The 56226-nt window shown below is 65.9% G+C and carries 55 protein-coding genes and 2 pseudogenes (1 of these 57 only partly in view); 22 read left to right on the top strand and 35 right to left on the bottom strand.

Annotation, left to right across the window (positions count from 1 at the left end; all coding sequences use genetic code 11):
* From Q0925_RS08220 to Q0925_RS08210, 3 genes are all read right to left on the bottom strand, one after another.
* On the bottom strand, positions 1-183 hold the beginning of the coding sequence (locus Q0925_RS08220; protein WP_299333984.1) for a nascent polypeptide-associated complex protein. Its footprint begins 204 nt before the window's first position; the window shows 183 of its 387 coding nt (coding positions 1-183); the start codon lies at positions 181-183; its stop codon lies beyond the left edge, outside the window.
* A gap of 65 nt (positions 184-248) precedes the next feature.
* Positions 249-1019, bottom strand: a complete 771-nt coding sequence (locus tag Q0925_RS08215; protein WP_299333981.1) for a creatininase family protein — start codon at positions 1017-1019, stop codon at positions 249-251.
* A gap of 374 nt (positions 1020-1393) precedes the next feature.
* Positions 1394-1714, bottom strand: a complete 321-nt coding sequence (locus tag Q0925_RS08210) for an SHOCT domain-containing protein (protein ID WP_299333978.1) — start codon at positions 1712-1714, stop codon at positions 1394-1396.
* A 168-nt stretch (positions 1715-1882) separates the two neighbouring features.
* On the opposite strand from Q0925_RS08210, the gene Q0925_RS08205 reads away from it, so the two are divergent.
* The gene (locus Q0925_RS08205; RefSeq protein WP_299333974.1) at positions 1883-3559 is read left to right on the top strand and encodes an acyl-CoA mutase large subunit family protein; all 1677 of its coding nucleotides are present in this window, start codon (positions 1883-1885) and stop codon (positions 3557-3559) included.
* Positions 3560-3562: 3 nt separating this feature from the next.
* Here the strand turns inward: Q0925_RS08205 and Q0925_RS08200 are convergent, their stop codons facing one another.
* Positions 3563-3718, bottom strand: coding sequence for a hypothetical protein (locus Q0925_RS08200; protein ID WP_299333971.1), 156 nt, complete (start codon positions 3716-3718; stop codon positions 3563-3565).
* Between the two features lie 358 nt (positions 3719-4076).
* Between Q0925_RS08200 and Q0925_RS08195 the strand changes: the two genes are divergently transcribed.
* Genes Q0925_RS08195 through Q0925_RS08185 form a run of 3 tightly spaced genes read left to right on the top strand, consistent with a single transcriptional unit; the run spans position 4077 to position 6286 of the window.
* Positions 4077-4367 (top strand): hypothetical protein, encoded by a 291-nt coding sequence (locus Q0925_RS08195; RefSeq protein WP_299333968.1) that lies wholly within the window; start codon positions 4077-4079, stop codon positions 4365-4367.
* Positions 4368-4409: 42 nt separating this feature from the next.
* Positions 4410-4799 (top strand): methylmalonyl-CoA epimerase, encoded by a 390-nt coding sequence (mce, locus tag Q0925_RS08190; protein ID WP_299333965.1) that lies wholly within the window; start codon positions 4410-4412, stop codon positions 4797-4799.
* On the top strand, positions 4796-6286 hold the full coding sequence (locus tag Q0925_RS08185) for a class I adenylate-forming enzyme family protein (protein ID WP_299333962.1): 1491 nt from the start codon (positions 4796-4798) through the stop codon (positions 6284-6286). Before mce ends, Q0925_RS08185 begins: the two co-directional genes overlap by 4 nt.
* A gap of 27 nt (positions 6287-6313) precedes the next feature.
* On the opposite strand, the pseudogene Q0925_RS12425 reads toward Q0925_RS08185, so the two are convergent.
* The 3 genes and pseudogenes from Q0925_RS12425 to Q0925_RS08165 all read right to left on the bottom strand — a co-directional run bounded on the left by Q0925_RS12425 (position 6314) and on the right by Q0925_RS08165 (position 10310).
* Positions 6314-8298: pseudogene (locus Q0925_RS12425) on the bottom strand (methyl-accepting chemotaxis protein).
* 174 nt (positions 8299-8472) lie between these two features.
* A complete protein-coding gene (locus Q0925_RS08170) occupies positions 8473-9732 on the bottom strand; it encodes an MFS transporter (RefSeq protein WP_299333954.1) in 1260 nt (419 codons plus the stop codon).
* 251 nt (positions 9733-9983) lie between these two features.
* A complete protein-coding gene (locus tag Q0925_RS08165) occupies positions 9984-10310 on the bottom strand; it encodes a hypothetical protein (RefSeq protein ID WP_299333951.1) in 327 nt (108 codons plus the stop codon).
* 158 nt (positions 10311-10468) lie between these two features.
* Here Q0925_RS08165 and Q0925_RS08160 point away from each other — a divergent pair, with 158 nt between their 5' ends.
* Positions 10469-10678: a CopG family transcriptional regulator gene (locus Q0925_RS08160; protein ID WP_299333949.1), complete on the top strand. Its 210-nt coding sequence runs from the start codon at positions 10469-10471 to the stop codon at positions 10676-10678.
* Between the two features lie 84 nt (positions 10679-10762).
* Here the strand turns inward: Q0925_RS08160 and Q0925_RS08155 are convergent, their stop codons facing one another.
* The 6 genes from Q0925_RS08155 to Q0925_RS08130 form a co-directional block, all read right to left on the bottom strand.
* Positions 10763-11203, bottom strand: coding sequence for a hypothetical protein (locus Q0925_RS08155; RefSeq protein WP_299333946.1), 441 nt, complete (start codon positions 11201-11203; stop codon positions 10763-10765).
* Positions 11200-11880 (bottom strand): hypothetical protein, encoded by a 681-nt coding sequence (locus Q0925_RS08150; protein ID WP_299333943.1) that lies wholly within the window; start codon positions 11878-11880, stop codon positions 11200-11202. The genes Q0925_RS08155 and Q0925_RS08150 overlap by 4 nt, the downstream gene beginning before the upstream one ends.
* Positions 11881-11932: 52 nt before the next feature.
* Positions 11933-12232, bottom strand: coding sequence for a DUF5779 family protein (locus Q0925_RS08145; RefSeq protein WP_299333940.1), 300 nt, complete (start codon positions 12230-12232; stop codon positions 11933-11935).
* 95 nt (positions 12233-12327) lie between these two features.
* The gene (locus Q0925_RS08140) at positions 12328-12564 is read right to left on the bottom strand and encodes a hypothetical protein (RefSeq protein WP_299333938.1); all 237 of its coding nucleotides are present in this window, start codon (positions 12562-12564) and stop codon (positions 12328-12330) included.
* The gene (locus Q0925_RS08135) at positions 12564-13070 is read right to left on the bottom strand and encodes a DUF1102 domain-containing protein (protein WP_299333936.1); all 507 of its coding nucleotides are present in this window, start codon (positions 13068-13070) and stop codon (positions 12564-12566) included. The genes Q0925_RS08140 and Q0925_RS08135 overlap by 1 nt, the downstream gene beginning before the upstream one ends.
* Positions 13071-13238: 168 nt before the next feature.
* Entirely contained in the window at positions 13239-13616 is a 378-nt protein-coding gene (locus Q0925_RS08130) for a cupin (RefSeq protein WP_299333934.1), read from the bottom strand.
* Positions 13617-13745: 129 nt separating this feature from the next.
* Here Q0925_RS08130 and Q0925_RS08125 point away from each other — a divergent pair, with 129 nt between their 5' ends.
* The 7 genes from Q0925_RS08125 (at position 13746) to Q0925_RS08095 (ending at position 21864) form a co-directional block, all read left to right on the top strand.
* Positions 13746-14993, top strand: a complete 1248-nt coding sequence (locus Q0925_RS08125; protein ID WP_299333932.1) for a LeuA family protein — start codon at positions 13746-13748, stop codon at positions 14991-14993.
* 327 nt (positions 14994-15320) lie between these two features.
* Positions 15321-17084 carry a biosynthetic-type acetolactate synthase large subunit gene (gene ilvB, locus Q0925_RS08120; RefSeq protein WP_299333929.1) on the top strand — a complete coding sequence of 588 codons (1764 nt, stop codon included), beginning with the start codon at positions 15321-15323 and terminating at the stop codon, positions 17082-17084.
* Entirely contained in the window at positions 17081-17671 is a 591-nt protein-coding gene (gene ilvN, locus Q0925_RS08115) for an acetolactate synthase small subunit (protein WP_299333926.1), read from the top strand. Before ilvB ends, ilvN begins: the two co-directional genes overlap by 4 nt.
* A 2-nt stretch (positions 17672-17673) precedes the next feature.
* A complete protein-coding gene (gene ilvC / locus Q0925_RS08110; protein ID WP_299333923.1) occupies positions 17674-18714 on the top strand; it encodes a ketol-acid reductoisomerase in 1041 nt (346 codons plus the stop codon).
* A 122-nt stretch (positions 18715-18836) separates the two neighbouring features.
* Entirely contained in the window at positions 18837-20258 is a 1422-nt protein-coding gene (leuC, locus tag Q0925_RS08105; protein WP_299333919.1) for a 3-isopropylmalate dehydratase large subunit, read from the top strand.
* Positions 20255-20881, top strand: a complete 627-nt coding sequence (locus Q0925_RS08100; RefSeq protein ID WP_299333916.1) for a 3-isopropylmalate dehydratase small subunit — start codon at positions 20255-20257, stop codon at positions 20879-20881. Before leuC ends, Q0925_RS08100 begins: the two co-directional genes overlap by 4 nt.
* Entirely contained in the window at positions 20878-21864 is a 987-nt protein-coding gene (locus tag Q0925_RS08095) for an isocitrate/isopropylmalate dehydrogenase family protein (protein WP_299333884.1), read from the top strand. Before Q0925_RS08100 ends, Q0925_RS08095 begins: the two co-directional genes overlap by 4 nt.
* A gap of 166 nt (positions 21865-22030) precedes the next feature.
* Here Q0925_RS08095 and Q0925_RS08090 read toward each other — a convergent pair whose 3' ends face one another.
* Complete coding sequence (locus Q0925_RS08090; protein ID WP_299333879.1) at positions 22031-22468, bottom strand: DUF5799 family protein; 438 nt, start codon at positions 22466-22468, stop codon at positions 22031-22033.
* Between the two features lie 254 nt (positions 22469-22722).
* Between Q0925_RS08090 and Q0925_RS08085 the strand changes: the two genes are divergently transcribed.
* Both Q0925_RS08085 and psmB read left to right on the top strand, forming a co-directional pair.
* The gene (locus tag Q0925_RS08085) at positions 22723-22890 is read left to right on the top strand and encodes a hypothetical protein (protein WP_299333875.1); all 168 of its coding nucleotides are present in this window, start codon (positions 22723-22725) and stop codon (positions 22888-22890) included.
* Between the two features lie 48 nt (positions 22891-22938).
* Complete coding sequence (psmB, locus tag Q0925_RS08080; RefSeq protein WP_299333873.1) at positions 22939-23670, top strand: archaeal proteasome endopeptidase complex subunit beta; 732 nt, start codon at positions 22939-22941, stop codon at positions 23668-23670.
* A 9-nt stretch (positions 23671-23679) separates the two neighbouring features.
* Here the strand turns inward: psmB and Q0925_RS08075 are convergent, their stop codons facing one another.
* Positions 23680-25224, bottom strand: a complete 1545-nt coding sequence (locus Q0925_RS08075) for a hypothetical protein (RefSeq protein WP_299333872.1) — start codon at positions 25222-25224, stop codon at positions 23680-23682.
* A gap of 212 nt (positions 25225-25436) precedes the next feature.
* On the opposite strand from Q0925_RS08075, the gene ligA reads away from it, so the two are divergent.
* Positions 25437-27119 carry an ATP-dependent DNA ligase LigA gene (gene ligA, locus Q0925_RS08070; protein ID WP_299333871.1) on the top strand — a complete coding sequence of 561 codons (1683 nt, stop codon included), beginning with the start codon at positions 25437-25439 and terminating at the stop codon, positions 27117-27119.
* Positions 27120-27123: 4 nt separating this feature from the next.
* Here ligA and Q0925_RS08065 read toward each other — a convergent pair whose 3' ends face one another.
* Genes Q0925_RS08065 through Q0925_RS08055 form a run of 3 tightly spaced genes read right to left on the bottom strand, consistent with a single transcriptional unit; the run spans position 27124 to position 30844 of the window.
* A complete protein-coding gene (locus tag Q0925_RS08065; protein WP_299333870.1) occupies positions 27124-27354 on the bottom strand; it encodes a hypothetical protein in 231 nt (76 codons plus the stop codon).
* 2 nt (positions 27355-27356) lie between these two features.
* Positions 27357-28445 carry a DNA topoisomerase IV subunit A gene (locus tag Q0925_RS08060; RefSeq protein WP_299333869.1) on the bottom strand — a complete coding sequence of 363 codons (1089 nt, stop codon included), beginning with the start codon at positions 28443-28445 and terminating at the stop codon, positions 27357-27359.
* Positions 28442-30844 (bottom strand): DNA topoisomerase VI subunit B, encoded by a 2403-nt coding sequence (locus tag Q0925_RS08055; RefSeq protein WP_299333867.1) that lies wholly within the window; start codon positions 30842-30844, stop codon positions 28442-28444. Before Q0925_RS08055 ends, Q0925_RS08060 begins: the two co-directional genes overlap by 4 nt.
* 255 nt (positions 30845-31099) lie before the next feature.
* Here Q0925_RS08055 and gyrB point away from each other — a divergent pair, with 255 nt between their 5' ends.
* Together gyrB and gyrA are read left to right on the top strand one after the other, a co-directional pair.
* The gene (gyrB, locus tag Q0925_RS08050) at positions 31100-33016 is read left to right on the top strand and encodes a DNA topoisomerase (ATP-hydrolyzing) subunit B (RefSeq protein ID WP_299333864.1); all 1917 of its coding nucleotides are present in this window, start codon (positions 31100-31102) and stop codon (positions 33014-33016) included.
* A complete protein-coding gene (gene gyrA, locus Q0925_RS08045; protein WP_299333861.1) occupies positions 33013-35493 on the top strand; it encodes a DNA gyrase subunit A in 2481 nt (826 codons plus the stop codon). Before gyrB ends, gyrA begins: the two co-directional genes overlap by 4 nt.
* Positions 35494-35505: 12 nt before the next feature.
* Here the strand turns inward: gyrA and rocF are convergent, their stop codons facing one another.
* A complete protein-coding gene (gene rocF / locus Q0925_RS08040; protein WP_299333859.1) occupies positions 35506-36402 on the bottom strand; it encodes an arginase in 897 nt (298 codons plus the stop codon).
* Positions 36403-36567: 165 nt separating this feature from the next.
* On the opposite strand from rocF, the gene Q0925_RS08035 reads away from it, so the two are divergent.
* Entirely contained in the window at positions 36568-37101 is a 534-nt protein-coding gene (locus tag Q0925_RS08035) for an Rrf2 family transcriptional regulator (protein ID WP_299333856.1), read from the top strand.
* A 39-nt stretch (positions 37102-37140) separates the two neighbouring features.
* Here the strand turns inward: Q0925_RS08035 and Q0925_RS08030 are convergent, their stop codons facing one another.
* The 5 genes from Q0925_RS08030 to Q0925_RS08010 form a co-directional block, all read right to left on the bottom strand.
* Positions 37141-38319 (bottom strand): NAD(P)/FAD-dependent oxidoreductase, encoded by a 1179-nt coding sequence (locus Q0925_RS08030; protein ID WP_299333854.1) that lies wholly within the window; start codon positions 38317-38319, stop codon positions 37141-37143.
* 70 nt (positions 38320-38389) lie between these two features.
* Positions 38390-39208: a nucleoside phosphorylase gene (locus Q0925_RS08025; RefSeq protein WP_299333852.1), complete on the bottom strand. Its 819-nt coding sequence runs from the start codon at positions 39206-39208 to the stop codon at positions 38390-38392.
* A gap of 55 nt (positions 39209-39263) precedes the next feature.
* Complete coding sequence (gene cdd / locus Q0925_RS08020; RefSeq protein WP_299333850.1) at positions 39264-39689, bottom strand: cytidine deaminase; 426 nt, start codon at positions 39687-39689, stop codon at positions 39264-39266.
* A 48-nt stretch (positions 39690-39737) separates the two neighbouring features.
* Entirely contained in the window at positions 39738-40454 is a 717-nt protein-coding gene (locus Q0925_RS08015) for a bacteriorhodopsin (RefSeq protein ID WP_299333847.1), read from the bottom strand.
* On the bottom strand, positions 40454-42016 hold the full coding sequence (locus tag Q0925_RS08010) for a methyl-accepting chemotaxis protein (RefSeq protein ID WP_299333844.1): 1563 nt from the start codon (positions 42014-42016) through the stop codon (positions 40454-40456). The genes Q0925_RS08015 and Q0925_RS08010 overlap by 1 nt, the downstream gene beginning before the upstream one ends.
* A gap of 118 nt (positions 42017-42134) precedes the next feature.
* Between Q0925_RS08010 and Q0925_RS08005 the strand changes: the two genes are divergently transcribed.
* Complete coding sequence (locus Q0925_RS08005; RefSeq protein ID WP_299333841.1) at positions 42135-42350, top strand: hypothetical protein; 216 nt, start codon at positions 42135-42137, stop codon at positions 42348-42350.
* Here the strand turns inward: Q0925_RS08005 and Q0925_RS08000 are convergent.
* From Q0925_RS08000 to Q0925_RS07980, 5 genes are all read right to left on the bottom strand, one after another.
* Positions 42347-42931 (bottom strand): GNAT family N-acetyltransferase, encoded by a 585-nt coding sequence (locus Q0925_RS08000; protein ID WP_299333838.1) that lies wholly within the window; start codon positions 42929-42931, stop codon positions 42347-42349. The two genes, Q0925_RS08005 and Q0925_RS08000, sit on opposite strands and share 4 nt — an antisense overlap.
* A gap of 46 nt (positions 42932-42977) precedes the next feature.
* Positions 42978-43682 (bottom strand): AMP-binding protein, encoded by a 705-nt coding sequence (locus Q0925_RS07995; RefSeq protein WP_299333835.1) that lies wholly within the window; start codon positions 43680-43682, stop codon positions 42978-42980.
* Positions 43683-44840, bottom strand: a complete 1158-nt coding sequence (dnaJ, locus tag Q0925_RS07990) for a molecular chaperone DnaJ (protein ID WP_299333831.1) — start codon at positions 44838-44840, stop codon at positions 43683-43685.
* Between the two features lie 54 nt (positions 44841-44894).
* Positions 44895-46793, bottom strand: coding sequence for a molecular chaperone DnaK (gene dnaK / locus Q0925_RS07985; RefSeq protein WP_299333829.1), 1899 nt, complete (start codon positions 46791-46793; stop codon positions 44895-44897).
* 148 nt (positions 46794-46941) lie between these two features.
* Positions 46942-47541, bottom strand: a complete 600-nt coding sequence (locus Q0925_RS07980; protein WP_414652101.1) for a nucleotide exchange factor GrpE — start codon at positions 47539-47541, stop codon at positions 46942-46944.
* A gap of 239 nt (positions 47542-47780) precedes the next feature.
* Here Q0925_RS07980 and Q0925_RS07975 point away from each other — a divergent pair, with 239 nt between their 5' ends.
* Positions 47781-48215, top strand: coding sequence for a universal stress protein (locus Q0925_RS07975; protein WP_299333826.1), 435 nt, complete (start codon positions 47781-47783; stop codon positions 48213-48215).
* On the opposite strand, the gene Q0925_RS07970 is transcribed toward Q0925_RS07975, so the two are convergent.
* On the bottom strand, positions 48212-50470 hold the full coding sequence (locus tag Q0925_RS07970) for an NADP-dependent malic enzyme (protein ID WP_299333823.1): 2259 nt from the start codon (positions 50468-50470) through the stop codon (positions 48212-48214). The genes Q0925_RS07975 and Q0925_RS07970 overlap by 4 nt on opposite strands.
* 138 nt (positions 50471-50608) lie before the next feature.
* Between Q0925_RS07970 and Q0925_RS07965 the strand changes: the two genes are divergently transcribed.
* Positions 50609-51460, top strand: a complete 852-nt coding sequence (locus Q0925_RS07965; RefSeq protein ID WP_299333820.1) for a COX15/CtaA family protein — start codon at positions 50609-50611, stop codon at positions 51458-51460.
* On the opposite strand, the gene Q0925_RS07960 is transcribed toward Q0925_RS07965, so the two are convergent.
* Together Q0925_RS07960 and Q0925_RS07955 are read right to left on the bottom strand one after the other, a co-directional pair.
* On the bottom strand, positions 51457-52524 hold the full coding sequence (locus Q0925_RS07960; protein ID WP_299333817.1) for a zinc-dependent alcohol dehydrogenase family protein: 1068 nt from the start codon (positions 52522-52524) through the stop codon (positions 51457-51459). The two genes, Q0925_RS07965 and Q0925_RS07960, sit on opposite strands and share 4 nt — an antisense overlap.
* Before the next feature lie 31 nt (positions 52525-52555).
* Positions 52556-54007, bottom strand: a complete 1452-nt coding sequence (locus Q0925_RS07955; protein ID WP_299333814.1) for a replication factor C large subunit — start codon at positions 54005-54007, stop codon at positions 52556-52558.
* A gap of 296 nt (positions 54008-54303) precedes the next feature.
* Here Q0925_RS07955 and Q0925_RS07950 point away from each other — a divergent pair, with 296 nt between their 5' ends.
* On the top strand, positions 54304-54786 hold the full coding sequence (locus Q0925_RS07950; protein WP_299333811.1) for a hypothetical protein: 483 nt from the start codon (positions 54304-54306) through the stop codon (positions 54784-54786).
* Here Q0925_RS07950 and Q0925_RS07945 read toward each other — a convergent pair.
* The 3 genes and pseudogenes from Q0925_RS07945 to Q0925_RS07935 all read right to left on the bottom strand — a co-directional run.
* Positions 54750-55016, bottom strand: a complete 267-nt coding sequence (locus Q0925_RS07945; protein ID WP_299333808.1) for a DUF5615 family PIN-like protein — start codon at positions 55014-55016, stop codon at positions 54750-54752. The genes Q0925_RS07950 and Q0925_RS07945 overlap by 37 nt on opposite strands.
* Positions 55017-55034: 18 nt before the next feature.
* Entirely contained in the window at positions 55035-55325 is a 291-nt protein-coding gene (locus tag Q0925_RS07940; protein ID WP_299333805.1) for a DUF433 domain-containing protein, read from the bottom strand.
* Positions 55326-55464: 139 nt separating this feature from the next.
* Positions 55465-56226, bottom strand: a pseudogene (locus Q0925_RS07935) (hypothetical protein); the annotation flags it as partial.

The raw sequence follows: 56226 nt of genomic DNA, 5'->3' as shown, positions 1-56226 counted from the left end.
GACCTGGTAGGTTTCCTGCCCTTGGGCATCCATCCGGGTCACCTGCGCGTCGGAGAAGACGAGTTCCTCGTCGGCCGTCCGGATGACGACCTCCTCGGCATCGAGCTCGGCAACGTCGATGCCCATCTGTTCCATCATCTGTTTCATCTTCCGGGGGTTCATACCGCCGCCACCACCAAACATGGCTCGTCTGTGGGGGTCGTGACGGCAAAAGGATGGCGGAGCGCCCGCGTCGACACGCCGCAACCTCAGACGTGTGGCTCGGGAAGCAGATCCTCGAATCGCTGGTCGTCGAGCCACACGCAAAGCTGACACAGGTGGTCGACCGCCGCCTCGAACATACGCTCACCCTTCTGTGCGGTGGCGTCGGTCTGGTCGCCGAGAACGCCGTTGCCCGTGTTGTCGGCGGCGTCGTAGAAGGTCCGTGCACCGTGTTTGACCGTGTCGGCCGCCTCGACATCCGGTACCCCGCCGTCGCGGGCATCGGCGAGTCGGTCCTCGCGGACCAACTCCGGATGGAGGTGTTGTATCATCGCCGTTTCCTTCGGGCCGCCGTGGGGGCCGTTCTGTTCGAACAGGTCATCGACCAACTCGGGGATACTGTCGTTCCACATCCACTCGACGGCGTACAGCGTCCCGTCGTCGCGGAGGCGGCGCCCGACCTCGCGGAGGTGTTTGACGTTGCCGCCGTGTGCGTTGACGTAGACAACGCGGTCGATACCGTGGTACGCGAGGTTGCGGGTGACCGACTCCACGTAGTCCCGGAAGGTGGGAGCGTCGACCCACATCGTCCCGTGAAACTGTCTGTGGTGGGGGCTGACGCCGACGTTGATGGTGGGCGTGCAAAGAAAGCCGGTCCGCTCAGCGGCCTCTCGGGCGTACCCCTCCGCGATCAGGTGGTCGGTGGCGAGGGGAAGGTGGGGACCGTGCTGTTCGGTCGATCCAAGCGGGACAAGCGCCAGTGACTCGTTTGCGAAGTAGTCGCCCAACTCCGGCCACGTCTCGTCTGCCATATACATTTGTCCACGCATCGGGGCGGGGCCTCTTCAATCGTGCCACTGAGCGGTACCGCCGAGCGGCTACCGACCGCGACGGGCGGCGATCCGGCGGCCGTCCGTCTCCGGGCCGGGCCGGGACTCCGGCGCGAGTACCGCGTCCACGTCCGCACGGACGGTGCGCCGACCGGGTTCCCGGAGCGACTCGGCGCGCTCCGACGACCAATGTGTTCAGGTTCTCACTCCCGCGTTCGACTCCCCTCGGTGCTCGTTGTCACCTGGTGGTTTGTGGGCGTCACCTCGCCGACAAAAGAGCGGACCTGTCCCGGTGTCGCCTCGATGTCGTCCACCCCCCCGTTGAACGGCTTACAGTGCCCATCGCCTCACTCCCGGCAGAGCTAATCGCCCTCACGGAGTCGGTCCAGTCGGCGGTCGAACTCGTCGTCGTCAAGGGCACCCGCGGCATACCGCTCGCGGAGGGTGCGGGTCGCTCCGTCGTCGGGATCATCGACCCGGACCGACGCGTACGCCAGTACGACCACGAGAACGGTGAGCAGGAAGACGAGGAGGACCACCACGAACCAACCGCTTACCCCGCCGACGGCACCCATGCCCGCGCCGTCCATCGGCCCGCCCCAGTGTGGACCCGGATGGGGCCCGTGTGGTCCGGGATGGACCTGTGTGAGTGTGTCCGTCGGTACGTATTGTTGAAGTTGCATCGGTCTCGCCTCCACGCGGCGATCGGTTCCCCGTGAACCTAACCGTCTCGCCGGTTTCCAACGACTGGGAATCGGCGAGGCCGTCATCGTTCCGACGCGCCGTGGTGGCGGGGTCTTCGGTCAACGACCGGCCAACAGTATAAGTTCGCGGCTCCCGTCGGATCGGTCATGTTCGACCCCGAGGATCTGGCGGCGATCCGCGAGGCAAAAGCCGACTGGGAGGGCGAAACGTACGATCCGACCGTGGATCGGTTCGGGGAGCGCAAGGACTCGTTTACCACGGATACGGGCGGGCAGGCGGTCGACCCGCTTTATACGCCGGCCGATGTGGCCGACCTGGACTATCGCGAGGACGTGGGCTTTCCGAGCGAGGAACCGTACACCCGCGGGGTCTACTCGACGATGTACCGCGGTCGTCTGTGGACCATGCGACAGTACGCGGGCATGGGGACGGCCGCCGAGACCAACGAGCGGTTCAACTACCTGCTCGACGAGGGACAGACCGGTCTCTCGATGGCCTTCGACCTCCCGACACAGATGGGCTACGACTCCGACGCCACCATGGCCGCCGGGGAAGTCGGGAAGTCTGGCGTCGCCATCGACAGCTTGCGGGATATGGAGACGGTGTTCGACGGAATCCCGCTTTCGGAGGTGTCGACGAGTATGACGATCAATGCACCCGCGGCGATTCTGCTGGCGATGTACGTCGCTATCGGCGATCAGCAGGGCGTCGAGCGGTCCGAACTCCGGGGGACGATCCAGAACGACATCATGAAAGAGTACATCGCCCGCAACCTGTATATTTACCCGCCGGAGCCGTCGATGCGTTTGATCACCGATACTTTCGAGTTCTGTGCCGCGGAGACGCCGAAGTTCAACACCATCTCCATCTCAGGGTACCACATCCGTGAGGCCGGGTCCACGGCGGCCCAAGAGGTCGCGTTCACCCTCGGCAACGGCATCGAGTACGTGACCGCCGCCCTCGATGCCGGTCTCGATGTCGACGAGTTCGCCCCACAGCTCTCCTTTTTCTTTAATGCCCACAACAACATCTTCGAGGAGGTGGCGAAGTTCCGGGCGGCCCGACGGATGTGGGCCACGACCATGGAGGAACGGTTCGGGGCCGAGAACCCCAAGTCAAAGCAGTTGAAGTTCCACGCCCAGACGGGCGGGTCGACGCTGACGGCCCAACAGATCGACAACAACGTGGTCAGGGTGGCGTATCAAGCCCTCGCTGCGGTGCTCGGCGGCACTCAGAGTCTTCACACCAACGGCAAGGACGAGGCGTTGTCGCTGCCGACCGAACAGAGCGTCCGGACGGCGCTTCGGACCCAACAGATCCTCGCCCACGAGTCCGGCGCTGCCGACACCATCGACCCCTTGGCAGGAAGTTACTACGTCGAGTCACTCACCGACGACATCGAGGCGGAGGCGTTCGATATCTTAGAGGAGGTCGACGAACGTGGGGGGATGCTCGACGCCGTGAAGTCACAGTGGGTGCAGGGACGGATTCAGGACGTGGCGTTCGACCGCCAACAGGAGATCGAGGAGGGCGAGCGGATCATCGTCGGCGTCAACGAGTATCAGGTCGACGAGGATCCCGAGGTGGATTTAGAGGAGGTTACCGAGGAGGACGAACGCCGGCAGGTCGACCGCCTCGAAACCGTGCGGGCCGAACGCGACGACGAGGCGGTCGATGCGGCGCTTGCGGCCGTTCGGGAGACAGCCCGCGGCGACGACAATCTGCTCCCGCCCATTGTCGGTGCGGTCAAGACCTACGCGACGGTCGGCGAGATATCGAACGCCCTCCGCGAGGAGTTCGGGGAGTATCAGCCCGGGATGTAGCAATCAGGGGGTCGCCGGTGGCGACCGGTCGAGGCGGTCGACGTACTCGTTGACGACGGCGCTTTTCCGGTGGTCGACCTGTAGGTGGAATCGGAGTTCCTCACGACCCGACACGGCCCGTGGGCAGAGCGGACAGTCGACCCGAACAGTATCATTCATGGTTTTTCGTTATGGACGACGACAGGATCGGGCTTATAGATTTGGGTGGCCGTTATGATCGAACGGGTCGTCGAGTTCCGACGGCGATCCGGATTCGTGGGTCGGCCGGGCAGGTGTGTGTCGATGGTGGAAGCGCACGATGGTCGCACCGCCGAACCGGTCGTGCGCTCACGTAACGCCGGTGCTCGTGTGGCCGTTCGTCGCCACAGGCCCTCAGACGGCGTCGGCGGGGGATACCGGAACGGGACGGAACGGAACTGAATGGGCCGGTCCGAAGGGGAATCGGAGCCGTGGCGGCGGGTGTGAGTGCCACGTCTACGGGGACAACGTTTAGTTACCCCCGTTCTTTCTCCAGGTGATGAGTGAGAGCGAGAGCGAACCCTCGGGCGAGGTACTCGACCGGGACACGATCACGGCCAACGAAATCGCGAACTGGCTCAACACGAACGGTCCTGAGTGGGTGTTGAAAATCGAACCGCTGGGCGAGGGAACCGAACACCTCGGTTTCATCGACGGTCGGTTCAAACTCGCGACCGACGGAGAAATCAACAACATCGCGCTCGATTACTTCTCCCGATTGGCCAACCGCGCCCGACGGGTCGACTACGTCCACCGCGATGACTCGCCATTTGCGGTCGACGAGTCGTAATCCCCACCAATCTATATGCCCGCGCGGGCCAGTGATGGCGGCATGCGTTTCGATCATGTCGGCGTCGCAACACGCGACGCCGACGCCTTGGCCGACCTGTTCGGAACCGTCTTCGATACACCGGTCGCCCACCGGGAGCGATTCGACGGCCTCAACGTGACCTTTCTCGACGTGGACAACGGGTATCTCGAACTGCTCGAACCCCGAACCGACGAGGGACCGGTCGCCGGTCACCTCGACGCTCGGGGGACCGGGCTCCACCACGTTGCGCTCGCGACGGGAGACGTGGCGGCGGCCCTCGACGCCGCTCGGGCCGTCGGTGTCGAGACCGTCGACGACAACCCCCGGCCGGGCGCGTGGGGCCACGAGGTTGCGTTTCTCCACCCCGACTCGACCGGCGGTGTCCTCGTCGAACTCGTCGAACACGCATGAACGGTCCGCTCACCCACCGGGCGGCCGTGACACCGGGGGCGACCGCAGTTATCGATGCCGACCGTGGCGAGCGGCTGACGGTCGCCGATCTGGACGCCGCGGTCGAGCGGATGGCCGGCCGACTGGCCGCACTCGGGGTCCGGCCCGGCGACCGTCTCGCGGTGCTTCTCCCGACCGGGCGGGCGGCGGTTGAGGCCGTTCACGCCGCGATCCGACTGGGCGCGGTCACAGTCCCCCTCGACCCGCAACTCCCGGAACCCGACCTCGCGGACCGGTTGGATCGCGCCGAAGCCGCGGCCATACTCTGTGATGCGACGACCGAACGTGATGCCATCGCGGCCGCGGCAACGGCGGGGGTCGACGAGTCGGCCGTTCCCGTCGCCTCCGTCGACGGCTCGGAGGCCGGGGCCACCGCGCTCGCGGGACGGACACCCGAGGCGGTCGTTCCCCACGACTGGGCCCTCGATTCGACGCTGTTCGTCCCGTTCACCTCGGGGACGACGGGACGGCCCAAAGGCGTCCGGCTGACGGCCGGAAACGTTCTCGCCAGCGCCGTCGCCTCGGCGGTCCGACTCGGGCTGGATCGGGCAGAGACGTGGCACGTCGCCCTGCCCTGCCACCACGTCGGCGGTCTCACACCACTCGTCCGATTCCCGTTGTACGGCATGACGGTCGTCACCCGGGAATCGTTCGACGCCGCCGCGGTCGCCGCCGACTTCGAGACCTACGACGTGACGGCCACGTCGCTCGTGCCGACGACACTCGCCCGCCTCCTCGACGCGACGGACGGATCGCTCGGCCCGTCGATGCGGGCAGTCCTGCTCGGTGGCGCCCCGGCGACAGGTGACCTGCTCGACCGGTGTCGCGACCGGGGAGTGCCGATCTTTCCGACCTACGGGATGACCGAAACGGCCTCACAGATCGCGACGGCGACACCTGCGGAGGCGCGGGCACACCCGGGAACGGTCGGTCGACCGCTGTTCTGGACCGATCTCTCGGTGCGGAGCGAGAACGGCGACGAGCGACCGCCAGGTGAGGTCGGCGAACTCGTCGTGTCGGGGCCGACCGTCTCCCCCGGCTATCTGGACGACGACCGATCGGCGTTTGGCCCGGGCGGTCTCCACACCGGCGACGTGGGGTACCGCGACGAAAACGGTCTGGTGTGGGTCACCGGCCGCACCGACGACCTGATCGTCACCGGCGGCGAGAACGTCGCCCCAGCCACGGTGGCCGACGCCATCGTGGCGCATCCGGACGTGGCGGACGCGGCGGTCGTCGGCCTTCCGGACGACGAGTGGGGTGAACGCGTCGCCGCGCTGGTCGTTCCCCACGACGAGGCCGACCTCTCGGCTGCCGACATACGCTCACACTGCCGAGACCGGCTCGCGGGGTACGAGCTCCCGCGGACGATCCGGTTTGGCGACGTCGTTCCACGGACCGACTCCGGGACCGTCAGTCGGAACGCGGTGCGGGAGCGTCTGGAATGAGCGGGGTCGGCGACGAACCGGCGGTCGTTACTCCGGTCGCCCGCCGTCTTCCATCGTGAGGGCGCCGTTCGGGTCCGTTCTCGGTCCCGGTCCCGCGTTCACACCGAGGGTGGAGTCCGCATCGCTCACCTCGAACGTCGAGAGGAGGCTCCGGAGACGCTCTGCCTGTTCGCTCAGCGACGCGACGGTGTCACTGACCTGTGAGGCGGACGACGCCTGCTCGGCCGCGGCCGTTGACGCGTGGTCGGCCTCGTCGGCGGTCGAACGGCTGATGTCCACCACCTCCTCGACCATCGACGCCGCCTCCTCGGTGGTTGCGGCCTGATCGTCGGTCGTGTCGCTGATATCCTGCAGTCCGCTGTCGGTCCGTTCGACGTTTGCCACCACCTGCGAGAACGCCTCGACGACATCCTCGACGGCCTCGACGCCCCGTTGCATGGACCGGTCGGCCTCGCGGGCCTCCTCGACGGTCCGTTGTGTCTGGGTCTGGGTCTTCTCGATGAGTTCCTCGATCTCGCCCGCGGACTCCCGGGTCTCCTCGGCTAGCTGTTTGACCTCGTTTGCGACAACGGCGAACCCGTCGCCACCCGTTGTGCCATCGTCGCCGGCACGGGCGGCTTCGATGTTGGCGTTCAGCGCAAGCAGGTTCGTCTGCTCGGCCACGTCGGCGATAAGTTCGACGATTTCGCCGATCTCGGTCATCCGCTCGTTGAGGCGTTCGACGTGCTCGACCGTCGAGTCGATCGACGACTGGACGGTCCGTGCGGAGTCCATGGCCTTCTGAGCGGTCGCCTCGCCGGCGTCGGCGACCTCCGCGGTCTCGTGGGACGTCTCGGCGACCGTCTCGGCGGACGCCGCCACCTCCTCGACGGTCGCCGCCAGATTCGTTATCTCGCCGGTAACGGTTTCGAGCATCTCGCGCTGCTCGTTCGCGCTATCGGTGATCTCCTGAATCGACTCGTTCACCGCGTCACTCGCCGACTCGGCCGCGTCCGCGCCGGACTCGGCCGCCTCGCTCGCCTCGGTGACCTGCCGGGCAAACGTTTGGATCTCGCTCAGCACCGACTCCGTCTCGTCCATCATCCCGTTGAACGCCTCGGCGATCTGGACCATTGCCTCGCTCTCGCTCTCCGCGTCCAGCCGAACCGTGAGGTCGCCGTCGCCGCACGGGCCATCGCGGCGCTGTAGTCGTTGGCAGTGGTTTCGAGGTGCTCGTTCAGCCGTTCGACCTCCGCCTGCCGGGCCTCTGCCTCCGCCTTTGCCTCCTCGGCCGCGGTTTTTGCCCGCTCGATCTCGGCGTTCTTTTGTTCGAGGGTCTCGACCTGTTCGCTCTTTTTCTCGGCCATCCGGAGTTTCTCAGCCGCCTTCTCGCGTGATCGTTCGGTCGAGTACCAGTGTGCCACCAACGACCCAGCGAGACCGAGAACGAACGCCGCGTGGATGAACGCCCACACCCACGGGTTGGCGATTGCGGCGGCGTGGTTGTAGACCCGGCTGGGTTCGATCATCCCGAAGTAGCCGTGTTGGAGAGTGACGTAGCCGATGCCGAGAGCAAAGGGGAGCCAGTCCTCGTAGACGGCGACGACACCCATCACGACGAAAAAATGGAAGTGTGCCTCGATGTAGCCACCCGAGAAGTGGACCAGAAAGCCCGAGGTGGTCACCAGTCCAAGCGTCGCGAGCGCGGTCCGGACGCGCCGCCCGAACCACGGGACGGCCGGCAGGGCTCCGAGGGCGATGACGACACCGACCTCAAGAAGGACGTGTGTCGTAGGGATGGCAGGAATCGTCGCGCCGGTGACGGCGGACTCCGTTCCCTCGTACAGCCCGAGCGCCACGAGAAAGGGGACGTGTGCCGCAAGCAAAAGAAGGATTTTCCGGTGTCGGCTTCGCCACGTCGACTCGGGGATGGTGTCGCCACTCGGGATGTACGTCACAAACTCCCGAAGCGTGTTCTCCGAACGATTGCTCGGAGAGCGAGCGGAGTCCGGTCGGCTCGTTGACCCTGCCATGTCAGAGGGGGTGTAGCGCCCGTCAAAAAACGCTCTGGCCACAGTATCAGACGATATAACTAGAGGCGTAGACCGGGACGAACGCCACGTTGAACCGGCCGGCCACCGACGCTTGGTTATCGGCTGTCGGGGGGCACGCGGGGGTTGAGCGGCGGCCGGTCGCGGGCCTGTCCGTCACTCGCCGCGGGCAACGGCGCCGTTTTCGGCCGGCGAGACGCGGCGCTCGAGTGCGAACACCCCGACCGCGAGACCGGCACACGCGGCGATCAGCGCCGGCCAGAGCAGGGCCGCGACCCCGTAATCGAAAAACACCCCGCCGAGGGCCGCGCCCAACCCCATCCCGAGGCGTTTGGCGATTTCGATCAGCGAAAGCCGCGAGCCGCGACCGTCGGCGGTGCCGAAGTCGCTGGCGAGCGAGGTGACAAGCGGCGAGTGCAACACCTCACCGACAGTTCGGAGAACCAGAAAAACGCCGATCAGACCGACACCGACCGTCGTTGCCGCCGCGCCGTCTACCGCGGCGGCGACCGGCGCCACCCCGGCGACGGCAAGAAAGCTGACCGCCCAGAACGCGACGGAGGCGAGCAGTCCGCGGGTGCGTCGCCAGTCGCCGACTGCCTCAAGGATGGGCAACTGGAAGAGAACGAGAACGACCGGGTTCAGAACGTACAGCGTACCGAGTTGTGCCGAGTCGAGACCGAGTCGTTCGCTGGCGACCACCGGGACGGTCGCCTGCATCTGGGCGTACATGACCGCGAACACGACGTTCAGAAAGGCGAGGCCGAGAAGGCGACGGCGGGAGACGATCCGTCCCCAATCGCCGACGCTCTCGGCGAGGGGGGCGGCCCGACCGTCGTGGACCCGTGGCAACGCGGCGACGAGAACGATGGCGACGACGGCGGAGGTGAGACCGTCGGCGACAAAGACGGCGACGTTCGCCACCTCGTAGAGCACCCCACCGACGACGAAGCCGGAACCGAATCCGACGTTGCTGGCGACTTTCAGGAGACCGTAGCCGCGTTCTCGGTCCGTGGCGTCGGTGAGGTCGGCGATCATGGCTTGGCTGGCCGGGGCGTACAACCCTGTCGTGAGACCGGCGGCCGTCGCGACGGCAACGAAGCCCGCGCCCGAGGTCACGAGCGCGTACACCGCAAGGGTGACCGCCGAGAACGCCATGCTCCCGATCATCACCGGCCGCCGGCCGTACCGGTCCGTGAGGTAGCCCCCGACCGCCGTTCCAGCCGCCGTGGCGACGTTGTTTGCAAGAAGTCCGAGTCCGACGACGCTCAGCGGGATACCCACCTGCAGGTGGAAGTGGATGGTCGCAAAGGGATAGACCAGTCCCGAGCCGAACACGTTGATTAACCGCCCACCCGCGACGGCGTAGACCGGACGGTCGAACCCACGGACCGTCTCTAGCGTCGATCCGAACACGTCGTGGAATCGGAAACTCGCATACGTGAACGGTTCGTTTCCGCCGCGCGGTGAGAGCGTCACCCACGTGGGTCACTCGGAACGTCCGCCGATGTCGCCGGGAGCCGCCACGACCCACCGACCGACAAGATGGGAACAGTGAGGTCGGCCGACAGTGCCGTTCGCTACCGTGCCGAGAAGGTAGTTATCACACGGTTCACCGTCGGACGATTCGGGATGTCGCTCGATACCGCGCCGTGGACGGGACCGAATCAAAAGGGGAGGATCGACCGGAGTCGCCCGATGAGGCTCCCGCCCGTGGAGACGCGGTACTCCTCGAACACCGGATGGAGCAGGTCAAGCAGTTCCGACTCTGTGTCGAACGTCTGTTTCGGGAGCGAGTCCATCGCCTCGGACAGTGCGACGGCGCCGCCCGACCCGTCGTAGGGAATCTTCGGATCGCCAAGCGCCCGAACGACCTCGTCACGGGTCGCGGGGAACTCCAACTCCGCCTGATCGAGGTGGCCGACGAGGGCTGCGATACCGAACTCGACCGAATCGGGCGACGACGTATCCTGCTGTGGCGGCCTCGCTGCCATTGTGCTCGGATTGTTACCGAAGCACTAAAAACGACCGACATTCGGTGTATCGCCGGTGAGGTGACTTCGTCTCCCCGGCACACACCGTCGTGGCCGGACGAGGTTCTGACCGGCCGGAGAGGGGTAAGGGTAATGCGTCCCGCGGTCGTGTCGTCACCATGACCGACTACACGACCGTCTCGATCCCGAAGGAACTCGGCGACCGCGTCGAGGACACCATCGAGGGCACGAGTTTTTCGAGCACGAGCGACCTCGTACGCTTCCTGCTCCGGAGCATCGTCATCCAGCACCAGCGCCGTGGAGAACTGACCGAGGCCGAGTTCGACGAAATCACGGAGCAGTTGGCGGATCTCGGTTACCTCGACTGACTCATGCGGGTTCCCGTAACGTTCTACCGGAGGTTCGCCGAGACGATCCGGCGACCCACCGACAAACGGGTACGATCGTCCGTATCACTCGGGCAGCGACTCGGCCGGCGGCTCCGCGTCGACGACCGTCAGGTCGAGTCGCCGTCCCCGTCGGTCGAACGCGGTCACGGACGGCACCGTCCACGGCGGCACCGCGAGCAACACGACGCCAGCGAGGTCGTCGCGGCGGGTGAGTTCGGGCGGGCCCTGCGGATGCGTGAGGAACCGTGCGCGTCCCCGGCCGGCCGGCGTCCCGAGGTCGACGCCGAAAACGTCGCTGACGGCCTGCCCCGCCGCGGGGAAGTAGAGATGCGTCAACACCGGCGTCGACGGGGCAAGACCGAGGTCGGCGTCGAACTCCTCGGCCGGCGTCGCGTCGAGAATGGTGTTCATCCGCGAGGGTTCGACATCGGGGGCCCGATCGAGCAACACCTCGATCAGCCCCCGGGTCGCGTAGACATCCGTCGTGTCGTTGCTCCGAGTCACCCCAACACCATCTCACGGACCATCTTCGCGTACGCGGCCGGGAGTCGGCGGCGCGCACCGGAGAGAGCGTCGCGGAGCGCGTCGGCTGCGTCGTCGAAGACCCCCTCACCGTGGCCGACAAGCACCCGCTCGGGCGAGCAGTCGGCGAGCGCGCCACGCGGGGGGATCGGCCGAAGCATGGGGTGGACCCCGAGTCGCTCGCCGTCGGCCCGGAAAAAGGAAGCGGTGCCGACCGCCTCCGGCACGAGAAGCGTCTCACCGGGGCGGTGGAGCGCGGCCTCCTGCCAGGGTGGGAACGAGGCGTCTCGGACCCGTCGCACGCGATAGCCCGTGTCGCCGAGTTCGTTACCGAACCGCTCGACCGGGGCGTCGAGTTTCGACGCGACGCCGTCCATCCACTCGGGGATGAAGACGGACACGTCGTGTCTGTTCGCGACGGCGGCGGCGTCGCGCTTGTGGCGGTCGAGACAGAGTACGACGCCGGTGACTTCGCCAAGGTCGGCGAGCAAGTCGTCGACGCCCGGCGCGTCGACCGGGTCGACGACCCACACCTCGTCGTCGACGGCGAGGGCGTGACTCGCCCGTTGCATGTCCTCTTCAGGGTAGGCGATCCAGCCGACGCCGCCCTCCCAGCGGTCGATCTCGCGCAGGGTCGCACGACCTCCCTTCAGTGGCATACCATCAGGTGGGGTCGGAACGCGCATAAACCTTCGACCGACGACCGGTCCGTCAGGAGAGGCGGTCCGTATCGATGTCGACGCCGGGCGGCGTCACGACGAGGAAGCCCCGAAACCGCATCAGCGTGCCGCCGGTGTCACGCACCTCGCGGGCGAACCCGGCCGCCAGCCGGTTCAGGTCGCCCTCGACGTTCAACACGAGTATCTCGCCGGCCTCGACGGCGGCGATCCACTCCTCGGGATCGGTCCCCCCGTCGAGAACGCCGAGAACGACCTCGGAGCCGCCGTCGTCGTCGCTTCCCTCCTCCAGTCGCTCCTCCGCGTTCCGGAGGTCGAGGTCGAACTCGCTCATAGATGCGTATCAGCGGGGCGAAAAAAAAGCGTTCGGGCGAGGGCTGGCGGACCGAGCACCGTCTCGCCGCTGTAGCCGCGGTGACTCTCTGAGACTCAGTCGGTCGTCTCGGCGAGTGGAGGCGCTATGGAAGCGGGCTCGGGTTGCGGTTCCGGTTTCGGCTCCTCGATCGGTTCGTCGCTGGCCCCTTCGTCGAGGTACTCCTTCGGCCAGGCCGCGTCGAGGTTCAGGATCGCCTGGGTGACCCGATCCCGAACGTCGGTCGGAATCCCCTCGAAGGCGACCGGCGACTCCTCGACGACCACTCTCATCGGGCCGTGTCTGTCCGGCATCAGACCGCCTCGCCCGAAATCGTCACGGCCTCGTCGAAGTCGGCGTCGGTGCCCACTTCTCCGGGGTAAGCAGCCACGACGAGGCTGTACGTCTCCGCACCGCCCGTCGAGAGTGTCGTGGACGGGAACTCCGTTTGCGGGACGAACAGGACGAGGAGCACATCGCCCGACTCCGTCTCGACGAGCGTCGCCGGCGTGATCGACACGTCGACCTCCTGTGTCCCCTGATTACCGACCTCGATGAGTTCCTCGAACACGGTGACTGCGTCGGCGTTGACCCCCGCACCACCTGCCTCGGTCGCGTTGGCCTCGGTAAGATCGATGCCCAGTTTGCCGTTACTCGTCTCGGTGTATGGCGCGTTGGGGCCGATCGTGTTCAACAAGAGGTAGGCGTTCGCGTCACTCGCCACCTGCACCGCAACGTCCCTGTCGGCCTCGACGCTCGTGAACGCGCCCGTACTGGTGACGACGGCCCCGCCACCGCCGAGAACCCCGATCCCCGCCAATAGTTGTCTCCGGTTCATGAGTGATATCCCCGTGCCGAATTACGGTCACGAGGCACCAGTTCGGTCAATCCACACACATATTGTTGTACGGCAATTGAAACCGTTCTAAGAGTGATTTATTCCGGCGGCGCGGCCAATCCGACCGCTCGTGCCGGCGGGCCTGAGACGTTAGTCGGGGTCGAACACCCCCTCCCGAAGTCCTTGCCGAACCGGGTCGTGTTCGGCCTCTGTCGGCGGCGGCGCGGTCACCAGTAGCGCCTCCAGTCTGGTGTCGTCGTCGGCCTTGATCCCGCGGGCGGTCCCCGCGGCGACGACGACGACGACGTCGCCGGCGTCGACCTCGTGGTCGACCTCGCCCTCGCGGACGAGTCCGCTCCCCGACCGAACCGACACGACCACGTCGCTGTCCGGCGCGTGGACCGGAATGAACTGTCCGGGCTCGAAGAACCCACAGACGACTTTCGCCCGGTCGCTCCGGAACACGCCGTGTGCGGCGAAGCTCTCGTCGTCGTACTCGCGTTGGGCGTCGAAGTCTATCGTTGGCATCGGTCACCCTGGACGCCCCGGCGACCAAGGGGTTGTCCCGAACGTGTGCGCCGCGTCGGTCGACTCCGCCGGCGATCCGAGGGCGAGTCGCCGGACCGCCCCCGACACCGACAAGGACAGTTTTATATAGTGGGCGAAGCGTCTCATGTAGTACAATGTCTAACGACATGGAGGATTCGTCGGATACCCCGGCGGATCGAGTTCTTCCAGGGCACGTTGGCCCGCACCGGTGAAATCGACGGTGTACGAATTTTCGACACGACGCTACGAGACGGTGAGCAGTCGCCACGCACGTCGTTCAGTTACGACGAGAAGCGAGACATCGCCGAAGTACTCGACGAGATGGGCACTCACGTCATCGAGGCGGGGTTCCCGGTCAACTCGGACGCGGAGTTCGAGGCGGTTCGGGACATCTCGAACGCCACCGACACGACGGTGTGTGGATTGGCCCGTGTCGTCGACAAGGACGTCGAAGCGGCGCTCGACTCGGGTGTGGGGTTGGTACACGTCTTCGTGAGCACGAGCGACGTGCAACTCCAAGACTCCATGCACGCCTCCCGCGAGGAGGCGGTGGACCGCGCGGTCAGCTGTGTCGAGCGAATAAAGGAGGCTGGCGCGGAGTGTATGTTCTCGCCCATGGACGCCACCCGCACCGACGACGACTTTCTCGTCGAGATGGTGGAGGCCGTCAGCGAGGCGGGAACCGACTGGATCAACATCCCCGACACCTGCGGCGTGGCGACGCCCACGCGGTTTATGAACCTCGTCGGGATGGTCCGTGAGAACACCGACGCGCGGGTCGATGTCCACGCCCACGACGACTTCGGGCTGGCGGCAGCCAACGCGATAGCCGGGTTCGAGGCCGGCGCGGCACAAGCACAGGTGTCGGTCAACGGCATCGGCGAACGGGCTGGCAACGCCGCCTTCGAGGAGGTCGTGATGGCCTCCGAGGCGCTGTACGACGTCGACACCGGCATCGACACCACCCGGATCACGGAACTGTCCCGGATGGTCGAGGACTACAGCGACATCCCCAACCCACCGAACAAGCCAGTCGTGGGACGGAACGCGTTCTCACACGAGAGCGGCATCCACGCCGCGGGCGTGATCGAGAACTCGGACACGTTCGAACCGGGAGTGATGACACCACAGATGGTGGGTGCGACCCGCGAGTTCGTCCTAGGCAAGCATACAGGGACCCACTCGGTTCGAAAGCGACTCGGCGAAATCGGGTACGATCCGACGGACGCCGAGGTGCGGGCCGTGACGCGGTTGGTCAAGGATTACGGTGCGGACAAACAACGCGTCACCATGGCCGACCTCCGACGTTTCGCCCGCGAGGAGAACGTCACCCGGGAGGAGGAGGTCCGCGCCTGATGGAGTCGTCCCCGCTCGCTCTGCCCGTGGAGCGGCGGGTGGCTCCTCTCGTGGACCGCGACGGAAACAGTTATGTCCTCGGAGAAGCACGCATCGAACACGATGCGAGGGCCAGATTCAGCCCGCAGCCCGGCCACAAGCCACGATCCGCCGGCCCGGAGCCGCGGCGCCGACGGACGGATCGGCCCTATTGTAGGGGCTGTATAGCCCCTCACATCACCATCACGTTCTCCGGCCCGACCGTACGACATACAGGGAGCCAGACAGTTACACAGCAATGACTAACCCATACCGACAGCCACCGAGACATCGTTACCGGAGTACAGCATGAGCGAACGAACGACCCAGCCGCCCGAGACGGAGGCCGAAGACACCGAGGACGGCACCGAACCGACGCCGACGACGGTGTCGTCCGGCGCGACATCGGTCGTCCGCGCCTTGGAGAACACCGGTATCGAGGTGATGTTCGGCGTCCAAGGCGGCGCGATAATGCCGGTGTACGACGCCCTGTGGGACTCCAATATCAGCCACATCATGATGGCTCACGAACAGGGGGCGGCCCACGCCGCCGACGCCTACAACGTGGTGTCTGGAGAACCGGGCGTCTGCCTGGCCACCTCGGGTCCCGGCGCGACCAACCTCGTGACGGGCATCGCCGACGCCAACATGGACTCCGACGCCGTCGTGGCGCTGACCGGGCAGGTTCCCCAGAGCATGGTCGGAAGCGATGCCTTCCAGGAGACGGACACGACGGGCATCACCGCGCCCATCACGAAGAACAACTACTTCGCGAGCGACGCCGACACCGCCGGCGACACCGTCGGGGAGGCGGTTGCGCTCGCGGGGAGCGGCCGGCCGGGACCGACCCTCGTCGACCTCCCGAAGGATGTGACCGGCGCCGAGACGGACCGCGAACCGGGCATGGCACAGACGCCGGAGGCGTACACGCCACAGAACGAGGCCGACCCAGCAAGCGTCGAGGAGGCCGCCCACACCATCCAGTCCGCTGACAAGCCGTTGTTGTTGTTCGGCGGCGGCATCGTGAAGGCGAACGCGGCCGAGACGGCCCGCGAGTTCGCCACCTCATACGGTATTCCGGTCGTGACGACGATGCCCGGCATCGGCACCATGCCCGAGGACCACGACCTTTGCCTGTCGTGGGCGGGGATGCACGGCACCGGCTACGCCAACATGGCGATCAGCCACGCGGACCTGTTGATCGGCGTCGGCACGCGGTTCGACGACCGCCTCACGGGCGGCATCGAGACGTTCGCCCCCGAAGCGGAGGTGATCCACATCGATATCGATCCCGCCGAGATCAACAAGAACATCCACGCTGACTACCCGCTGATCGGCGACGCGGGGCGCGTTCTCGAACAGTTGGACGGATCGATGACGACCGCGCCCGACGCCGACGAGTGGCGCGAGCAGTGTCTGACCTGGCAGGAGGAGTATCCGATGGACTACGCCGCCCCGGAGGACGAACCGCTCAAACCGCAGTTCGTCGTCGAGGCACTCGACGAGGCCACGAGCGACGGGGCCATCGTCACGTCGGGCGTTGGCCAACACCAGATGTGGGCGTCGCAGTACTGGACGTTCCGCGAGCCACGGAAGTGGGTCTCCTCGCACGGCCTCGGGACGATGGGCTATGGCCTCCCCGCGGCCATCGGGGCGAAGATGGCGGCCGACGACGGCGAGGAGGTCGTCTGTATCGACGGCGACGGCTCCTTCCTGATGACGGTTCAGGAACTCTCCGTGGCCGTCCGTGAGGACCTCGACATCACCGTCGCCATCCTCAACAACGAGTACATCGGGATGGTCCGCCAGTGGCAGGACGCCTTTTTCGAGGGTCGGCATATGGCCGCCGGCTACAGTTGGATCCCCGAGTTCGATAAACTCGCCGAGGCGTTCGGCGCACGCGGGTGGCGCGTCGACGATTACGACGAGGTGGCAGACGCCGTCGAGGAGGCACTCGCCTACGACGGGCCGTCGGTCGTCGACTTCCACATCGATCCCGCGGAGAACGTCTACCCGATGGTGCCGAGCGGCGGGGCAAACGACAAGTTCGCGCTCTCGGAGGACCAGCTATGAGCAGCGGCCTCGACGGCCCCGAACCGGAGGACCGTCCGGCCCCCGAGGGACGGCGCAACTCCCAAGGGATCCGGATCGATCCGGAGGTGGAGGCAGAACCGGAGGCAAGACGGGCCGTTCTGTCGGCGCTCGTGAAACACGAACCGGGCGTGTTGGCGAACATCTCCGGGCTTTTTCGACGACGCCAGTTCAACATCGAGAGCCTCACCGTCGGGCCGACCACCGATCCCGATCGGGCACGGATGACGCTCGAAATCGAGGAGCCCGAGCCGGGCATCGAGCAGGCCAAAAAACAGCTCCAGAAGCTCGTTCCCGTGGTCGCCGTCACGGAACTCGAACCGACGGCGATCCAGCGTGAACTCGCCTTGATCAAGGTTGACGGCTCCAAACCCGATCAGGTCGGTGCGGTCGCGGAGATGTACGAGGGCAAGACCGTCGACGTCTCTCAGGAGTCGGTGACGGTCGAGATCACGGGGAGCGAACAGAAGATCGATGCCGCGATCGAGACGTTCGGTCGGTTCGGTATCCACGAAATCGTCCGGACCGGGACGGCGGCGCTCGAACGCGGCACGCGGAAGACTACGTAATCATGACAGACGAATTCACCACACCGGTATACTACGATGACGACGCAAACAGCGACGAAATCAGCGGCAAGACCGTAGCCGTTCTCGGCTACGGCAGTCAGGGTCACGCCCACGCACAGAACCTCAACGACAGCGGAATCGACGTGATCGTCGGGCTACGGCGGGACTCGGACTCCTGGTCGCAAGCCGAGAACGACGGCCTGCGTGTGGCCACACCTGACGACGCGGCCGCGGAGGCCGACATCGTCTCGATGTTGGTCCCCGATACGGTCCAGCCAGCCGTGTTCGAGGCCATCAGCGACGGGGTGGAGGAGGGCAACACCCTCCAGTTCGCCCACGGGTTCAACGTCCACTACAACCAGATCCAGCCCCCGGAGGGCGTCGACGTAACGATGATCGCCCCGAAAACGCCGGGGCACCTCCTGCGGCGCAACTACGTCGAGGACACGGGGACGCCGGCGTTGCTCGCGGTGTCCCAGAACACGACGGGGAGCGCGAAACAGGAGGCCCTCGCGTACGCCCAAGCCATCGGCTGTACCCGCGCCGGCGTCGTCGAGACGACGTTCAAAGAGGAGGTCGAGACGGACCTCTTTGGCGAACAGGCCGTCCTCTGTGGCGGCATTACGGAACTCATCAAGAAGGGGTACGAGACGCTCGTTGACGCCGGCTACAGCGAGGAGATGGCGTACTTCGAATGTCTCAACGAGATGAAACTGATCGTCGACCTGATGTACGAGGGCGGGATGGCCGAGATGTGGAACTCGGTCTCCGACACCGCCGAGTACGGCGGTCTCGCGGTCGGTCCCGAAATCGTCGACGAGGGTGTCCGCGAGAATATGGACGAGGCGCTGGAACAGGTCCAGAACGGCGAGTTCGCCCGGGAGTGGATCGCGGAGAATCAGGCCGGCCGCCCGTCCTATACGCAACTCCACCGCGCCGACCGGAACCACGACATCGAGGAGGTCGGCGAGCGGTTGCGGGCGTTGTTCTCGTGGGCCGAAAAAGAGAACGCCGGGGAAGCAGAGGCACCGGCGGATGACTGAGCGGACCGACGTGGCCGGTGGCGCTGGACGCGACGGCGTCTCACGCACGTCCCCGGACCGGGAGGGGACAAGCGACATCTGGGCGCGGGACCGAGACGCCTCGCCCGTACGAGAGTCAACCGATGAGTGAGGGCACGCTGTATGATAAGGTGTGGGACCGTCACAAGGTGGCTGACCTGCCGAACGGGCAGGATCAACTGTTTATCGGTCTTCACCTCATCCACGAGGTAACCAGCCCGCAGCCGTTCTCGGAACTGCGCGAACGGGGCATCGAGGTGCCGTACCCCGAGCGCAACGTCGCGACGGTCGACCACATCGTTCCGACGCGCCCCGAGGGTCGGGAGCGGCCGCTGGCGGATGGCTCCGCAGAGGGGATGCTCACCGCGCTGGAACGAAACACCGCCGAGTCCGACATCCAGTTCTACGGGTTGGACTCCGACAAGCAGGGTATCACCCACGTCGTCGCGCCGGAACTCGGTCTCACGCAACCGGGGATGACCGTCGTGTGTGGCGATTCCCACACCGCCACCCACGGTGCGTTCGGCTCTATCGCCTTCGGCATCGGGACGAGTCAGGTCCGGGACGTGTTGGCCTCGCAGTGTGTCGCCGCCGACAAGGCCGCGGTCCGTCAGATCGAGGTCGACGGGACGCTCGGCCCGGGTGTCCACTCGAAGGATCTCATTCTGAAGATCATCGCCGAACTCGGCGTCGACGGCGGCGTCGGCTACGTCTACGAGTACGGCGGCGAGGCGGTCCGAGATCTTTCGATGGAGGAACGGCTCGCGGTGTGTAACATGTCCATCGAGGGCGGGGCCCGCGCGGGGTACATCAACCCCGACGAGACGACCTACGAGTTCCTCCGGGGCCGCGAGTTCGTCCCCGAGGGCGACGCCTTCGAGGAGCGCAAGGCGTACTGGGAGGCCGTCGCCAGCGACGATGACGCCGACTACGACGATGTCGTTCGGTTGGACGTCGACGGCTTGGAGCCGATGGTCACGTGGGGAACAACCCCCGGGCAGGCAGTCGGTGTCTCCGATCCGGTTCCGGCCCCCGAGAACCTCCCCGAGGGCGAACGCGAGGCCGCCCGGACCGCACAAGCACACACGGGCGTCGAACCCGGCGAGTCGATGGCGGGCTACGACATCGACGTGGCCTTTCTGGGCACCTGTACCAACGGCCGGACGAGCGACTTCCGGGAGGCCGCGGCCGTCTTGGCGGGTCGCGAGGTCCACCCGGACGTGCGCGCGCTAGCGGTCCCGGGTTCGCAAACGGTGAAGTCGACACTCGAAGCCGAAGGGGTCGACGACGTGTTTCGTGCCGCCGGCTTCGACTGGCGTGAGGCAGGCTGTTCGATGTGTCTGGCCATGAACGACGACTCGCTCGAGGGCGACGAGCGGTGTGCATCCTCGTCGAACCGCAACTACGTGGGTCGGCAGGGGAGCAAGGACGGGCGAACCGTGCTGATGAGTCCGGCGATGGTCGCCGCCGCCGCCGTGGAGGGCGAGGTGACAGACGTGCGCGACCTCGCCGAGGTGGACACATGAGCGACGCCACGGACGATGACGGCGTCGAGGAGATGAAGGTCCGTCGTGTCGCCGGGACGGGCGTCCCGATCCGGGGCGACGACATCGACACCGATCAGATCATTCCCGCCCGCTTTCTCAAGACGACGACCTGGGAAGGGATGGACGAGTACGCCTTCTACGACGCCCGCCGCGACGATGACGGCGAACTCAACGACCACCCGTTCAACGAGTACAAGGGCGCGAACGTTCTCGTCGTCAACGACAACTTCGGCTGTGGCTCCTCACGGGAACACGCCCCACGGGCGCTGGCCCGGTGGGGTGTCGAGGCCATCGTCGGCGAGTCCTTCGCAGAGATATTTGCCGACAACTGCAAGTCACTGGGTATCCCAGCCGCGACGGCCGACCCCGAGACGGTCGCGGAGCTACAGGACGTTATCGAGGCGACCCCCGAAGCAGGGATCGAACTCGACGTGGTCGACAAACAGGTCACCTACGGCAACGAAACCGTCGACGTCAGCATCGACGAGGCGATGCACGGCGCACTCGTGCAGGGCATCTGGGACACCGTTGCGTTGCTCCGGTCGAACATGGACGCCATCGACGGGACGGCGACGGACCTGCCGTACGTCGAGTCCCGATGACCGAGACCGTCGCGGTGATCCCGGGGGACGGAATCGGCCACGAGGTCGTTCCTGCAACCCTCAGGGTGCTCGACGCCGTTGTCGACCTCGAGTTCGTCCACGTGGAGGCCGGCGACGCCGTCGCGGAGCGGACCGGCGAGCCACTCCCCGAGGAGACGGTGGAGGCGGTCGTGGACGCGGATGCGACGCTGTTCGGCGCGACGGGCGAAACCTCTGCGGACGTGATTCTCCCGCTCCGGGACGCGGTCGACTCCTTTGTCAACGTACGCCCGGCACGGACGTATCCGGGGGTCGACGCCCTCCGACCGGAGACGGATCTCGTGATCCTACGCGAAAACACCGAGGGTGTCTACGCCGGGATCGAGAACCGTCTTTCCGAGGGCGTATCCACGCTGACACGGCTGGTGACCCGGAGCGCCTCGCGGCGACTCGGGGAGTTCGCCTGCGACTACGTCGACGCGAACGGCCACGACGGGTTCACCGTCGCACACAAAAACAACGTGATGCGGGTCACGGACGGTCTGTTCGTCGACAGCGTCGCCGACGTGGCGGCGGCCCACGGTGTCGATATCGACACCCAGTACATGGACGCGATGGCGACGGAACTCGGGTTGAACCCCGCCGAGTACGACGTGATCGTCTGTCCCAACTTGGCCGGCGACATGCTCTCCGATCTGGCGGCGGGACTGGTCGGGGGACTCGGGTTGCTTCCGAGCGCGAACGTCGGCTCCGAGCGGGGGATCTTCGAACCGGTCCACGGCTGTGCGCCGGACATCGCGGGCGAAGGCGTCGCGAACCCGACGGCGGCGATCCTCTCGGGAGCGATGCTGCTCGAGTTTCTCGATCACGACGGCGCGGCCGCGGACGTACGGGCGGCCGTCGAGTCGACGCTCGCCGCAGGTCCACGGACCCCGGATCTCGGCGGCTCGGCGAACACCGAGGCGTTCGCCGACGCGGTGATCGAACGCCTGCCTGAAACGTAAGACCGCTCCGAGTCGTACGCCACACGTTACGCTCTCCTAAACGAGAAGAGGATCGACGCCTCGATGGCTTGGGCCGGGAAAACGAGGCGTACGGTGAGGGCGTTACAGAACCGATCGATATCCACGGGGTTGAGGAGTCGACACCGTTCTACAACGGCGACGAGGTCTATTCCCCGTACTCGTCGCGAACATCGTCCCACTTGCCGCTGTCCTCGAGATGTTGCTGTAACGCGTCGGCGTATTCGCCGACCAGTCGCTCGGCATCGTTGAGTCGCTCGGCGTCGTCGTCACCGCTCAGGCCCAGAACACCTCTAATGGCGTCGAAGACACCGCCGCTGCCGGCGTGGTCACCGCCACCGGTCGGGCCGCCGGGACCCATCCCACCCTGTACCTTCTCCAGTTCGGGGACCATCTGCGGGAGGTTCTCGGTGTCGGGGACGAGCCGTGCGCGATCCGGGTCGTCCGGGTGTTCGATCTCGAACTCGACGGCAGTCATGATCAGTCCCCACTCCTGATTGTTGAACGCGGAAGCGCGGACCCGATCGCTGAACTCCCGGTCGACGGCCATCCGGTCGCTGACGATCCTGTCGGTCCAGTCCGACATGAGAACGTATACGGAAAGGCAACGTATCAGCGTTTCCCACACCGACGCCGGCGCGTACGCCCTGTCGATCCTCGTCGTAAGTTATGGGTATGCCGGGCGTACGCCACGCCCAGTATCGACCGAACTGGATCGGTCGGCTGTCGGCGGCGACCATGCGCGGCCTGCGGAGCGAATCGAGGGACCGCGTCGGGATCGGCCCTGCCGAGGAGGGGGAAAGGATATGTATCCCGACTCCCGGCAGAAAGACTACGTAGATGTTCAACTCACCGTCCCGCGCCGTTGCGTTCGTACTCTACCAGTTGACCCTCGTTCTCGGCATCGCACTGATGCCGGTTGCGATGTTGACCCGCCGTTTCGGCATCACGCTCCCGTTGGGCAAGGCCGTGACGGCGGCCGGTCATGCCTACGAGAACGCCGCGTGACGGTCGGGAAGGGTTGCATTTATCACCGCCCCTCTATAAGGGCGAGTGATGCGTACCCCCACGAATCAGGACTTTTCGCGGACGCAGGACCACCTCAACGGCAACGAACAGCCGGTGTTCGGGCCGGAGATCGGTGAGTTCACCGACACCGACGAACACCTCACCGGTGCGGAGGGCGAGGAGATGAAAACCGGAACCACGACCGTCGGCCTCGCGACCGAGGAGGGCGTCGTGATGGCGACGGATATGCGCGCCAGTGCCGGGCGGATGGTTTCAAGCAAGGACGTCCAGAAGGTCGAAGAGATCCACCCGACCGCCGCCCTCACCATCGCCGGGTCGGTGTCGGCCGCACAGTCGCTCATCCGCGCGCTCAAGTCCGAAACCAGCCTCTACGAGACCCGTCGTGGCAAGGATATGAGCATGGAAGCGTTGTCGACGCTCACGAGCAACTTTCTGCGCTCCGGCGGGTTTTTCATCGTTTCACCCCTGCTCGGCGGTGTCGACGAGGAGGGCGCGCACCTCTACAGCCTCGACCCCCTCGGTGGCATGATGGAAGAGGAGTACGCCGTCTCCGGGTCCGGGAGTCAGTACGCGCTCGGTGTTCTCGAACAGGAGTACGAGTCGGCGCTTTCCATCGAGGAGGCCCGCTCGGTTGCCGCCCACGCCGTCCAGAGCGCCGTCGAGCGTGACCTGGCCTCCGGCAACGGGATCAACGTGGCCATCGTCACCGACGAGGGCGTCGAGATCACGAACCACAAGGACTTCGAGGACCTCCTGTAACCCCGCGGTTCAGTTTCCCGACCAGTCGGTGAACGCACCGTCAAGCAGCGTGTCGGTCTGTTCGTCGACGTACGCCCGTTGCATCGCCGGAATCGCCGCCGACAGCGGGTCGCCGTCCCTGACGCGAGCGCGGACGTATGATCGTTTCCAGTCGGCCGGCGTGGTCCCCGACGCGACGCGTGCACGGAGCGGCGCGACGTATTGTTCCGCCGTCTCCATCGTACACCCGGCACTCCGGAGTCCCTCAACGGCGTAGGAGAGCAGATCGTCGTAGAGCCGTTCGGTGTTTGTCGTCTCCTGACCGTCGTTGGTGATCCAGCGTTGTTCGGCCCCGAGTCCACGGCGGGCCGCGGCGTAGAAGTTCTTTCTCGCAATCGACCAGTCCTGTCCGATGACCGGGTGTTCGTGTCGTGGGAGGCTCTCCATCAGCCCGGCAAACGTCGCCATAAACGCCACCGAGTCGCGGACGGTCGGTTGTGCGGCGATGGGGCGGAACTCGATTCGGGCGTTCGCCGAGGAACGGGTGGCCCCGCCAAACACCGGACGCACCCACCGCCAGAAGGTGCCGTGCTTGCGCCGGAGCGTGGCAAACCTGTCGTCGAAGCGGTCGCCACGGTCGACCGGCATCGGCACGACCGTCGGGTCGTTGGCGACGCGGTCAACCGCCTCCTCGACGGTGTCGAGGTCGTCGGGGAACCGCACCTTCGCCGACTCGTCGGCGTTGAGCACCGATTCGAAGACGAAGATTCGGTTCTCTGCCCACGCGTCGTCGACAACGGCCGTCGGATCGGCACCCTCGTCGTAGAGGTCCGGGGGAAAGAACGGCGAGTTGACCGCGAGCGCGAGCAACGGCCCGGCGATCCGCAGCGCGTAGTTGTGGTAGGTGGGGAGGTCGGAGGCGTGTGGCACCTGATAGTGGGGTTGGATCGAGGTGATGAGGCTCTCGGGCATCACGGTGTCGGCTTCGAGACCGACGTGTGGCGCGTCAAGGCTGAACGGTCTCGGGGCGTTCGACCCGTTGGCCATGGCGTGGTACCGCACGGCGTCGGTCATGTTCGTGGCGATCCGCATCCCCTCGTCGGAGATGCTGTCGGTGAGGTAGCCATGCGCCGTCTCGCCCGACGGTGGGATCGTCCAGAGCCCGTCGCTGACGAGACGCATCCCCTCGATACGGGTCGTCTGGAGCGCCGATTCGAGGTGAGAGCGGACGCCCGCGGCCTGTGCCCGGAGTCCCTCTGCGTTCAGCGGCTGTGGACTGGTGGTCAGCTCGGCGTTGTGGAGTCCGAGTTCCTTTTCGAACCGGATGAGTTCGAGAAGCCGGCGGGGGACACGGACGAGTTCCGCGCCGCTGTCGTCGCCGGTTTCGCGCCGCCACCGGCCGTCGGCGACCGCGTAGAACTCGTACTCCAGTCCGATGATCGATCTGTAGTTGTCGAACGTGCCGTCCCTGAGTTCGGATTTGACCACCTCGGCGTCGGCCCGTGCCTGCGCGTCGAACTCGGAGACGCTCACGCCGAGTGCGTCCCGGACACGCGACGCCAGCTCGCCGTTCATACCCACCTCTGTACGATACACCGTCTTGAAACCCGTGTTCCGGGAGTGGGAGATACCCTCACGGCTCACACCCCGTCGGCGGTGCCATCGGGCGTCGGAGCGTCCGGGCCGTCGGGTATCGGGTCGGGCGTGGACACCCTCACCGGCGCTCCGTGGGTTCTCCCCGCGACGGCGACCGACACGCTCAGGAACCGCCGACACGAGCGGTCGGTATGGAGTTTTCGGAGTTCGCAGAGCGCGTTGCGGACGTCGAGCAGGAGACGGCCGACCTCGAGATCACCTCCCTCGTCGCTGCGTTGCTCGTCGACGCCGACGACGAACTCCCCGTTGTCGTTCGATTCCTGCTTGGACGAATCGTCCCCGCGTGGGACCCGACGACGCTGGATGTGGGACCACAGCTCTGTCACGAGGCGCTCGCCCGCGCCGCCGGGCCGAACGTCACCGACGACGACGTGGCCGACCGGTTGGCCGAGGCAGGGGAGATCGGGGCCGTCGCGGAATCGCTCGACCTTGGCGGACAACGCGGCCTCGCCGCCTTCGGCGACGACGGGACCGACTCTCTCACCGTTGCCGAGGTGAACGAGCGTCTTCGGGCGGTGGCCAACGCCGACGGCGCGGGGAGTCGGGACCGCAAGATCGAGGAACTGTTCGGCCTGTTCACCCGGGCCGACCCCGTCGGCGCGCGGTATCTGGCCCGGATCGTCCTCGACGAGATGCGGATCGGGGTCGGCGAAGGGACCGTCCGCGACGCCGTTGCCGAGGCGTTCGACGTACCGGTGGGGACCGTCGAGCGGGCGCTACAGGTGACCAACGACCACGGCGCGGTGGCGGCCCGCGCCCGCAACGAGGGAACCGCCGGGCTCAACGACGTGACACTGACGCTCGGCCGGCCGGTCGGGGCGATGCTGGCCCAGACGGGGACCGCCGCCGCGGCCGTCGAGTCGTGGGGAACGGTCGCCGTCGAAACAAAGTTCGATGGCGCACGGGTACAGGTCCACCACGACCCCGACGGGGAGACGGCGGTGTTCTCGCGGAACATGGAGTCGGTCACCGACGCGCTCCCGGAGGTGGTCGAGTTCGTCGACCGCGAGGTCGACGTGCCCGCGATCATCGACGGGGAGGTGATTGCCGTCGACGACGACGGCGATCCCCGCCCCTTCCAGGCGGTGCTTCGGCGCTTCCGGCGCAAGCACGACATCGAACGGATGCGTGAGGTGGTTGCCGTCGAACTCCGGGCGTTCGACTGCCTGCACACCGATGGGACGGACCTTCTCGACGATCCCTTGCTCGACCGTCGCGACCGACTCACGTCGATTCTCGGGACTGGCGTCTCGCCGCTCACCCTCACCGACGATCCGGAGGAAATCGCGGCCGCCGAGGCCGCCGCTCTCGATGCCGGCCACGAGGGTATCATGCTCAAAAACCCCGGATCGGCGTACACGCCGGGCGATCGGGGGCAAAACTGGCTGAAACGAAAGCCCGACGTCGAGACGCTCGACCTCGTGGTGACGGGGGCCGAATGGGGCGAGGGGCGGCGGGCGAACCACCTCGGGAGTTTCCTGTTGTCTGCCCGGGTCGACGACGGCGGCGACGCGTTCGCCACCATCGGCAAGGTGGCGACGGGGATCACCGACGAGCGACTGGCCGAGTTGACCGAGCGGTTCGACCCGTTGATCAGCAGCGAGGAGGGGTCCGACGTGGAGATCGACCCCGAGGTGGTCCTCGAGGTCGGGTACGAGGAGATCCAGCGGTCGCCGACCTACGAATCGGGCTATGCGCTTCGATTTCCCCGGTTTATCACCGTCCGGGAGGACAAATCCCCACGGGACGCGGATTCGTTGGGTCGGGTGGAGCGGTTGGTCGGGGATGACGACAACGATGGAACCGGCGCGTGACGACCTACGACCGCCGGTATCGAACGGCGAGGCCGACGACGATCAGCGGAAGTAGCGTCGCGAGAACCGTTACGACCAGTCCCCGAAGGCTCCTGATCGCGCCGTCGGCAACGGTGACACCGGCAACGCTCCCGGCGGCCACACCGCCGAGCGCGAGCGACCCGAACCCGACACAGCAGAGCCCACAGACCCCGGCGAACGCGAGAACGCTCCACCGCGAGTCGGGATCGGACACGGTCAGATGACGCCCATCTCGCCGAGCCGCTCGGGGAGGTATTCGTCGGTGACGAAATCGAGACCACGCGACGCGAGCGCCTGCTGCTCGGCCTTTTTGCCGATGTCGAGTTGGAGTTCGATCTGTTCCTGCCAGTAGTCGGTCATGAACCGCGGGTCGTCCAGTTCCGACTCGAGGGCGTTCACGTCGGAGTCCGCGAGCGGATCGGTCGGGAGGTCGTACTCGACGATGTCCTCGGGTTGGATGCCGATGAAGTCGGCCTCGGGGGTGGCGAGATACTCAGAGAGGTGGGCACTCTTGATCGACCCGTAGGCGACGGAGCCGTAGATCCGGTAGGACCACGGGTCGCCGTCGGTGAACACCACGACCGGCGCGTCGAGTTCGTCGTGGAGGCGTTTGGTGATCCGCCGAGTCGCCCGCGCGGGTTGGCCTTTCAGGTGGACGATCAGGGCGTTGTGGTCCGTGTCGAAGCCGTTCTCGACGAGACGGTCTCGCATCCCACCGGTTTCAACACAAAGGATGAACTCGATGTCGTGATCGAGAAAGTCGATGCTGTCCGGGTTGTTCGGAATCTGGTAGCCGCCCTCGCCGACATCCTTCTGGCAATGGATTTCGCGCTCGCCCCGCCGGGTCTGTTCGCGCAACTCCAAGGGCCCCATCAGCGTCGCCCCCGACTCCTCGGGGCGCATATGGAAGTCCTCGCGGGTCACCTCGGAGACGATTTCGAGGTCCTCGATCAACTGGTTGGACTCGTCCTGGTCCGAGAACGCGGCCTCGTCGGAGTCCCACGACTCAGAGAGGTAGTAGAGTTCCCGCAACGTCGAAGAACGGCCCTCCTCCAGTTGGCGGGCGAGAAACTCGATGGTGTAGGTCGCCTTCAGAAGCTTTCGTGCCCCGCGCACCGAGTTGGCCGACCGCGTCGACGTGCGGTCGCCGTACACCCACACGCCGCTTTCCTCGTCATACTCGATGTTGCTTTTGGTCCGAGTCGGGAGGGTCATCTCGGGGACCTTCCCGCGGTCGAACTGGTCGTAAAACTCCGCCGCGAGGTCGATCAACTGTTGTCGTGCGCGGTCGTCCTGTGAGCTCATGTGTCCACCGTGAGTTTCTCGTTCTCAACGCCCTCGACATCGATGTCGAAGGTCGCCTCCTCGCTCACCTCGTAGGTGAGCGTCGCCGTCTCGCCCGCCGACACCGACGGGGACCACTGTACGAACCACTCGTCGTCGAGGTCGACGACGGACGCGCCGTTGTGTACAGCCGTCGGCTCCGCGGTGACGATGTCGGTCACGTCGAGGGTTTCCTTGCGTTCGGAGTGGTTTCGGACGGCGAGTGTCACCGTGCCGTCCTCAACGGTCCGTTCGACGAGCACGTTGTTCATGATCCGCCCCAAGGCCCCGTCGATGTTCGGTCGCTCGTGCCCGGTGACCGCGGCGAGTTTGTCGGCCATCTCGGGGAGGATCCGACCGAGAACGTCCTGCTTGCGGCGGCGCTTCTCCAAGGATTGGCGGCGGTTCAGGTATGATTTCAGTTCGCGGGCCGCCTCGCGGATAGCGAGTTCGACCTCGTCTTCGATCGCCGGAACGTTTGCCACCGCATCCTTCGACTCGCTGGTGAACGGGACGTTCGTCGACGCGACGTGGACCATCACCACGGCCGGGCCGGATGGAAGGCCGCTCCCGCCCGGCTGGTCCAACCCGTAGTTTCGCCAGCCGATCCGCTTGACGACATCGGTGATGGCACACGCCCCACGCTGGTAAACCAGCGGGACCCGGTTGGCAAAGCGCATCACGTCGACCGAGCCATCGCTGTCCATCTCGCCGCCGTAGGCGATGCCGGCCTCGACGATGAAGGGGTCACCGCCGTGGACCTCGGCGTCGCGGGTGGCCGCGGCGTAGAAGTCGGCGTCGAACTCCTTTCGGAGGCCCGCCTCAACGAGGTCGGCGGTGATGGGCGAGAGGCAGTCCGTCGGCGGCGCGAGGATGTCGGTCGCGCGCATCGCCTCAAGCAGTTCGGAGGCGGTGTCGCGGTCGTCGGCGATCACCGACACCTTCGGGAGGTCGTCCGGAACGGTTCGCATAACCGACCAACAGGTCTCGATGACGTTCTCGCGGGCGGTGTCGCCGAACGCGGCGTCGGTCGCCTCCGCGACACGGTCGGCCGAGCGGTCGACGTAGTCGGTGAAGCCGTCGCGGGTCACCCGGTGTCGGTGGCCGTCTGCCTCGGCGAACTTGTCTGCGAGACGCTCGGCGAGTCCCCGTTTTGTCGCGTCGTCTTTCCGGGTGCTGGTCGCGTCGTCGATTCGCTCGTACAGCGAGCGCACGAGTAGATCCGCCCGCGTGAGTTCGGCCCACGCCGCGTCGACGGCGTTCCCTCGGACGGTGTCACCGAACGTCTCGTCAAACTCCGCCTCGGTAGCGTCGGCGAGGTTCCCGACGAGTTCGACGAGATCCGAGTGGGCGAGTCGCTCCCGGTCGCGGACCGTCCCCGCGACGCGGGCGGCGAACCAGTCGGTCGCCTCGGCGCTTTTGTTGGCGACGGCGTCGACCACCTCACCCTCGACGCCCTCGTCGTCGCCGGGTTCGGGCGTTTTCCACGCCATCTCGCGCCCGTGGTGGCGGTCACGGAAGCGGTCACACACCTTCGTGGCCGTCTTGGTGCCGACACGGGTGAACTCGCTTTGCAGGAAGCCGGACACCGAATACGACTCCGTGGCCTCCAACATCTTCAGGAGCGTCCCGAGTTCGACGCCGTGGGGGTGAGGGCGGATCTCCTCGGTTTCGGCGGGCAGTCTGTCGGTGCCGCGTTCGAACTTCAGAGGCTCGTCGAGCCCGGGTTCGCGGAGTTCGACGCGAGCGTGGGGGTTGACCACCGCCGTGTGTTTGATGTAGTCGTGGAGTTGGGTTCGCGCCCGCATGTTCGCTTCCATCTCCAGTTCGATTCGGGTGCCGTGGGGGCGGTCCCACGATGTCGGCTGCTCGCTTCTGATCTCCGGTTCGTTGGTGTCCGTGTCGACGACGAGTTCGAAGTACTGGGCGTCGGCGCTCCCCCGTGTCCGGCTGGTGGTCTTCGCCGGTTTACCCGAGGTGAGTTGCGAGTAGAGCACGGCCGCGGAGATGCCGATTCCTTGTTGCCCTCGACTCTGCTCCCGGGCGTGAAACCGGGATCCGTACAACAGTTTCCCGAACACACGAGGGATCTGTTCTTTCGTGATGCCCGGACCGTTGTCCTCGACGACGAGTCGGTAGTAGTCCCCGGCCTCGGCGATTTCGACGTAGATGTCGGGCGCGATGCCCGCCTCCTCCGTGGCGTCGAGGGCGTTGTCCACCGCTTCCTTGACCGCGGTCACCAGCCCACGAGCCCCGGAGTCGAACCCAAGCATGTGTTTGTTTTTCTCGAAGAACTCGGCGATGGAGATGGCCCGCTGGTTCTCGGCCAGCTCCTCGGCGATACCCCCGTCGTCGCCGAGCGTCGACTGGAACGATGTCATCCGTGGAGGCATACCGGGACGACGTTTAAAAGGTCACCGCCAGCGTGGTGAAAGTGACAGCGGGTCGTTCGCGCGCGGGTCCGGTGAGGCCGCGTCCCGAACGGATTCGTCTCGTTTCGAGTCGTCGCCGGCGGGAATCACGAAGTCCGGTTACCGTACTGCGAGAGGATCTTCCGGTTTCGATAACGTCTCTTCGCGTCGCGCGCACGCGTGCGAGAGTTTAAGAGGTGTGGCCGCATAGATGAGATAGATTATATGGCTGATGAGCAAGAGTACGGAGCCGGGCAGATACAGGTACTGGAGGGACTCCAGGCGGTCCGGAAGCGTCCGGCGATGTACATCGGGTCGACCGACGACCGCGGTCTTCACCATCTCGTTTATGAGGTCGTCGACAACGCTATCGACGAGGCGCTCGCGGGCTACTGCGACGGCATCGAGGTGACCGTCCACGACGACAACTCGGTGAGCGTCCACGACAACGGGCGCGGCATTCCGGTTGACACACACGAGGAGTACGGCCGGCCGGCGGTGGAGGTCATCATGACCGTTCTCCACGCCGGCGGGAAGTTCGACAACAAGTCCTACCAGGTGTCGGGCGGCCTCCATGGCGTCGGCGTCAGCGTCGTCAACGCCCTCTCCTCCGAACTGACGGTGACGATCAAGCGCGATGGCGGGGTCTGGCGACACCGCTTCGAGGCGGGCGAACCCGTCGCCGACGCCTTCGAACGGGTGCGGGACCTCGGTCCCGACGAGGAGACGGGAACAACCGTTCGGTTCTGGCCGGACACCGATATCTTCGAACACACCGACTTCGACTTCGACACGTTGTCGACGCGGCTCCGCGAACTCGCATTTCTCAACTCCGGCGTCGAGATCGGCCTCGACGACGAGCGCGGCGGTGGGTCGGTTGCCTTCCGTTATGAGGGTGGCATTCGTGAGTTTGTCGGGTATCTCAACGAAACCAAGACCGCCCTCCACGACGACGTGATCTACTTCGACGACACCGACCAGGACATCACGGTCGAGGTGGCGATGCAGGCCACCGACGAACTGCAGGGGTCGATTCACGCCTTCGCAAACAACATCAACACCCGCGAGGGCGGCACGCACCTCACCGGATTCAAGACGGCACTCACCAGGGTGGTCAACGACTACGCGACCGACGAGGGTCTGCTCGGCGATTTGGACGGCACCCTCAAAGGGGAAGACGTCCGCGAGGGCCTGACCGCCGTTATCTCGGTGAAACACCCTGACCCCCAGTTCGAGGGCCAGACGAAGACCAAACTCGGCAACAGCGAGGTCCGGGGCATCGTCGAGAGCGCGGTTCACCGGCATCTGGGTACCGTTTTCGAGGAGAACCCAAGCACCGCACGCGCCGTCGTCGGGAAGGCGGTCGAGGCGGCGAAGGCCCGACAGGCCGCAAAAAAGGCCGAGGAGCTCACCCGCCGCAAAAGCGCCTTGGAGTCGACGGCGCTGCCCGGCAAACTCGCAGACTGCCAGTCGAAGGACCCGACGCGGTCCGAACTGTTCGTCGTCGAGGGCGACAGCGCGGGCGGAAGCGCAAAGCAGGGCCGGGATCGAAAGTTCCAGGCCATTCTCCCGCTCAAAGGGAAGATCCTCAACGTCGAAAAACACCGCCTCGACCGCATTCTCGAAAACGACGAGATTCGCGCGCTCATCACGGCCGTCGGAACGGGCATCGGCGAGGAGTTCGACATCGACGACGCCCGCTACCACCGCATCATCCTGATGACCGACGCCGACGTCGACGGGGCGCACATCCGCACGCTCCTGCTCACCCTCCTGTATCGGCATATGAAGCCGTTGTTGGAGCGTGGCTACGTCTACGCCGCACAACCGCCGCTCTACCGCGTCCGCTACCGTGGCGAGACGTACGACGCGATGAGCGAGGCCGAACGCGACCGCATCGTTGCAGAGACGTGTAACGGCACCCCCGATCAGGTCCAGCGGTTCAAGGGACTGGGCGAGATGAACCCCGACCAACTTTGGGAGACGACAATGAACCCCGAAAACCGGATTCTGAAACGGATCACCGTCGAAGACGCCGCGGCCGCCGACCGAATGTTCTCGATTCTGATGGGTGACGCGGTCGAACCGCGAAAACAGTTCATCAAAGAGCACGCCGGCGACGCCGAGTGGGTGGATATATGAGCTCGGATACCCCCGACTACGAGAAGAACGTCCCGGCCGCAAGCGTCGAGACGGCCCGCATCGAACAGGAGATGGAGCAGTCATACATCGACTACGCGATGTCGGTCATCGCGGGGCGGGCCCTCCCCGACGCGCGCGACGGTCTCAAGCCCGTCCACCGGCGCATCCTCTATGCCATGCACGAGTCCGGTGTCACCGCCCGTGCCTCACATCGGAAATCCTCCTCGGTCGTCGGTGAGACGATGGGCGACTTCCACCCGCACGGCGATTCCGCCATCTACGACGCGCTGGCGCGGATGGCACAGGGCTTCTCGATGCGTGCGCCGTTGGTCGACGGGCAAGGAAACTTCGGCTCCGTCGACGGCGACCCGCCAGCGGCCATGCGCTACACCGAGGCACGGATGTCACCCATCGCCGAGGAACTGCTCGCCGACATCGAGAAGGACACGGTCGATTTCTCCCCGAACTACGACGGCCGCAAGCAGGAACCCGACGTGTTGCCCGCGGCCTTCCCGAACCTGTTGGTCAACGGCTCCTCGGGCATCGCGGTCGGGATGTCGACAAACGTTCCGCCACACAACCTCGGAGAGGTGGTCGATGCGGCGATCCACCTCATCAACGATCCCGAGTGTACCGTCGATGATCTGATGGATCACGTCGTCGCCCCCGACTTCCCAACGGGCGCGAACATCGTCGGCCGCAACGACATCTACAAGGCGTACAAGACCGGGCGGGGCAGACTACGCGTCCGTGCCGAGATGGAGACGAGCGAGGAGCGGATCGTCGTCACGGAGCTTCCCTATCAGGCGAACAAGTCCCGTCTCATCGAGCGCATCGCCGACGACGTGAACGAGGGGAAACTCGACGGCGTGCGCGACCTACGCGACGAATCCGACCGCGACGGAATCCGCATCGTGATCGAACTCAAGCGGGGTGCGAACCCGGACGTGGTCAAGAACCAACTGCTCGAATCTCACCTCGAAACCACCTTCGGTGTTATCAATCTCGCCTTAGTCGACGGTCAACCCCGCATCCTGGACCTGAAGGAGACACTGAGGGTCTATCTGGACCACCGCCGTGAGGTCGTGCGCCGGCGCAGCGAGTACGATCTCGCGGAGGCGGAAAACCGCGCACACATCCTCGAAGGGCGGCTCACGGCGCTGGAAAACGCCGATGAGGTGGTCGACATTATCCAAGAGGCCGAGGACCGCGACGACGCAAAGGCGGCCCTGCGTGCGGCCTTCGAGTTCTCCGAGGCGCAGGTCGACCACATCGTCGCGATGCAACTCGGCAGCCTCACCTCGATGGAGACGACGGCCATCAAGGAGGAGTACGAGACGGTGCAGGCGCGGATCGATCGGTTAGAAGAGATTCTGAGCGACGAGTCCGAGCTCCTCGGCGTCATCGAAAGCGAACTCAGGGAGATCAAGGCCGATTACGCCGACGAGCGTCGCACACGGGTCATCGAGGACGACGGCGAGGTGACCGACGAGGACCTCATCCCACAGGAGGACACCCTCGTCGTCGTCAGCGAGGACGACTACATCAAGCGGATGTCGTTGTCGGCGTTCCGCGCCCAGAACCGGGGCGGAAAAGGGATCATCGGCGCCGACCTCAAGAAAAACGACCGGGTCTCGTCGGTGTTTCTCGCGAACACCCACGATTATCTGCTTTGTTTCACCAACCACGGTCAGGTGTACAAACTCAAGACATACCAGGTCCCGGAGATGAGCCGCACTGCCCGGGGCAAGTCGGCGGTGAACCTCCTCAACCTCGACGACAACGAGGAGATCGAGGCGGTCGTCGACTGCGACGACCTGACCGATGGCGACGGCCGGTACCTCACGATGGCGACAAAGAAGGGGCGAGTGAAGCGTACGGCCGTCGAAGAGTTCGGTAACATCCTATCGACGGGGATCCGCGCGATCAGCTTAAAAGACGGCGACGCCCTCGTCGACGTGGAACTGACCGATGGTAGCGACGATCTGATCATCGCCACCGCGGACGGGATGAGTATCCGCTTTGCCGAGTCGGAGGTCCGGTCGATGGGTCGGAGCGCCCGCGGGGTCGGCGGTATCAAACTCGACGGCGACGACCACGTGGTCGGTCTGGCCGCCGCTGATCCCGACACCCACGACTGGGTACTCTCGGTGACCGAACACGGCTACGGCAAGCGGTCGCCAGTCGCCGACTACACCCGACAGTCGCGGTACGGTAAGGGCCTGATCGACATCAAGACGGTCGACCGAAACGGCCCGACGTGTGCAATCGACGCCGTCGGCCCGGGCGACCACCTCGTCGTCATGAGCGAGTCCGGACAGATCCTCCGGACACCCGTCGAGAACGTCTCGACCGTCGGACGCAACACGATGGGCGTTATCGTGATGAACCTCGACGGCGACGACTCTGTGGCCTCGGTGGCAGTGGTCCCCGCCGACCGGGTCGGGAGCGACGACGACGGGGACGACAACAGGTAACGACCCCGGCGCTCAGAGGATCCGCTTGCCGAGCGCACTCGCGGCGAGTTCGGCCGCAACCTCCGCGGTCCGGTTGTGGTCGTCGAGAACCGGATTGACCTCGACGAGTTCGAGCGACAGGAGGTCGACATCGGCCACACGTTCCAGCGCGGCGTGTGCCTCACGGTATGTGACACCCCCTTGGACCGGCGTCCCGACGCCCGGTGCCTCTGTGGGGTCAAGCCAGTCCAGATCGAGGCTGATGTGGACGCCGTCGGTGCCGGACGACGCCACGCTGAGAGCGTCGTCGGCGACGGCCGTGATACCGCGGTCGTCGATTTCGGAGATAGTGAAGACGCTCACGTCGCTCTCCCGGAGAGTTCGACGCTCGCCGGAATCCAGATCACGGACACCGACCAGTGCGACGTTCGTCTCGTCGAGGCCGTCCGCTCGTGCCCACGCCGAGGTTCGGAACTCGCCATGGCCGAGTGCCGCCGCCAGCGACATACCGTGGACGTTGCCACTCGGCGTCGTCTCAGGGGTGTTGAAATCGCCGTGGGCGTCGAACCAGACGACCCCAACGTCGGCAGCTCGGCTCGCCCCGGTGAGCGTGCCGATGGCGAGCGAGTGGTCGCCACCCAAGACGAGTGGCAGTTCGTTTCCGTTGATAGCCTCGGTCACCTCGTCGGCCAGTCGTGTACACACCGATTCGATGGCCTCGAGATATCTCGCGTCGGGGCGGCCGGGGTCGGCCCGCGCCGCTTCTTCGATCCGTGGAGCCGGAAGGTCGCCGATGTCGACTGTGTCGAGGCCGATGGCACCGAGTTCGTCCGCGAGGCCGGCGTACCGGATGGCCGATGGACCCATGTCGACGCCGCGGCGACTCGTACCGTAGTCCGTCGGGACACCGATGATGCGGACCGACTGCACGGTACCATTTCGAACGGGGCGGTAAAAAGGCCGCCGGACGCCGGGGCGCTACCCGCGTTCGACGGAGGAGCACCCGTATCGGCCGTTCTCCAACACAAGTCACGAAATCGGGGGTTGTTCTGCACATCCCCCGAATTTAATACCGCGAGCGTGCAATCTCGAAGCATGTCATCAATCGAATTGACATCGAGTCAGAAGACCATCCTCACGGCTCTCACCAACCTCCACCGTGAAACCGAGGATGCCGTCAAAGGCGAGGACATCGCCGACGAGGTAGACCGGAATCCGGGGACGATCCGCAACCAGATGCAGAGTCTGAAGGCGCTCCAACTCGTCGAGGGGGTTCCCGGTCCGAAAGGCGGGTACAAGCCGACGGCGAACGCCTACGAGGCACTCGACGTGGATCAGATGGACGAACCCGCCGCCGTGCCGCTGCTCCACAACGGCGAGCCGGTCGACACGGCAAATATCGGCGAAATCGACCTCTCGTCGGTCCACCACCCCGACCTGTGTCGGGCCGAGATTCACGTCCAAGGGTCCGTTCGCGAGTTCCACGAGGGCGACGGGATACGTGTCGGTCCGACGCCGCTTTCGAAACTCGTCATCGACGGGACCGTCGATGGAAAGGACGACACCGACAACATCCTCATCCTCCGGATCGACGACATGCAGGCGCCCGCCGAAGAACCGAGCCACTGAACCACACCGAGACGGGAGCGACCGACCGCCGGGCCTCGGTTACATATCCGACCAAGCGTCGACCGCCCGACTGAGAGAGGACACGTCTGCGATCCAGCGCGCCGCCACGATCTTTTTTAACGTCTCCGCGGCGACACCACCGAAGGTGTCGACCGGGGAGATATCGACGCCATGGGCGACGGCCTCGTCACCGACCGAGACGAGGGTTCCCTTGTCGTCGTGGCGCCACGTGCTGAGGCTCTCTCCCCGGGCCGCGTGGACGAGGTTCTCTCCGGCCACCTCGGCGGCCTGCCAGGCGGCCTGTGCCGTCGGCGGCGCGAACTCTCCCGGTCCCTGGTCGACCATCGCCGTGTCGCCGATGGCAAACACCCGGTCGTCGCTCGTCCGGAAGTCGCGGTCGGCGTACACCCGATTACTCCGGTCGTCCTTGTCGACCGTCGCGTCACCGAGTTCGTCCTGTCCTGTGATGCCGCCGGTCCAGAGAAACACGTCGTAGTCGAGTTCGGTGGGTGCCTCGTTCTCGCCGCCGCCGATGTATATCGTCTCGTCGTCGACCTTCGAGACGAACGCACCACACATGATGTCGACATCTGCGGCCTCCAACCGCTTGCGGAGCGCGCCTTGGAGCTCCGGGTCTTGACCCGGAAGTACCTCGTCGAGACCCTCGATGAGTGTCACGTCGATCGGCGCACGGTGTTCGTCGCGGTAGGCCGCAACCTCGCCAGCGGACTGGATGCCCGAGAGGCCGGCCCCGCCGACGACGACCTGTGCGGGGGCCGACCGGGTCGCGTCGGCGGCCGCGGTGGCCACATCAGCGTGGATCTCGCGGGCGTCGTCGAGGGTTTTGAGCGTGTGGGTGTGCTCGCGGAGTCCCTCGATCCCATAAAAGGCGGTTCGGCTCCCCAAGGCGACAAGGAGGTAGTCGTAGTCGACGGGGTCACCGTCCCGACAGTGGACCTGTCGGTTTTCGACGTCGATCCCCGTGACACGGTCCTGCCGGAACGTCGTCTCGGAGGACTTGATTTCCTCGACGGGGATGGCGACCTTGGACGCGACGCTCGTGTCACGGATGACACGGTGGGTTTCGTGGAGGACGAGGTGGTAGTCGTGTTCGGAGATCCAGGTCAACTCGGCGTCACCGTCGTTCGCCTCTTCGAAACTCGAGACGGCACCGGTCCCGGCGTAACCGGCACCCAAAACGACGACCTGAGCGGTCATACATATATTCCGTCGTCAGTAGGGATAGAGGTGTTGAAACCGCCGGCAAGCGGCCGTTCGTCCACGATTGTTACTGATACTCGGGTTCCAAAGAAAGGTCGGCGTGCCACGCGTTGGCCCCGGCGTCGTCCCGGCGGGCATCCATCTCATGGAGGAGCACAGCGGCGAGGCTACCGACCTCGGCGGCGCGGCCTTCGCCCTCGGTACGGAATGTACCGGTCGATCGGTTGGCGAAGACGGTGCACACCGCGCCGGCACGGAGGCCGTAAACGTTCGCGAGCGTCAGAACGGCACTCGCCTCCATCTCGATGTTCTTTACGTTCACCTCGCGCAGATCATCGAGCAGTGACCCGCTCCCGGCGGCCTCGAACCCCTCGAATCCGGGGCGGGCCTGCCCGGCGTAGAAGCTGTCGGTGCTCATCGTCAGTCCACAGTGGTAGGTGTAGCCGAGGCGTTCGGCCGCGGCGGCGAGTGCTGACACCACCGCGTGGTCGGCGACCGCGGGGTACTCACCGCGGACGTACTCGTCGCTGGTCCCCTCGCCCCTGACCGCACCGGTCGTAATGACCAGATCGCCAACGTCGATGGCCGGGTCGATGGTCCCACAGGAGCCAACCCTGATGAGCGTCTCGGCGCCGACCCGGGCCAGTTCCTCGGCCGCGATGGCCGCCGACGGACTGCCGATGCCCGTGGAGGTGACCGACAGGGGTGTGTCCTCGTACCGACCGGTGACCGTCCGGTACTCGCGGTGATCGGCGACGGGCGTCGCCTTCTCCCACCGGTCAGTCACCACGTCCACGCGGTCCGGATCGCCGGGGAGCAACACCGTCTCCGCCACCTCGCCCGGCGCCGCCTCGATGTGATACTGTCGATCGGTGTCGTTGCCCATGACCGCGTGTACGCCGACGGCGCTGAAATAGCGTCGGGGTCGGTGGCCGGTCCGGTCAGGACTCGTTGGCCCCGTCGGCCCCGTCGGCCGCGCTGAGCGTGTCGGCTCCGATGGTCGTGGGGAGCAACTCACCGAGGGTGTACTCCGTTACATCGCCGTCGCCCTCATCGCAGGCGATCGGGAGGCCGTCGTCGCAAAACTCCGCGAGGGACTGGCGACACATCCCACAGGGCGTGACGCCGTCTCGCGCGCCGGAGGCGACGGCCAGCGCGTCGAACTCACGGTGGCCGGCGGTGATCGCCCGGCCGAGGGCGACCTCCTCGGCGTGGAGGCTGTTGCTGTAGTTCGCGTTCTCGACGTTACAGCCAGTAAACACCGTTCCGTCGGCGGTCCGAAGCGCCGCTCCGACCGGGTAGCCGGAGTAGGGAGCGTACGCCGAGTCAAGCGCCGTTCTGGCGCGGTCGACGAGGTCGTCGGTCACGGTTGCTGGTACGGCCAAGATGAATATATAACCGCAGGGCACCGACGATCAGTCGGCTGCCGTTGGCGTCGCGTCTCCGCCACCCATCTCGGTGTCGACCGACTCGGTGAAGATGCCACGCCGGGTGTAGAAGAAGTAGACGTAGGGCAGTTTCGCCAGTACGTCGAGAAAGGCGTACGTGAGGCTCGTACCGACGAAGCCGACGTAACCGAGGCCGGCCGGCCCCATCAACCACACGAACGGGTAGGCCAACCAGAGTAACGCGATGTGGTTCTGTAGCAGGCTAAACAGGCCGTACTGGAGTGGGTTGTCCGGCACCGACCGAGGAAAGACAACGTACAGCATCACAAAGAGGGAGACATGGAACGTCGACGACAGACCGAACAACGCCCATTTCAGCGTCCCGCTGGTGGCGACGGCACCCGCACCGGCGGCGATCATCAGCGCGTCGGCGATCATGACGGCGGCGATGGCTCGCCGGGTGGCACCGGCGACGTAGCCGACGTAGCCGACGAGTAGGGGCGTCGTCACCAACCAGTCGATGTACCGGAAGCCAACGAACGTGGTGCCGTCGATGGTCACCGTCCCGACACCGAACGCCATCAGGGCGTACGACAGACCGGCAAAGCCCGGAATGACCCCAAGGGCGGCGAGCGAGCGCCGGTGGTTCGGGTCCTCAAGCGTCAGGTAAAACCGCACGGAGATGCCGGCTCCCACCGCGAGAGCGACCGTTGCGAGGGCGTAGGCGGCCATGATCGGGTCCATCAGGACTCACCCCCATCGGTCGCGGCCGCGGCGCTCGGTCGCGCCGTTCCGTCGGCGTCCTCAACGACGAACGTCTCGACACGGTCCTGCAGTTTCGTCACGGCCGTCTCGCGGAACGTCCGGAGCGAGGAGGCAATGGACTGTGCCACCTCCTCTTGAGTCTCCATCTGGGTGGCCGTCTCGACGGCGCTGTTGGAGGTGTCCTCGCTCAGGTTGACGAGCGAGTCGATCGACTGTGCGGTGCTCTGGACCGTGTCGGCTTGATCGGACGTCGTGCGCTTGATCTCCTCGAGCGACCCGGACACCTCGGCGATCGAGTCGGCGATGGTGTCGATATCGGAGAGGGTCGCCTCGACGGTGTCGGTCCCCGTCTGGACTCGGTTTTGTGTCGACCGGATCGAGACGGTCACGTCCTCGGTCTGCTCGGCGACCTCCTCGATCATCCCCGCGATCTCGTTCGCCCGGGACTGGGTCTCCTCTGCGAGGGATTTCACCTCGTCGGCGACGACGTCGAACCCGTTGCCGTCGGCACCGCTCCCGACCCCTTCGCCCGCCCGCGCCGCCTCGATCGACGCGTTCAGCGCGAGCATATTCGTCTGCTCGGCGATGTCGCCGATGATGTCGACGATGTCCGTGATCTCGTCCATCTGCTCTCGCAGATTCTCGACCTGTGTTACGGCCTCCTCGGCTTCCCCCTCGATCCGGGACATCTCGTCCAGTGCGGTGTGTGAGGACTCCCGGGCATCGCTGCTTGCCTCGGCGACCTCGTCGCTCCGCTGTGAGAGGTCGTCGACCGTGGCGGCGATCTCCTCGGCGGAGGCGCTCACGTCGTCGACATCCGCGGCAACGGCCTCGAGTTCTTGACGCTGATCGTCGGTCTGCGCTTGGATCCGCGAGGCGGTATCGACCGTATCGGAGACACGGGACTCGACCGTTCGGCTCATCTCCGCCATCTCCTCGGAGTCGGTCTCGATTCGATCGGCAACCGTCGCGACGGTTTCGATCGTCGCCTGAAGATCGTCCATCATCCGGTTGAACGAGTTGCCGATGGTTTCGAGCGCCTCGTGTTCGGTGTCCGTGTGGATCCGCTGAGTGAGGTCGCCGGTCGCGGCCCGTTCCATCGTCCGGCCGTACTCCTCGGCGATACGCTGGTACTCCTCGACCAACTGGGTAGCCTCCGAGCGCGCCTCCTTCAGGTCGGCTTGGGTCTCCGACATCTCCGCTTTCGCCTCCTCCATCTCGTCCAGGCGCGTCTGGAGTGCCCGACGCATCTCCTCGATCGAGACCGCGAGTTCGCCGAACTCGTCGGTCCGCGACGAGACCACCTTACTCCCGATGCTGCCGTCGGCGACACGTTCGGTCTGTTTCGACAGTTCGGTGACGCTGGCGACCGTCTCGGCCGCGTTGATCGAACCGAGCGTCAACAGGCCGGCGATGGCGGCCACCATCGTCGCGTTAACCTCGTTCGTTACGAGTCCGACCGCGACGATGAACCCGCCCGTGGTGACGTAGCCGAGGCCGAGTTTGGCACCGTATCGTCGCCTGATTGCACCTGATACCATACCCGTACGATTTACAGGGGGATACTAAATCGATCCCCCGAAATATCAGTAATGATATTGTGGTCGGAGCGGCGCCAAACACCCGAGGTGTTTTATCAGTCGAACGCCGACCTGACATATGGCACTCTCGCAGGGGGAGGAGTCGACCCCGAACCGACGCCGCGCCCTGCTCGCGGTGACGCCGTTCCTGTTGCTCGGTCTCGCCGACGTGCTCTTGTTGCTTTTTTGGGGAATCGAACCCCTGTGGGCGTTCGCAATCCTCCCGCCCATCCTCTTTTCGACGGTGCTGGCATGGCTCGCGTTCAGCACCGACTTTCTCGACGACCGGACCTAACGCCCGGTGTCGTACTTGTAGGTGGCGTTGTCGGGGTCGATCCCGAAGTCCTCGGCGTCCTCGACGGCGGACTCGTCGGTGGGGTCGTGTGGGGTGGCGGTTTTGAACGCCTCGCGGAGGCGGGTGGGCATCGAGAACCCCCCGGTGTCGAGGCTCGTTGCGACGGCGTCGGGTTGGACCGTCTCCCGTTTTTCGCTCAATCGGTCGCGGATCTTCGGCGGGAGGTTGCTCGATGCGATCGGTTCGAAGCCAAACCGTGCGAGATACGACGGTTGGTCGGTGATCGAATAGATCGTCTCGAACCCCTCGTCTGCGGCCGTCTCGACCAGTCGCTCGACGACGTGTGCGCCGACACCCTGCCCCCGCCACGCGGGCAGAACGCCAACACCCGTGAGTTCACACACCTCGGTGTCGTCGACCTTGTGGACACGAATCCGGCCGAACCCCGCGCGGTCGTTCGATCCCTCGTCGACCGCGATAACGTAATCTCTGGATCGGAAGGCGACGTCGTCCAGGGCCATCTCCTCGATGTTGTCGAGTAACCAGACCTCGTCTCGGTTCTTGGCGTCCCGGACGTACATACGACGCGGTAGGAGGCGGGACACCAAAAGGATTTGCTGGCGTGACTCACCGGGTGACGGCGTCGAGACCGACCTGCCGTTGCTCCGGCACCGGGCCGTCACCGACCGCCACGTCGGCCACGGGTTCCTCGGCCCCGTCGGGCACGACGACGGTGCCGCCGGCCAGGAGGGGTGCGATCACGCCCGCGACGACCGCCCGCGGATCCGCAAGCGGCGCACGAAGTGCGACGCTCGTCTCTGCGTCGAGAAAGGCGTCGTCAACGATCGCCTCCGCCCCGTTGTACAGGTCGCCGTGGGTGTATGACCGGGCGTCGGCGTCCAGAACCGGGTCGGACGACGACGGCGTCGTCGGCGGCATCGCCGGGTTCTCGCTCCAGACGACCTTCTCCCAGTGGGTTGTCGTCGCCGCCGTCGGGGCACCGCCGTAGGCGACGACCGACCGACCGTCGTCGGCCTCGGCCTCGCGGTCGGCGGGAACGACAACCACCCGAGCGTCGGCGGTCACGTCGAAGGTCAGCAACGCGCCGAGCGACGCGGCACCGAACAGGGTCCAGACGACCTGCGGAGCAGGGTCGGGTGTCACCGCGACCCGCGACCCCTCGTGGACGCCGAGGTGTCTGAGCGCGTGGCCCGCTTTCCACGCCGTGGTACAGAAGTCGCGGTAGGTGTGGGTGCGGTCCCGGTCGACGATTCGGAGTGCCGGCCGGTCGCTCCGTTTGTCTCGGGCGATGGGGTCGGCGAGGGTGGACATTCAGAAACTACTCTTGATCCGCTCGAAAAAGCCCTCGTTCACCTCGACTTCCTCGCCGCCCGCCTCGGCGAACCGTTCCAGCGCTTCGCGTTGTTCGGCGTTCATACTCTCCGGCGTAACGATCTGCACCCGCACGTAGAGGTCGCCCCGTCCTCGGCGTCGCAAGCGCGGCATCCCCTTGTTTTTCAGGCGGAACGTCTCGCCGCTTTGTGTGCCCGAGGGGACATCCATCTCCACGGTACCGTCGAGCGTCGGCACCTCGACAGTACCACCGAACGTGGCCTGCGGGAACGAGATGGGGTGTTGGTAGTGGAGGTCGTCGCCCTCGCGGTCGAAGTCGGGATGATCCGTGACCGACACCTCGATCAACAGGTCGCCGTTGGGGCCACGATTCTGACCGGGCGCGCCTTCACCGTCCATCCGGAGGGTCTGGCCGTCGCGGATTCCCGCCGGGATGTCGACGCTCAGCGACGATTCCTCGCGGACCTGTCCCTCCCCGTCACAGGTCGAACACGTCTCACTGTAGAGCGTCCCAGTGCCGTCACACCGGCGACAGGTCCCGGTCTGTTGCATCCGGCCGAACGGCGTCTGTTGGACCTGCGTGACCTGCCCGTTGCCGTCGCAGTTCGGACACGTCCTCGCGCCGGCGTCGGGTGGGTGCCCCTCGCCGCGGCAGTCCGAACACCGGGTCGGTCGGGTGACGGTGAACTCGCGTTCGACGCCCTCGTAGGCCTCCTCCAAGTCGAGTTCGAGCGACGCGCGCAGATCCTGGCCCTGTCGGGGCCGGTCGCCGCCGCGGCCGCCACCACCACCGAAAAACTGCTCGAAGATGTCCTCGAAGCCCCCAGCACCTCCGGCACCGCCGCCGAAGGGGTTGCCGCGAGCGCCGGCGCCCCCGGCACCACCCCCGTCGTCGAAGCCGCCACGCTTCTGTGCCTGTTCGAAGCGCTCGTGGCCCATCTGGTCGTACGCCTCCCGTTTTTCATCGTCGGTGAGCACCTCCTTTGCCTTCTGTATCTTCTTGAACTTCTCCTCGGCGTCCGGGTCGTCGCTCACGTCCGGATGGTACTCGGAAGCCTTCGTTCGGTACGCGCGTTTGATTTCGTCTTCGGAGGCGTCCCGAGACACCCCGAGCACGTCGTAGAAATCCTCGGTCATCAGTTGGTATGAGTTATCGGCCCTACCTATTTGAAAAACGTGGCTCGCCGACGATCAGGCGTCGTCTTCGTCGTCTGTCTCCTCGAAGTCGGCGTCGACGTACTCCTCGTCGTCGTCGGCACCGGCGCCGGGGCCGGCACCGCCCATGCCACCCATGCCACCGGGGCCGGCGCCCGCCGCGCCGGCACCGGCCTGTGCTTGTTGGGCCTGCTCCTGATACATCTGCTTGCCGATCTCTTGGAGCTCGGTCGACAACGCTTCGGTCACCGACTCGATCTCCTCGGTATCTGCGTCCTCGTCTTCGAGAATCTCCTTGACGTCGGCGATGGCGTCCTCAATGGACTCGCGGAGGTCGTCGTCGACCTCTTCGTCGTTCTCTTCGAGAAGGGTCTCGGCCCGTTGGATCGAACTCTCGGCCTCGTTGCGTGCCTCGATCCGCTCGCGACGCTTCTGGTCTTCCTCGGCGTGTTCCTCGGCCTCTTCCTGCATTTGCTCGATCTCCTCGTCCGAGAGCCCGGCCCCGCCCTCGATGGTGATAGACTCGGCGTTGCCCGACCCCTTGTCCTCGGCCTCGACGTTGACGATCCCGTTCTCGTCGATGTTGAAGCCGACCTCGATCTGGGGCGTGCCGGCGGGTGCAGGCGGGATCCCCGTCAGTTGGAACTCGCCGAGCAGTTCGTTCTCCTCGGCGATTTCGCGTTCACCCTGGAACACCCGTACCTGTACCATCGTCTGATTGTCCGCGGCGGTCGTGAAGACCTTGGACTCCTCGGTGGGAATCGTGGTGTTTTTGTCGATCAGGCGCTCGAACAGACCGCCTTTGACCTCGATCCCCAGCGAGAGGGGCGTCACATCGAGAAGAACGATGTCGTCGACCTCGCCGCCGAGAACACCGCCTTGGATCGCCGCACCCAGCGCGACCGCCTCGTCGGGGTTGACGTTCTTTTTTGGCTCCTGTCCGATGAGGTCCTCGACCTTCTCCTGCACCTGGGGCATCCGGGTCGATCCGCCGACGAGGATCACCTCGTCGATGTCGCCCGTGTCGTAGCCCGCGTCGTCGAGGGCCTGTTTCGTCGGCCCGACGGTCCGTTCTAAAAGGTCGCTCGTCAACGACTCGAACTTCGCTCGGGTGATGGACGTTTCGAGGTGGATCGGGCCGTCATCGGTCGCAGTGATAAACGGTAGGTTGATATCTGCCTCCTTCCGCGACGAGAGTTCGACCTTTGCCTCCTCGGCGGCCTCGGTCAACCGCTGGAGTGCTTGGCGGTCCTCGCGGAGGTCGATACCGTGGTCGTTCTCGAACTCGTCGGCGAGGTGGTCGATGATCGCCTGGTCCCAGTCGTCGCCACCGAGGTCGTTGTCCCCGTTCGTGGCGACGACCTCGTAAACACCGCCACCCAGATCGAGAACGGAGACGTCGAAGGTGCCGCCGCCCAGATCGAAAACGAGAACGGTCTGGTCCGACTCGTCGTCGAGACCGTACGCCATCGACGCCGCAGTCGGTTCGTTGACGATGCGTTCGACCTCGAAGCCGGCGATCTCACCGGCGTCCTTTGTCGCCTGTCGCTGTCGGTCGTTGAAATACGCCGGAACCGTGATGACTGCCTTCTCGACATCGTCGCCGAGATACTCCTCGGCGTCCCGCTTGATCTTCTGGAGGATCATCGCCGAGATCTGTTCGGGCGTGTACTCCTCGTCGTCGATCTCGACGGTGTGATCCTCCGCTCCCATGTGACGCTTGATCGACTGGATCGTCCGCTCGGGGTTCTGTACGGCCTGATTCTTGGCCGGCTTCCCGACGAGACGCTCGTCGTCGTCGGTGAACGCGACGATCGAGGGCGTCGTCCGGTCCCCTTCGCCGTTCACGATGATCTCCGGGTCGCTTCCCTCCATCACCGCGAACGCGCTGTTCGTGGTCCCGAGGTCGATTCCGAGGATTTTGTTGCTCGCCATCTTACCCGTAACTACCGGCCTAAATCGGTTAAAGGTTACTAGACGGAACGAGGCGCCGAGATTCGGCATCTCCTTTCCGTCCCCTGATTTCCGGTCGGGATCCCGCCCCACGACCGGAGGGTTTTATGTAGAACTGCAATTCTTCCGGTCAGTCCCCGTCGCTCACGGTGACCTGTGCCTCCTGAATCACCGTCCCCGCCATCTCGTAGCCCGGGCGGTACACCTCAACGACGGTTCCCTCGGGCCGGTCGCTCTCGGTTCGCATCATGACCTGGTGGTAGACCGGATCGACCTCGTCGCCGGGAGCGGGATCGATAACGGTCACGCCCTCCTCGTCGAGAACGCGGTCGAACGCGTCGAGTGTCGACTCGACGCCATCACGGATGTCGACGTCCTCGTCCTGATCGAGTGCGCGGACGAGGTCGTTTCGTACCGGAGCCAACCGAGCGATCAGGTCCTCGGTCGCTCGTTCTTTGATTTCCGCTTGACGCTTCTTTGCGCGCTTCTTGTAGTTCTGGAAGTCCGCCTGCGTGCGTTTCAACCGGGCTTCGAGGTCGTCGGCGCGGGCCGCCTCCTCCTCGGCCTGCGCCTCGAGGTCCGCAACCCGCGCCTCAAGCTCCGCAACAGCCGCACCGAGGTCGGCGTCGTGCCCCTCGACACGGTCGGCGAGGGTCTCCTCCTCGCCCGTCGACTCGCCCTCCGTGTCGGCCTCGGTGCCCATCTGCTCGTCGGCCACGTCCTCTTGCATAGTAGGAGCAAACACCTCGGGTCGTTTAAGACTTGCAGAACGTCGCCACCGAGCGGGCGGGCCTGCCACCCCGTCTCCTCGGGGTCCCGCGTTCGCTCGGCACGCCGAGTGAGGTGTCCTCCCGTGACGGCTCGTGTGTGCGGTTCGGTAATCGACGTCCCAACATCGTCGCGTGGACAGGGTCCCGGCTCGGTCGGGGAGCAGTCCGTTTGAACTGATCCGCGGGAAAACGGGCCCGTATGTACGACGCGGTACTCGTTCCGACCGACGGGAGCGACGGGGTCGACCGGACGCTCAACCACGCCATCGCGATGGCACGGAACCACGACGCGGCGGTCCACGCGCTGTACGTGATCGACCGTCGGTTCGAACTCGCGGCCGAGGAGGACCGCGAGGATCTGATCGAGCGCCTGAGCGAACGGGGCGACCGCGCCGTCGAGGCCGCCGCCGCCCGGTGTGAGGCGGTCGGTATCGACGCCGTGACCGACGTTCGGGAGGGGGTTCCTTCCAAAACGATTCTCGGCTACGCCGACGACGCCGGGGTGGACGTCATCGCGATGGGCACCCACGGCCGGACCGGCCGGGACCGCCTCGCCCACCTCGGCAGCGTCACCGAACGCGTCGTCGAGAACACGGCCGTTCCGGTGCTCGTCGTCAACATCGGCGACGACTAGCCGTTGCGCTCCTGTGCGTCGACGACGGCCACGCCCGCGAGGTTGACGATGTCTTTCACCTCGTCGCCCCGTTGGAGAACGTGGACGGGTTTGTCCATGCCGACGAGCATCGGGCCGATGGCGTCGGCACCGCCGAGTCGCTGGAGGAGTTTGTACCCGATGTTGCCCGCCTCCAAGTTGGGAAAGATCAACACGTTGGCCGGCTCCTCCAGTTCCGAAAACTCGTAGGTGCCGTCGAGAATGTCCTCAACGACGGCCGTGTCGGCCTGCATTTCGCCGTCGACGGGGAAGTCGACGGCGGGGTTGTCTCGGAGCATGTCGGCGGCCTGCCGTGGCTTGCGGGTTCCCTCGTTGTCGACGCTCCCGAAGTTCGAGTAGGAGAGAAACGCCGCCCGGGGCTCGACGTTGAACCGTCGGGCCAACTCGCCGGTGTGTCTGCCGATCTCCGCCAGTTCGGCCGCACCCGGATCCTGGTTCACCGTCGCGTCGGCGACGAAAATCACGCGATTCCGGAAGGTGAGCATGTACACACCGGCCGCGTAGTCGGCGTCCGAGGCCGTTCCGATCACCTGTAAGGGCGGGCGGAGCGCGGACGGATAGTGGTGCATCAGTCCCGTCAGCATCGCGTCGGCGTCGCCCATCTCGACCATCACGCTGCCGAGGTAGTTGCCGTTACGGACAAGCTCGCGTGCTTCCCGGCGCGTGATGCCCTTTCGCTTTCGGAGTTCGTACAGTCGGTCGGCGTATGCGTCCAGTCCGTCCGCCTCGGGGTCGACGATCTCCGGATCGAAATCGAGACCGAGGGAGTCCCTCGTCCGTCTGATCCCGTCGCGGTCACCGATCAGGACCGGGGCGGCGATCCCTTGGTCGGTGATCTGGTAGGCCGCCCGGATCATCTTCTCGTCGTCACCCTCCGCGAGAACGACCCGCCGCGGATCCGTTTTTGCCTTGTTGAGAACGACCCGCATCATCTCGCGGGATTTGCCGAGACGGGCTTCGAGGTCCTCCACGTAGGTGTCAAGATCGAGCGACCGGCGCGCCGCGCCGCTCTCCATGGCCGCCTCCGCGACGGCCGGCGCCACCTCGAACATCACCCGCGGGTCGACCGGCTTGGGGAGGATGTACTCGGGACCGTACTGGAGGGGTTGATCACCGTAGGCTTTCACCACGGCGTCCGGCACGTCCTGCCGTGCAAGGTCGGCGAGGGCGCGGGCAGCGGCGACTTTCATCGCCTCGTTGATCTCGGTCGCCCGAACGTCGAGCGCACCGCGGAAAAGAAAGGGGAACCCGAGGACGTTGTTCACCTGATTCGGGAAATCCGAGCGGCCGGTCCCGACAATAACCGTGTCGTCGCGGGCTTCCTTGGCGTCGTAGTAACCGATCTCTGGTTCGGGGTTGGCCATCGCAAAGATGATCGGGTTCTGGGCCATCGACCGCACCATCTCCGGGCTCACGATACCACCGACCGAAAGCCCGGCAAAGACGTCCGCGCCCGCCATGGCGTCGGCGAGGTCGCCGGCGGGGCGGTCTGTCGCAAAGCGCGCCTTGTACTCGTTGACGTCGTCGTTTTCGACGCGGTCTGCCGTGATGATTCCCGTCGAGTCACACATCGTGACGTTCTCGCGGCGAACGCCGAGCGAGACGAGAAACTCGGCGGTCGCGATGGCGCCCGCGCCCGCACCGGAGATGGTCACCGAGAGCGACTCGAGATCCTTGTCGGCGATGTCCGCGGCGTTGACCAGGCCGGATCCGATGATGATCGCCGTGCCGTGTTGATCGTCGTGGAACACCGGGATCGACATCTCATCGCGGAGGCGGCTCTCGATTTCGAAGCAGTCGGGGGCCTTGATGTCCTCCAGATTGATGCCACCGAAGGTGGGTTCCATCGCCTTTGTCGCGGTGACGACGTCCGCCGGATCGTCGAAGTCGAGTTCGATGTCGAAAACGTCGATGTCGGCGAACCGTTTGAACAGAACGCCTTTCCCCTCCATGACCGGCTTCGACGCCTGTGCGCCGATGTCGCCCAACCCGAGGACCGCGGACCCGTTGGAAATGACGCCGACCAGATTCCCCTTGGAGGTGTAGTCGTAGGCGAGATCAGTATCCTCGTGGATATCGGAACACGGCGCGGCGACGCCGGGGGAGTAAGCCAGACTCAGATCCCGTTGTGTGTTCGTCGGCTTGGTCGTCGAAATCTCGATTTTTCCAGGGGGTTCCTGCCGGTGGTATTCCCTGGCGTCGTCGTCAAGTCCCATGGCGGCAACCACAGGTGAGGTAGGTAAAAAGCTATCCGTGATACGTCGGCGGCGGCGTCATCCACCCACAGTGCGTGTCGACGGCCGCGGGGAGGCCGGTTCGGACAGGTCTAAGTACGCCCGGTTCTGAGCGCGCACATGAGCCTTCGCGACCGGGTTACGTTCCCCCGATTCGCCGCGTTCACGACGGGACTGACGCTCAGCCTCGTCATGCTCGGTGTCTACACCGCGGCGACGGGGTCGGGGCTGGCCTGTTCGGCGCAGTGGCCGCTGTGTGACAACGGTCTGCTGCCCCAGACCATCCCGAGTTTCATCGAGTGGTTCCACCGCCTCGTCGCCATGGTGACGGGGGGGTTCATCCTCGGTACCGCGCTCTGGTCGTGGCGCCGTGACGGCACCGAGGGTCGACTCACCGCGACGCTGGCCGTGGTGTTGCTCCCCCTCCAGATCAGCATCGGGGCCGTGACCGTCACGTTGAACGGCCTCCTGCCGTCGGGCTACTCGGCCCCGACCCAGGGCGCACACCTCACCGTCGCGCTCACCATCTTCTCGTTGCTCGTGTGGACGACGCTGTCCGTCCGAAGCGAGACCGGTTCGCCCCTCGGCCGGGTGCGCCGGGCGCTCGCCGTCGCGTTCGGCGCGGTGATCGTGAGCGCGTTCGCCAGCCGTGTCTTCGCACCGATCCCGTACGGACCGGCCGCACAGGCGGCCTTCTACGGCGCGGGGCTCGTCGCCGTCGCGGCCCTGCTCGCGGCGACGCGATGGCTCGCCGCCTCGTCGGTCCCACACCTTCGCTTGGTCACCGCTACGGCGCTTGCGACCTTGTTCATCGGAATGCTTCTCGGCCGTGACCTCGTCTTCTACACCCAGACCGTCCGCCTCGTCAACGCGGGAACCTTTCTGCTCTCGGGGACCGTAATCGCCGTTGGGGCCGTTCTCGCCCGCCGGGCCCGAACCGACGACGACCCGGCCGGTTCGGTCGCCGGCTAAAACTCGGTGACGACCTCGACGCCTGTCGTCTCGTAATCGGTCATCGCCACCAGCCGGTCCGGCACGTCGTCGAGGCACACCTCCCGGCTGACCAGTCGACCGGGATCGATCGACCCCGACTCCAACAGCCCGAGCAACTCGTCGTACCGCGTCGGCGGCATCCCACGCACCCCCTTGAACTCCGCCTCCATCATCGCCAACCGCTCGACGGGAACCGACACCTCGCCACGCTCATCGTCGGTCGTCAGCCCGACCTGGAGGTGTGTCCCGCGACGGCGCAACGAGAACACCGAGTTCCGACAGGTCTCCGCGACGCCCAGTGCGTCGACCGAGACGTGTGCGCCGCCGTCGCTCACCGCCCGAACCTCGCCGGTGACCTCGCGCCCCGACCGGCCGTCGGCGCTCACGACGGCGTCGGCGCCGAGGGTAGCCGCCAGATCCAGCGCCTCGTCGCGGATATCGACGGCGACGACCCGCGCCCCGAGAGCGTCCGCGACGTGGACCGCGGAGAGTCCGACCCCGCCACAGCCGTGGACGGCGACCCAGTCGCCACCCCCGACATCGCCGCGAGCGGTGAGGGCGTGAAAGGCGGTCATAAACCGACAGCCAAGCGCCGCCATGTCGCGTGCGGCGACACCGTCGGGCAGGTGCATGGCGTTGTAATCGGCGTGAGGAACGTGGACCGTCTCGGCGAACGCGCCGTGTGCCTCGGGCTGGAACCCGAGCGCGAGACCGTTCTCACAGACGTTGCCGTGGCCACACAGACACTGCGGGCAGGTCCCGTCACCGAGGTTGAACGGAACGGCGACGCGGTCGCCCTCGGTGACGGTCCGGACCCGGTCGCCGACCGCGACGGCCCGACCGGCCGGTTCGTGGCCGAGGATCTGGCCGCTCGGCACCCGGTCGCCAACCCACTCGCCGTGGCCCTGCCACGCGTGCCAGTCGCTTCGACAGATCCCGCAGGCCTCGACGGCGACGACGACACCGTGGGGAGCGGGGGCCGGCCGCTCGACGTTTTCGATCTCCAACGGTTCGCCGTGAGTCCGGAGTACTGCGGCACGCATGCCCGGTCGGACGGCGCGGCAAAGCAAATAGCTACATGAAATCCGAGAGCCCGGCCTGGTTGTTGTCCTCGTCGGCCTCCGTGTCGGGGTCGGCATCGTTCTCACTCCCGTCCCCGTCTGCATTCTCACTCTCGCCGTCGGCCGCCACTGCGTCGCCGCGTTTCTCGTCGAGCGTCGACCGACCGCCGAACGCTCCCGACTCCTCGACCATCGCCGACTCGCGTAACTCCTCTGCGTCGGCGACGATGGACTCGACCTTGTTCGTCGTCTCGCCGCTTCCGGTGACGAAGGAGACGGCCGCCTCGTCGAGGTCGTAGTAGGCGGCCATCGCCACCGTCACCTCGCGGGGGTTGCAGTGGTGAGTCATCGCCGCGAGAAAGGGCAACACCTCGCGTCTCGCGGTGGCGATGCTGAACCCGCCACGCTCGGCAATCGCCCGTACCACCTCGTCGGCCGTCGCGTCCGACGACGGCCAGAACTGTGGGCGTGCAAATCGGGTCCACCCCCCTTTCGACCCGTCGCGGGCGGCCGCCACCCCGCCGGCGAGGGCGTCGGTCGCGTATCGCCAGTAGCCGTACTCCTGGGTCGCACGGACCCGCCCAAGCCACCGATCTGCGTTCGCGAGGTGGTCGTAGGCGCGGGCGAGTTCCGCCCCGTCGTACACCTTCGGCGCGTTCTCGGCGACCCACTTCGTCAGGTCGTCCGGCGTCTCGTCGACGCGGTAGGCCGACTGCACGGCCTCCTCGGCTGACTCCTCTTTCAACACCGCATCCAAAAAGGGGAAGACGTCGAGACTCCGGTCGCGGTCGCTCGTCACCACGTCGTCGACGGTCAACCGGTGGGTCGCCTCGGCGGCCGCCTGTAGGTCGTTGACCGCCGACCGCAGATCGCCGTCGTTCACCTCGGCGATGCGGTCCAGTGCGTCGGCCTCGAAGTCGATTTCTTCCCGCCGGCAGATATCCCGGAGCACCGGGACGATCGACCGCGCGGAGACGTCGCGGAACTCGATCTCCTGACACGCGTTTCGTAGCCCCCGGCTCATCTCGTAGTAGTCGTTGGCGATCAACACGATCGGCTGATCGGCGTCTTTCACCACGCGCGTGACCGCGCTCGCGCCGCCGCGGTCGTAGTTGCCATGGATGTTGTCGGCTTCATCAAGGATCACCAACTGCCGACCGCCGGTGTCGTCTGCCCCTGTCGATCCGGCGAGGGTCGCGTTCTTCGACGCCCGGCCGGCGAACCGTTCGATGACATCCGCAGTGCGCTGGTCGGAGGCGTTGAGTTCGACCGTTTCCCACCCCATATCGGCCGCCAGCGCGTGGGCCGCGGAGGTCTTGCCCACGCCCGGGCTTCCGTGGATGACGGCCGCCTCGCGGTGGTCGTCCCACGTCTGTCCCCACTCGGCCAGTGCGTCGCGTGCCTTGTCGTTTCCACGGACGGCCGACAGCGTCGACGGTCGGTACGTTTCCGTCCAGTCGGTCATTACCCGATGAAGGTGTGTATCGCGTTTAGTGGTTGCGGAGCGGGTGCCTCCGGACCGAGCGGCCGTTCCCGCCCGCGGTTCCGCCGGAGTCGACTCAGACCCTGAACAATAATCTTATCTCGCGGGCGTCCTAACGATGCGGTGACCGCGGCCCATCTCCCCCCACCAAACTGGCACCCCAGTTCGAACACGAGTCGATCGCTGTTCGGGGCCGCGGTTGCTTCTCACGGGCCGGGTAGCGGCGACGCCGCGTCGAATCGACAGTCAGTTATTTCGGCCACGCGGATGACGTCCACATGGACCGTCGCACGTTTCTCGGCGCCGCCGGAATAGCAGCCGTCGCGGGCTGTTCGAACGGTGACTCGTCCGGTTCCGGTGCAACCGGGACGCCACCCTCGACCCGGACAAAGACCGGGACCGGATCGGCCGACTTCGAGTTCGAGGGCGTCCGAGCGCCGGATTCGGTGGCATTGAACGACCCGCTTGCCTTCGCCATCAGGGTCCGAAACGTCGGCTCCGGACGCGGGACGTTCACCTCCGGGTTGAGCACGAGGGTCGACGACGGCGAGTGGCGCGCGGTGGAAGGAGAGGTCAGCATGACCCTCGATCCGGGTGAACCGGGCGTGTGGGAGAGTCCCGAACTCACGCCCCGTTATCTGGGGACGCTCGCCTTCCGTCTCGATGCGGTCGAGGAAGCGTGGCGCATCGAGGTGGCCCCGAAACGGCTGTCGTTCGGCGAGAGTTACACGACGCCGGCCGCCATTTCGGCCGCCGTGTGAGTGTGGCGTGCGATGAGGACCGTCCCCTCATGTTCGTCCGGTGATAGCGCGCTAAAATCCGAATAGTCCTTTGTGACGACGACGAGGTCGTGCTCCCGAGCGTAGGGGAGGACGTCCGTGTAATCAGCCACACCAGGGTTGAGGACGTCGACGACAAGCTCCGCGTGATAGCCGCGCCGGGTGAGCTCCTCGGCAACGGACCGGCCGACGTTTTCGTCGAGGAGAAACACCCACTCCGAGGCGCCCATTTACGGCGGGGTGATGCCGTCCGGGCGGGCTGTCGAGATCTCGCGCTGAAGCGCGGCTGTCTCTCGCTCGCGACGCTCGCGGATCGCCTCAAGCTCCTCGGTGTGGGTGTGGTAGTACGCGAGCGCTTGGTACACCGCCGCGATGTCGAGGTCGTAGTCCTTAGCAACCGCCTGGGGTGTGTCGCCGACCTTCTCGACGCGGTCGCGAAGCTGGAGAACCGAGATGCGACGCCCCTCGACGTGTGGCTCGTCGAGGAGCTCCTCCGCGACGCCGGAGGTTTGCGTTGCCATTCTACACCCACATAGGCGTCCCGAGGAGTATAATCTTCGGGGTCTACCCGGCAACAGGGGTAGTCGGCAAATTCGAAAATTGGTCGGGCTTCAGCGCCGCCGCTCGTCACCGGGGCGCGGACGTCGGGGTTCGACGCCGTTACCCTGGGAGTTTCCCGCCGTCTCCCGCCGTCGGAGCGGGGGGTGCGCCCCGCGGTCTCATCAGCGCCGGCTCTCCAGACAGCGACGAGCCCAATTCACCCCCGCGAACCCGGACATTCCATGTATAGTATTGGTTAGACACGGACCGCCCGGGTGAGCCGGCCGGCGCGACGCTGTCGTCGCGCTGAGGGAGCTCAACCTCGCCGGCGCCGGGGTCGTCGGCGCGCTCGTACACGTTTGCTCGCCCCGCGCCGCTGTCGCCTCGGCGGAGGTATCCCGCCTCGACGAGCTCGGCGAGGACACGGCGAACTTGTCGATCGCCGACATCGACGACATCGCGAACGTCCGCCGCAGTGAATTCCCCGCCCAGCCGGCGGTATTGTCTCGCGATCGCCGTCGCCGTCTCGCTCCAGGTTTCGACGACTTGCGCGTCGCCGACGACCGGGAGGTCCTCCCGGAGCGCGGCCGTCCTCGCGACGACCGTCGCCCCGCTGTCACCCCGGGCGAACCGGAGGATCGCCTGCATGGTTTGGTCGGCCGTCATGTGCTGGAGGTAGGCGTTCGCGAGGTCGCTGTCGTAATCGAGCCCGTTGCCCCGACCCCGACCGCGGTCGGTGTCGACCTCCTTGCCGGCGAGCGCGGCGAACCGCTCGATCGCGTCGTCGCCGTAATGCTGGGTTCCGAGGATCGCCGCGAGGCGGTGGTCGCCCAGCTCATTCGACCCTTTCACGTTCCCGTAGTGGTCCCACGTTCCGACGAC

The sequence above is a fragment of the Haloplanus sp. genome, from assembly GCF_028275055.1.
Taxonomy (GTDB): domain Archaea; phylum Halobacteriota; class Halobacteria; order Halobacteriales; family Haloferacaceae; genus Haloplanus.
This window is presented reverse-complemented; position numbering and strand designations above follow the sequence as displayed.

Coding starts and splice junctions, on each gene's coding strand:
- Q0925_RS08215 (WP_299333981.1), bottom strand. CDS start 1,019: ATGTATATGGCAGACGAGACGTGGCCGGAGTTGGGCGACTACTTCGCA.
- Q0925_RS08210 (WP_299333978.1), bottom strand. CDS start 1,714: ATGCAACTTCAACAATACGTACCGACGGACACACTCACACAGGTCCAT.
- Q0925_RS08205 (WP_299333974.1), top strand. CDS start 1,883: ATGTTCGACCCCGAGGATCTGGCGGCGATCCGCGAGGCAAAAGCCGAC.
- Q0925_RS08200 (WP_299333971.1), bottom strand. CDS start 3,718: ATGAATGATACTGTTCGGGTCGACTGTCCGCTCTGCCCACGGGCCGTG.
- Q0925_RS08195 (WP_299333968.1), top strand. CDS start 4,077: ATGAGTGAGAGCGAGAGCGAACCCTCGGGCGAGGTACTCGACCGGGAC.
- mce (WP_299333965.1), top strand. CDS start 4,410: ATGCGTTTCGATCATGTCGGCGTCGCAACACGCGACGCCGACGCCTTG.
- Q0925_RS08185 (WP_299333962.1), top strand. CDS start 4,796: ATGAACGGTCCGCTCACCCACCGGGCGGCCGTGACACCGGGGGCGACC.
- Q0925_RS08165 (WP_299333951.1), bottom strand. CDS start 10,310: ATGGCAGCGAGGCCGCCACAGCAGGATACGTCGTCGCCCGATTCGGTC.
- Q0925_RS08160 (WP_299333949.1), top strand. CDS start 10,469: ATGACCGACTACACGACCGTCTCGATCCCGAAGGAACTCGGCGACCGC.
- Q0925_RS08150 (WP_299333943.1), bottom strand. CDS start 11,880: ATGCCACTGAAGGGAGGTCGTGCGACCCTGCGCGAGATCGACCGCTGG.
- Q0925_RS08145 (WP_299333940.1), bottom strand. CDS start 12,232: ATGAGCGAGTTCGACCTCGACCTCCGGAACGCGGAGGAGCGACTGGAG.
- Q0925_RS08140 (WP_299333938.1), bottom strand. CDS start 12,564: ATGCCGGACAGACACGGCCCGATGAGAGTGGTCGTCGAGGAGTCGCCG.
- Q0925_RS08130 (WP_299333934.1), bottom strand. CDS start 13,616: ATGCCAACGATAGACTTCGACGCCCAACGCGAGTACGACGACGAGAGC.
- ilvB (WP_299333929.1), top strand. CDS start 15,321: ATGAGCGAACGAACGACCCAGCCGCCCGAGACGGAGGCCGAAGACACC.
- ilvN (WP_299333926.1), top strand. CDS start 17,081: ATGAGCAGCGGCCTCGACGGCCCCGAACCGGAGGACCGTCCGGCCCCC.
- ilvC (WP_299333923.1), top strand. CDS start 17,674: ATGACAGACGAATTCACCACACCGGTATACTACGATGACGACGCAAAC.
- leuC (WP_299333919.1), top strand. CDS start 18,837: ATGAGTGAGGGCACGCTGTATGATAAGGTGTGGGACCGTCACAAGGTG.
- Q0925_RS08100 (WP_299333916.1), top strand. CDS start 20,255: ATGAGCGACGCCACGGACGATGACGGCGTCGAGGAGATGAAGGTCCGT.
- Q0925_RS08095 (WP_299333884.1), top strand. CDS start 20,878: ATGACCGAGACCGTCGCGGTGATCCCGGGGGACGGAATCGGCCACGAG.
- Q0925_RS08090 (WP_299333879.1), bottom strand. CDS start 22,468: ATGTCGGACTGGACCGACAGGATCGTCAGCGACCGGATGGCCGTCGAC.
- Q0925_RS08085 (WP_299333875.1), top strand. CDS start 22,723: ATGTTCAACTCACCGTCCCGCGCCGTTGCGTTCGTACTCTACCAGTTG.
- psmB (WP_299333873.1), top strand. CDS start 22,939: ATGCGTACCCCCACGAATCAGGACTTTTCGCGGACGCAGGACCACCTC.
- Q0925_RS08075 (WP_299333872.1), bottom strand. CDS start 25,224: ATGAACGGCGAGCTGGCGTCGCGTGTCCGGGACGCACTCGGCGTGAGC.
- ligA (WP_299333871.1), top strand. CDS start 25,437: ATGGAGTTTTCGGAGTTCGCAGAGCGCGTTGCGGACGTCGAGCAGGAG.
- Q0925_RS08060 (WP_299333869.1), bottom strand. CDS start 28,445: ATGAGCTCACAGGACGACCGCGCACGACAACAGTTGATCGACCTCGCG.
- Q0925_RS08055 (WP_299333867.1), bottom strand. CDS start 30,844: ATGACATCGTTCCAGTCGACGCTCGGCGACGACGGGGGTATCGCCGAG.
- gyrB (WP_299333864.1), top strand. CDS start 31,100: ATGGCTGATGAGCAAGAGTACGGAGCCGGGCAGATACAGGTACTGGAG.
- gyrA (WP_299333861.1), top strand. CDS start 33,013: ATGAGCTCGGATACCCCCGACTACGAGAAGAACGTCCCGGCCGCAAGC.
- Q0925_RS08035 (WP_299333856.1), top strand. CDS start 36,568: ATGTCATCAATCGAATTGACATCGAGTCAGAAGACCATCCTCACGGCT.
- Q0925_RS08030 (WP_299333854.1), bottom strand. CDS start 38,319: ATGACCGCTCAGGTCGTCGTTTTGGGTGCCGGTTACGCCGGGACCGGT.
- Q0925_RS08025 (WP_299333852.1), bottom strand. CDS start 39,208: ATGGGCAACGACACCGATCGACAGTATCACATCGAGGCGGCGCCGGGC.
- Q0925_RS08015 (WP_299333847.1), bottom strand. CDS start 40,454: ATGGACCCGATCATGGCCGCCTACGCCCTCGCAACGGTCGCTCTCGCG.
- Q0925_RS08010 (WP_299333844.1), bottom strand. CDS start 42,016: ATGGTATCAGGTGCAATCAGGCGACGATACGGTGCCAAACTCGGCCTC.
- Q0925_RS08005 (WP_299333841.1), top strand. CDS start 42,135: ATGGCACTCTCGCAGGGGGAGGAGTCGACCCCGAACCGACGCCGCGCC.
- Q0925_RS08000 (WP_299333838.1), bottom strand. CDS start 42,931: ATGTACGTCCGGGACGCCAAGAACCGAGACGAGGTCTGGTTACTCGAC.
- Q0925_RS07995 (WP_299333835.1), bottom strand. CDS start 43,682: ATGTCCACCCTCGCCGACCCCATCGCCCGAGACAAACGGAGCGACCGG.
- dnaJ (WP_299333831.1), bottom strand. CDS start 44,840: ATGACCGAGGATTTCTACGACGTGCTCGGGGTGTCTCGGGACGCCTCC.
- dnaK (WP_299333829.1), bottom strand. CDS start 46,793: ATGGCGAGCAACAAAATCCTCGGAATCGACCTCGGGACCACGAACAGC.
- Q0925_RS07980 (WP_414652101.1), bottom strand. CDS start 47,541: ATGCAAGAGGACGTGGCCGACGAGCAGATGGGCACCGAGGCCGACACG.
- Q0925_RS07975 (WP_299333826.1), top strand. CDS start 47,781: ATGTACGACGCGGTACTCGTTCCGACCGACGGGAGCGACGGGGTCGAC.
- Q0925_RS07970 (WP_299333823.1), bottom strand. CDS start 50,470: ATGGGACTTGACGACGACGCCAGGGAATACCACCGGCAGGAACCCCCT.
- Q0925_RS07965 (WP_299333820.1), top strand. CDS start 50,609: ATGAGCCTTCGCGACCGGGTTACGTTCCCCCGATTCGCCGCGTTCACG.
- Q0925_RS07960 (WP_299333817.1), bottom strand. CDS start 52,524: ATGCGTGCCGCAGTACTCCGGACTCACGGCGAACCGTTGGAGATCGAA.
- Q0925_RS07955 (WP_299333814.1), bottom strand. CDS start 54,007: ATGACCGACTGGACGGAAACGTACCGACCGTCGACGCTGTCGGCCGTC.
- Q0925_RS07950 (WP_299333811.1), top strand. CDS start 54,304: ATGGACCGTCGCACGTTTCTCGGCGCCGCCGGAATAGCAGCCGTCGCG.
- Q0925_RS07940 (WP_299333805.1), bottom strand. CDS start 55,325: ATGGCAACGCAAACCTCCGGCGTCGCGGAGGAGCTCCTCGACGAGCCA.